The organism is Exiguobacterium antarcticum DSM 14480, from assembly GCF_000685865.1.
Lineage (GTDB): Bacteria > Bacillota > Bacilli > Exiguobacteriales > Exiguobacteriaceae > Exiguobacterium_A > Exiguobacterium_A antarcticum.
Window position 1 is genome coordinate 57,672 of record NZ_JMKS01000004.1, and the last position, 54,184, is coordinate 111,855.

The following is a 54,184-nucleotide window of genomic DNA, read 5'->3' on the forward strand; positions in this document are numbered from 1 at the left end:
ACACCGATTAAAATTGCTGTTGTGTCGGAAGATGAAATGCTTGTGACGACAAAAAGTGGCAAAGAGTTTACGTATCGGCACGTCTACTGGAATGGTTTTTATTTCGAACGAGGATAAATGTGAAAGGCTGTAGCGTCTCACGCTATAGTCTTTTTTTTGATGGAAATTAAATTGATTGTTTGCGATACTGAATGAACATTAACGAAAAGAAGGTGAACGTCCATGATTCGCTGTCTTCTTGTGACGACCGATCATCAAATACTAGTCGATGATCATTTGGATCGGCTTCATTCACCAGACATCAAGTGGTATTTCGTCGACTTTAATCAACCGACGGAACAAGAAAAACAACAGTTGGTCTCCGCTTTTGATTTTCATCCCCTGGCGCTAGAAGATTGTTTCCAATATTTACAACGCCCGAAATTAGAATATTATGAGGGATACAGTTTTTTTGTTTTACACGCATTAGATAACGAATCGTTAAAAGGAAAAGAGATTAATCTGTTTGCGAATGAAAACTACGTCGTTTCCTATCATGAGGAACCGTCCAGTGAGATTGATTTGGTGTTCAATGCCTTTCAACGGATTCATGGTGACCACGAACACTGGACGATCGAGATTGTCCATAAAGTCATGGATAAAATCGTGGATGGCTATTTTCCGATTGTCCATACGCTCGAAGATAAAATCTTTTCACTCGAAGGACGCTACGAACAACGTGGAAATGATAAACGGATCATGGAAGACATCTTTGATATTCGATCCGATTTGTTAGAAGTCGCGCGGACCATCCTGCCGATGCGCGACTTGCTCTACCGCGTCGTTGAATCAAGACGTCTTGCCATCCATGCCAATAAAAAAGCATTTTTCCAAGATATTTACGATCATCTGCTTAAGCTCAATGAGATGATTGAATACAATCGAGAGATGACCTCCGAGTTTCGTGATAATTTTATTTCGCTCAACTCGTATCGGATGAACAATATCATGAAGACGTTGACGATCTTTACGACGATTTTCATGCCATTGACGTTTATCGCAGGGGTTTATGGGATGAACTTTGAGCACATGCCGGAACTGACGACGAGATACGGCTATTTTTTTACATTAGGAGGAATGGCAATCATTTCGATCGGAATGGTGATCTATTTCAGAAAAAATCATTGGTTTGATGAGTGAGGGAGGAAACAGGTGGATATTCGACAATTACGATTTTTCACGACGATCGTCGATCATGCGTATAACTTAACACGCGCTTCGAAGCACTTGCAGATTTCGCAACCGGCTCTCAGTCAACTGGTCCGGGAATTTGAAGAACTAGAGCAAGTCGAACTGTTTCAGCGACATCACGGGCGACTAACGGGTCTGACGGATGCCGGTCAACAGTTTTATCAAAATTAGGCGAGAATACTCCCACTTCTAAACGAAGTGAAAGTGGGAGATGAATCGCCAGCCTACCTTTCGGGTATACTCCTTTTGAAGGAGGTGAAAAATTTTGTTGAAGCACAAGGCCTACAAATTCAGAATCTACCCACCAAAGAGCAGGAAATCCTGATCGCGAAGACATTCGGATTCTGCCCTTTGATCCGCCGATGATATGGGATGTCTCGTTAAATCATGTGGCGGGTGTCGAACAACGGCCGCTCGTTCGTCATGTGCACGCATACGTCTTACATTATTTCAAATCATATTGGCCGCATCCGACAGATCGAGATACGGCTCGCTAAATAACCCGAACGCATGTCATCCTACTCGAGAGGCTGACTGGTTCGGGTTATTTGTATGAGGATGATCTCGTTTTTGTTAAGAACGGGTTGCTTGTAAGATGCGAGAGCGGGCCTGCTGGAATTGTTCTAGCGGACTCGTCGTCGTCAAGCTGTGCCGTTCCATGTCGACTTGTTTTTGTAACGTGTCACGTAAGGCCTCATACATCCCATCAAGTAAATCGAGAACATGGTGATGGGCGAGTTCACGTAGGCGTTGTTCCTCGGACTCCAGGTACGCCGTCGCATTCGGTTTCGTCAGCTGAACCAAGGCCTCTTTGAGTTGTTCCTTTTCATTCCGTTCAAAAAAGGCTTTGGCATTACGGAAGTACTGCTTGACAGACTGATACGGAGCCGCGTCTTGGAAGGGGCCCGCAAAAGGAATCGTTGGCATCGAGATCGGTTCGAAAGGCGATAATTGGAACGAAGGATTCAACTTCGTCGCATACGCTTCTTCTTCCTGGAAACGCTGCTCGAGGGCGGATTTGATCCACCCGTCAATTCGGAAATGCGTCACCCGTAACTCTTGCTCAAAATCATATTTTAAGAAACCGAGTAATTCAAGTAAGGCTTCTTGTAGGGCATGCTGTTTCGTTGCATTCGCAAAGCGGACCGGGTGATAGGCTTCCTTGAAGAAATCAGGGAAACGGTAATAGATTCGCTGGTTGACATGATGTAACAGTTCATGGATTTCAGCAAACAAGGCGTGACGAAGCAAATCTGCGCGGCGATCTAAGAAATGGGTTTCGATCGTATCCGCCAGGACATCAAGTTCTTCAAGTCGTGTTTCTTTCCGGGCGATGTTGAATTCGGTTTGCTCAATCAATTGCTGCAACCGGTGAACGGTTTTTTCGGTCTCGTCGGACAATGCTTGGACGGCAAGCCCTTTGAGATCCTGTTCTAAAAACTGATGGAATGCGGTTTCAAATGAAGGGAGTCCGGATTGATGCTCGTGCCCCGTCTGTTTTTCTGCCAATGCCTGTAGGCTCGAGACACCAAACAGGCGGGGAGCTCGAATACCAAACCGTTGTAATTCGGTCCCGACATAATGTAAGACGTCCTGTTTTTCGGACTCGTTTTGGGCCAAATCAATGGCGTTGACGATAAAGAACATCTTATCCAGTTCAAACGCATCCTTGACGCGTCCGAGCTGGATGAGAAATTCCCGATCGGCTCGTGCAAAGGCGTGATTAAAATACGTCACGAATAAAATTGCGTCGGCATCCTTGATGTATTCAAAGGCAACATCCGTATGACGAGCATTGATCGAGTCAGCACCCGGTGTGTCGACTAATGTAATCCCGAGGCGCGTCAACGGACTATCAAAATACAGATCGATGACATCGACAAAACAACTGAGGTGTTCTTTTGCGACGTAATCGGTGAACGTCTTCTGATCAACGGTTTGTGTCGTACCGATGAACGGGTGGACCGACGGATAACCGGTTAAGAAGGCGCGTAAAATGGAGACGTCACGTAAACGCTGTGCCGGTTGCGTCTGAATCCAAGTGACGGCCTCGGCTAAGGATGTGATCGATGTGTCGAAGACGCGGAGCGCGTCGTTTAATTCCTCGACTAAGTTCTGTTCGGACTTAAACGTGATGATCGCCGTTCCGTGTGGATGATGCGAACTGACGGGATTGATCCGGTTGATCGATGCTGTCGTCGGGTTAGGGGAGACCGGTAACACCGCTTGCCCGAGCAAGGCATTACAAAAGGACGATTTCCCAGCACTGAATGCGCCGAATAATGCAATCGTAAAGGTACTCGAGGAGACACGTGTGAGTTTGTCTTTCAGATAGGCGACAGTCTCCTCAAACCCTGTCACACCCGATAGAATCGTTTGAATCTGTTCGATCTCTTCCAGTGAATAGGTCCGTTCTTGTTTCACGTTGTTCGACACCGGTGCTTCTGCTGTGACGGCCACTTCCTGTTCCCTATCGATTGGCTTGAACGGTACTAACGTTTGTTCCGCCTCGATTAATGCTTGTCGCCACGTCACCAGTTGGTGGTGGGCTGCATCTAATTGTGTACTTGTCGGAGCGTCGGCTTGTTCAAGATACGTTTTGAGCATGTGACGGCTTTCGCGTTCAACAGTCAGCAGTTCACATTTCTGACGTAACATGTCTTGTTTGTTCCGCAAATCCTGTAAGACGGTTCCGTCCATTTGTTCGAGTTCCGTTCGAATGGCATCGCGCCACTGGTTGGTTTCTTTGACATACCACGCACTCGTATTGCTGACGACACGATTCGTAAACTGTAAGACGGATTCACCCGTAATGGTGATACCTTCTTGCAAAGCGTCTTCGACGACCCGTAATGGAGGGTCGAGCGGATAATGGTCGATTGACATGGCGTGTTGATCAGATAGACAGCCGGCTTCAGACAAGGATTGTTTCATCAGTTTCCGCAGGTGTAAGGAGATTTCCGAGGTTGCGACGGACTGATAGGCCCGTAATAGTTCGTCAGCGAGCTGCTGTTGAGTCGCCTGCGTTTTCTTTGTGCTTCTAAAAAATCCGACCTTGAACGACGTTTGCCGTGATTCTAAAAAACGTGTCATTTTCTCACGAAGCTCAAAAGGCATCAATGTAGCATTGCGCAACAGGCTTTCACGATGTTGCGAAAAGCGGCTGACCCATTGTTCCGGAGACATCAAACGGATTTGCTGTTCGACTTGTTGCATGTCAGAAAATAAGGCTTCCTGATTTCGTTGATCTGCCGGTGTCAGCTGTTCCTGTACGGCTTGTTCCGCTTCTTCAATGCGCATCTCGAGATAAGCAACATGTTCAGCATGTAACGCCTCTAACGTCGTAGTGGCGGATTGTAACAGTTTTGGTTGAACGTCCCGGATACTCTGTTCGACCAGTTGCTTGACGGTCGCAAATTCGTTCTCCGGATGTGCTATGTCTCGCAGACTCGTGAAGAAAATTCCTTTTGGCTCGACACCATGTGCCACAAACGATTGAAAAACGGAACGTTTGAAGTCTTCGAAGGACAGTTCAGTTGATTGATGTTTATCAATTTGATTGACAATCAGATACAATTCGGGAACCGAAGCAAGTAACTCACGTGTGACCGTAAAGTTCAGCTCAGACTGGACATGATTATAATCCATGACATAAAAAATCAGGTCTGCTAAGTGCAAGGCAGATTCTGTCGAGATGCGGTGAGCATCATCCACAGAGTCGACGCCGGGTGTGTCCATTAAGACAAGTCCGTTTGGCAAGGTGGAGCCGGCATGCGTAATGTCAATCCGCTCGACGGTCCCGTCACGGCCTAGTGTCTCGAGGTGCGGTAAATCAGCAGGTGCCAGTTTAACAGAAGGGCGGTCATGGAAATGAACGATTGCCGCGTCTTGTTGATCCTGTTGTAGCGTCACGATGTTCGCACTTGTCGGAATCGGACTGGTCGGTAAAATCGATTCCCCCGTCAAGGCGTTGATCATACTCGATTTTCCAGCCGAAAAATGACCGGCAAAGGCAATCGTAAATTCACGTTTTAGCAATTTTGTTGAAAATTTATCTAATTTATCGAGTCGGAGTTGATCCGATGCAGGTTGGATAAGTGTTGTGAGAAGCGCCGTCGCTTCGATATGATTGGTTAACCGTTCTTCAAATGAGCGCATGCCAATGAAACCCCTTTCTAACAATCCTGTTTCAGTGTAGCACGCTTATTTTAGTCCCGTCATCTGTTCATCGGCAAGTTCCCATCATGGATTAGCCTGGAGACATCCAGACTGGCGAAATTTCAAAAATGGTTTATGATGAAAAAAGAGAAATGACATGAAAAAATCGTTGATGGAAACAATCTGTATTACATATTATTCGAAAAACGGCTTGATTTCTCAGCGACGAGAAATCAAACCGTTGGAGTCAAATGGAGACGGGTGGTCAGGTCAGCCAGTTGTTTCCGGAACAATCATCTCGGACTCATCCGGACGCTCTTCCGTTGTCTGCATAAGGCGGAGCAAATGCAATTTAAACAGATACATGACAAGTAAATGGACATTGGCTTGGGTCGACTTGTAAATCATCCACGGCAACGCAGGAACATATTCATGGATGGCAATCAGACATTCCTGTGAACCCGGTATTTGTCGAAACTCGATCCGTCCTCTACTGTCCTCTTGCACTTGCGCAAACAGTCCGCCGGTGATCCGATACGTAGCTTGTTGCGCATCTTGGAACGGCTCTTTTGTTAATTCCAGTAACGGTGAATCAATAAAAGGCACGTGAATCTGAACGCGCGTCTCATCAGCTACATGTGAAGTCAGGAAAGGTTTGGCGAATGCAGACAACCAGGCGACATAATCATCGGCTGCCCAGTTCGCATCTCTACCTTCTGGAAGACGAACGCGTTGAACGGACCTTACATCGAGTGACGCTGGTTTCTTCGCAGCATGACCCGACTCTTTTTTCTGCTGTTTTTCTTCTTGTTCTTCTTTGATCGCCATTCGGACCGATTCCTCGAAGGTGATTTTTCCGTCACTGATACCATCGACCATCTTATCCGGATCAGCGACCATCTCATGAATCATACTCTCGACAAGCGGATACACGGTTTCCTTCGGTTCACCGGACACTAACGTGACCCAGAGACGAGAGAGATTAACCGTCATCAACGGCAAATCAAATGTGGGTTGTTTTTTACCCATGACTTCCGCAGTTTTTAAAATCATTTCTTTATATGTCATCGATTCCGGTCCACCGACATCGATGGCCCGATTTTTCAGATCTTCCCGTCCGACGCTTGCCCCTAGCGCATGAATGACATCGGGTAAGGCGATTGGATGTGTCTGATTCCGAGTCCATTCCGGAAGCAACATCACAGGAAGGCGTTTGACGAGTTTCGATAAAATCGGGAATGAAGACCCTTTTGGACCGACAATCAAGGCAGCCCGGATCGTCGTCACAGGTGTCCCGTAAGCACCGAGGACCCGTTCTACTTCTAAACGGCTTTTCAAGTGACGGGATAAATCTTCTGTTTCATCGGGAATGATGCCGCTTAAGTAAACGATTTGTTGAATATCATTTTCTTTTGCCGCGCGGGCATAGTTATCGGCTAAAATTAAATCCATGTCTTCAAATGAGCCTTGCGTCAACTTAGCGGACGGCATCATCGAATGGACCAAATATATCGCAATATCGGCACCCTTCAAGCCGTCAATCGTATCGTTGAGCGAAAATAAGTCACACGAACGCCACTCGACATGTGTCTCATCTTCCTTGTCATCGCCGTTTCGCGACAAAGCAATCACGTCATATTTTTTCTTTAACTCATTTAAAAGATTGTGTCCGATATATCCCGTTGCACCAGCGAGCGCAAGTCGTTTACGTGTTTGAGTCATCTGTTTTCCCCCTTGATTAGCACTACTTGATGAATTTACCCGAATCATTCCGTTCATAATCCCTTCAAAGTGTTTTAAAGAAATAACAGGCTTCATGAGTGCAAAACAGGGAAAAGGAAAAAGGGAGCGAATCAAGAAGGCAGCAGCAGGGAAATCTGCACATTTACTTTTAGTTTAGGGAGAGGGACGAAGATGAATGCAGTCTGTTTCTTAGATGAACCACATCATAAACGGTATCAAATGTTCTTAAGACGATTGAGTCCACGCAATCGGGCGAAACATCCATTTCAAGCGATCTTGTTTTTAGCGACCGGAAATCTACAACTGTTGCAATTATTCAGTGACTATTTTTTTCCGGAGTCGGGTGAGTTTTTTTACCAAGAATTGTTGGCTGAACCGATTGATAGTCAAGTAGTTGAAGTGGAACGTCAACTACTCGTCCAGCTGTATAATGGACGGACGACCTTGACGATCATCGAAGTCATCGACCGATTGGATACAAGAGAATTGAAATTGGCACTCGGAGCAATTCAAGTCCGATCATTTGGGGCAGATGAAGCAACGGTTCATCACTGAAAAATCAAGTGACCCGTGCCAAAAGAGAGTGAATCCTCGATTCGCTCTCTTTTTTGTGGGAAATCATCTGTCCGAAGTATCGATCGCCAAAGTTAAAAATAAAAAAAGAATCATAAAAAGATGTTTGTGACATAAGTTTATTATCATAAAACGGTATCCGAATAAAAGCTAAGCTTGTTTATTAAGATTTGATTGAATGGGATGGGCGCTGGAAATAAGATGTAAGTAACAGGAAATGTGTGACTAACGGGACACGGATCGCTTACTGAAACGTGAGAGGAGTGAACGTATGCAACTCAAGCAATCGATTTATTTTCATTCGCCGATTTTCATTCAAAACATCCTAACGACGATCTACGGTCGGGTACTGTATCAAGAACGGTACGGACCGGTTTATCAAAAACGATTTCAAGAATTAAAAGAAAAAGAGCAGTTCCGTGTCCATGCTCAAAATGAGCAATTGACGCGATTGAATCAATTTTTAACATTTTGTCAGGCCTACAGTCCTTACTATCAAGAACTTTTTAAAAACCATCAGATTTCCTTACCTTTACAGCAACTCGAGGAATTAAAAATGATTCCGGTTTTGAGTAAGGAACTGTTGCGGACCCGCAATGCAGACATCCATGCCAAAATTCGGGCCCCGATTCTCGGGAAAACAGGCGGGACGACGGGGAAGTCGATTCAAGTCCACTATACAAAAGAAGACATGCAGATCCGGATGGCCCATCTTGACTACTTCAAATGGACGCATGGGGTTGAACGCGGTATGCGTCGTGCGAGTTTTACAGGGCAGACGCTCGCGGCGGCGACCCAAAAATCACCGGTATATTGGCGGATGAACAAAACAATCAATCAGATGTTGTTTACGATAAAAAATATCAATCCGCAGACGGCCGCTCTGTACATCGAACAATTAAACCGGTTTAATCCGGAGTCGATTGACGGACTACCCTCCGGGATGATTGAAGTCGCCCGTCATGCCAAAAAATACGGAATTCCCTGTACTTGCAGACCAAAAGCTATTTTTCCGACGGCCGAGATGATGACGCGAGAAGAACGTCACTTGATCGAAGAAGTGTTTCATGCACCGATTTTTGATCAGTACGCCTCTTCAGAAGGGGCGCCCATCGTCGCCGAATGCCGCTTCGGGAAAAAACATTTGCACTATGAAATGGGGATCATCGAGGTGGAAGAAGATGGTCAGATTCTCGTGACCAGTTTTGATACGCACGGGACCCCCCTTGTCCGGTATCGGGTCGGAGACCGAATGACGTTAAGTGAAGAGACGTGTCAATGTGGACATGCCGGACCGATTATTGCGTCCATTGATGGACGGGGGCGGAGCTTTATCCAGCTCAAAGATGGACATCGTATTTTTGAAGGCGAGCTCGCTGGTATCGTCCGTGCTTTTCCGAATTGTATTGAGCGTGTCCAGTATATTCAAGCAGATGAAGAAGAAATCGTCATGCTCTACGTACCGGACGAACGATGTTTCAGAGAAGAACATGAAAAAGAACTTTATTTTGTCCTGGAACGTTTGTTTGGCGGGCAAATGGAAGTCCTGTTACGAGCCGTTCCGGAAATTCCGAAAGAGATCAGCGGCAAGACATTGTTGATCAAACAATTGTTGCCGGAGGCACCGTAATGAAAAAAAACATAGGAAAAAGGTGGATTATCCCTTATTACAAAGGGATTTTCTGCTTTTTTTAGTGAGCTGTAAAAAAGAGGTGAATTGTTAAAAAAGGAAGGTGATGAGAGAATTTTGTCATGTCCTTGTCAGAATGCCGACTTAAGCTGAAGGTATCGAGAAACCAAAATCAAAGAAGACCGGTTGTCTAGTCGTTGTTCGAAAGGACGTGCGCAGATGGGAATCAAAGAGCAAGTTTATCTGTCTTCACCTGTGTTCCTGCAAAATCTTTTAACGACAGTGTACGGCTATCAGCTTCAGCGGGAACGGTATGGATCCGCCTATCAAAAACGATTTCAAGAGTTGCTGGCAAAAGAAGCACATCCGCTTGATGTCGAAGCGGATCAACTAAAACGGCTCAACGCCTTTTTATTATTTTGTCGCCAACACAGCCCGTATTACAAAACATTATTCGCCGAATTAGAACTGCAACTTCCTTTGCAGCACGTGAGTGACCTCAAACAAATCCCGCCACTTGAAAAAGAAACGTTACGGCAACAGATTGAATCCATCCGAACGGATCTCGAAGCCCCGATCATCGGAAAAACAGGAGGGACGACAGGGAAATCGATTCAAGTCCGGTATACAAAAGAAGATATGCAAATCCGGATGGCCCATCTCGACTATTTCAAGGCGACCCATGGTGTCCGAAAAGGGATGCGGCGGATTAGTTTCACGGCACAATCCCTTGTTTCGGAACACCAAAAAAACCCGGTGTACTGGCGGAAGAACCGTGCACTCAACCAATTATTGTTCACTGTCAAGAAAATCAGTCCCACCACGATGACGGACTATTTACGGGCGATTGATCAGTTTGACCCGGAATCGATTGATGGATTACCTTCTGCGATGATCGAGCTGGCTTATCATGCAAAACGGGAAGGAATCGAGCTTCAGTGTCGACCTCACGCCATCTTTCCGACGGCCGAGATGATGACGTCAACAGAACGTCACTTGATCGAAGAAGTGTTTCATGGACCGGTTTTTGATCAATATGCCTCATCGGAAGGGGCACCAATCGTCGCCGAATGCCGTTGTGGACAAAAACACCTGCACCATGAGATGGGCATCATTGAACTGGAGGCAGACGGAGAGGTGCTCGTGACAAGCTTTGATACCCACGGTACACCGTTGATCCGCTACCGGGTCGGAGATCGGATGACCAGCAGTGGGAAGATGTGTCCATGCGGTCATCCCGGTCCCGTGATTGATTCAATTGACGGTCGAAAACGAGGCTATCTCATTAAACCAGACGGTCAGAAAGTATTCGAAAGCCAGCTGTCGAGTCTCGTTAAAGTGTTGCCGAACAGTGTTGAACGGGTCCAATATATTCAAAACAGTGAACGGGATATCACGTTTTTGTACATTCCGGATTGGACACGCTTTTCGTCGGAACACGAGCAACAACTTTACCGTTTTTTGAAAACCTTACTGGGCGCGGACATGCAGGTGTCGCTTCGGGCAGTTCAAGAAATTCCGCGTGAAGTCAGCGGCAAAACGTTACTCGTCAAACAAATGATGGCCTAAAAGGCGGATCTTTTCGAAGATCGGTCTTTTTTTGTCGGTTCCTTGATCCAGCTCAATGGAAATAGATGACAATCTCTTGTAAAATGGGAATCATTAGTGGAATAGGAGGAGAGACATGAAACCAGGCCCTAGCATTTTGATTCTCGGGACGATGCACTTAGATCGTCCGGACAACGGTGATCTGTTGCATCCGGCGCCGATTGCAGTGTCGGATGCAGACCGTCAACAGCAAATCCAGACACTGATCGACGTGCTGTTGACGTTTCGACCAACGAAAGTGGCGCTCGAGACGACAGCGGACCGACAAGCACAACTCGATCAGGACTATGCCGCCTATCAAGAAGGAGCTTTTGAACTAACGGCCGATGAGCAACATCAAATCGGATTCCGGTTGGCCTGTCAAGCGAAGTTGCCTCAGGTAAACGGCGTCGATTGGAATCAGTCAATCGAGGGAGTGCCAAACCTCAGTCAACTCGAACAGGAAGAACCGGTTGGATTTCATCAGATCATCTCGCGGGAAACCGTGCGAATGAAACAACTGGATCAAGACATCATGCGGCTCGATTTTTTGACCTTCTTTCAGAAAATCAATCAACCAGACACGACACGGGGTATGCATCAGACCTATTTGGAACTCGCGCGTCTCGGGGAGACGGGCATGCAGTGGGTTGCCCGGTATTGGTATTTCCGGAATCTGACGATCTTTAAGAACATCCTCGCACTCGTGGAATCATCGGACGAACGGATTGTCGTGATTTATGGGTTGGCCCACGTCCATTTACTGCAACAACTGTTAACAGACAGCGGTCTGGTCGAAGTGACGACACTCGACGACCTGACACGATAAGGAGAGAAGTCAATGTTATTTCATTACCATCTGTGGACGCCGTTCGTCGAAGAGACGGAACAGTTTTATCAAAAGCTTGGTTTTCGCGTGACGCAACGAATTGGAAAACAGGACGGAACGTTCACGTCGTTTGACCCGCCACTTGACTGGGACGATTTCCGTCATGAAAAGATTCTGTTTCGGATCATTGAGATGAAACGGGGAGCAATCAACATTACGTTTGGGTACGGAAAAAAAGTCGCCTTCGACCACATCGGCTTTTGGATGACAAAAGCCGAGCGGCTGGCGACACTTCAACGGGCGGAAACGTTGGGGTGGATGGTCCAGGCGAACGAACGTCGGACGTTTATTCAGACGCCTTACGGCTTTCGGATCGAATTGCAGACGCATCTGGATGCGATCGAATCACGATCGGGGGATCAACTTCTGCAACTCGAGATTGCGACACCCAAATCAGGTCTTGCAGCGATGTTACACCAGTTACTCGAGCGACCGGTTCCGGAAATCACGACGTCAGCAGCGGAGCGCGCACGTTTGACGCAGGTGACATTTTCCGGTAATCATGCAGATGCAGCACACCAGCAAGATCCAAATGGCGTTGAAGTCGTGACAGTGAGTGGCGTACAACGTTAATCACCGGCTGGATAGGTGACAGAGACTTTTAATGGACGTTTCTGTGTCTGCAGTTGCTCGAAGCAGCGGACTAGGTCGTCCGAACTGACGGTTTGCTCAAATAGTTCTTCGAGCTCGGGAACGTATGGCGTCGTCTCTAAAAACCACTTGGGGTGGGTGGAATAATCCCAACCGTCACTCGAGCCGACAAGCCGTAGTTCCTTTTCGTAAAAGGCGGACGTCAACGACAACGTCTCATAGTTTCCATCTGACAAAATACAGAGTTGTCCATGTGGAACCAGTGTTTCCTGTAACAGGGCAAAAGCGTCCAGGCGACAGAACGAGCTGCCGTGACTTGTAATCTGAGTTGCTGCATCAAAAACCCTCTCTTCTGACAGAAGTAATGGACTTTCATGTAGTATAAGTCACGCTCCCTTTCGATAATAAAAATATGACAATTTTGTAAGGTGAAAACTTTTCTGTAATCGTCTGGCTCATCACCATAACACGTGGTTGCTATTTTAACGACCAATCTCAAGGCGCAATCTCAAAAAGAATCGTTCGAGGTTTCGGTAGCCATAACCACGACGTTTAATGAGCTTAATCTTATTGTTCGTCCCTTCCATTTTCCCATTCGATAGTGTCGATACAATGGTGTGACGCATCGCTTCTTCACGGCCACGAATCGCTTTCGCGATTTTCGCAAGAGGTCCGCACGGATGGAACTGATAACGTTCCAGCCAGTCTTTCAGTCTTCGGCATGCCTGCCCGTCGCACGTTGCTTTCAACACATATCGGATATGTTGGAGTCCTTGATAAAGATCCCGGGTAAACGAGTCTTCTAGAATACAAGAATGGGCGGCCTCTCGGTCTTCAAGAGCCAATGCTTCCGGACGACAAGCGAGAGCACGATCGATCACACGAACATGATGATGGCGTCTTGCCTCGTTCAAAAAACGACGCCGGCGGCGAAGAGCATCGGTAAAGAACTGGATGAGATGAAAACGGTCCAGCACATGCGCTGCATTCGGGAAGACACGAGTAGTTGCCTTCGCCATCGCAGGTGCAAAATCACTGACGACAGAACGAACATCTCCCAGTACACCTTGAAGCGCAGCCGTAATCGCCGATACGTCCCGGCCCGGGACGATAGACAGAAGACGTCCAGTCTTGGCATCAAGAACGATCGTCGCATAGTGGTGTCCTTTTCTCGTGGCGAACTCATCGACGAGGATGTGTGTCGCATGTCCCACTGGATCCACTGAAGCGTACTGATAAAACCATCGTTCCACAGTCGTATACGGAAGTTCATATTCATGCGCAACATCTGAAATTGTCCGGCCATGGCACCGTTCTGTGATGCCTTTTCGGAACACTTCGGTAGAAGTACGGACGAGTCCGAGACCGTAGTCATATACGAACGTCAAATCACAAGAGAGGCATCTTTGACGTGGGACATCCAGTTCGATCCACAAGGCACCGACTCCCCACGCATGACCGTGTCGAAAACGACGACGTTTTTTCGAATGCAGGATGGTCTTTTTTTCGCATAGCGGACAAGGGATTTCATGTGTATCAGGAATGACAGGAAATACGTGCGGTTCTTCATCGGACGACATCTGGATTTGAAAAAGGGCTGGAAGCGGAAGAATTAATTTGATAAACTGTTGAGACAAGGCGAAAACTCCAATCGTGGTTTGTCTAGACAACAATTACGATACCGGGGTTTTCGCTTTTTTTCTATGTTCGATTTAAAATCCGATGGATTTTATGTGTCAACCACACCTTATGGTGATGAGCCAATCGTCTGCTTTTTTTACAGGATATGCTATCCTAAAAAAAGACTTAACAAGAAGAGGACGTGGCAGACATCGAACGCATCGAAATGTCGATTCATCGCGGATTAGTGGAATTAAAAAATTTAGACAAACGGATTCAAAAAGCACAGACCAAACCGTTCATCGGTGTCCATACGGGAAGCCAAGCGCCGGCAGGTTATCCATCGGTCTTGACGTTTGCCGAAGAAGCCAAAGCCAATCTCCAATCGATCCGGGACTTGATGGAACGACGGAACCGGATCAAGTCGGCCATCACGGCGTCGAACGCTGTAACGGTTGTCCGGATTGCCGGGCGCGAGATGACCGTCGCCGAAGCCATCGACCGACGGGATACCGGTCTGGTCTATGACCGTCAATTGTTGCAGACATTACAGACGCAACTCGGGCAGGTCGAGCAGACGATCGAAGAAGAACGTCAAGATATCGCGCGTCGGGCTGACAGCCATATCGAGGCGACGTATGGTTCACGCGAGAAGGGCAATGCCGAGGAAATCGAAAAGTCACGGCGTTTGTTCCTTGAACGCTTGGAACCAAACTTGATTGATCCGTCGCAGTTACGTCAAGTGATCGCTGAGCTCGACGAGACGATTGACACGTTTGAGGCGGAAGTCGATTTCACGCTGTCGGAAAGTAATACGGTCACGAAAATCTTCGCCTGATGAAAATTCCCTGTTTGTCCGATGAACCTGCGACCAAACACGCTTGTTTTGTGCGATAACAAAACGTCGGTGCGATGCACCTCACAACGGTTCTGAAAGGAACCTGAAGTGAAAGTTCAACGCTGACAGTTCAACGGATAACGAACAATGGTCAACGATCAGATGATCAAAGCTGACGCTTCAACGAGGAAAGACGGATGAAATCCACGGTCCAACGGAACGAGAGAGGATTTGTTTGTTGCCTCTGGGAGCACCGCGTGGCTGGGCAGACAGGGATATACATAAGGAACCGAACTAACCGGAGAGGATGAGACGGATGCTGAATATATATTTGACTTTGATGGCAATACCCAACCTTGCCCTCGCAGCACTCATCATGGGCGTCGTCTTGACCTTCAAATACGGGCGCCTGTTCGTTCGTCAAGACATCCCGGCATCAAGTAAACAAATCGCAGCTATGTTGTATGGTATGTGTCTGTTCGGTTTGAGCGGCATCGTCCTGTTGTTTTCATGATGACGAGACCTTTTTTGAACGGAGCGATCCGTATCAAAAAAGGTCTTTTTGTTTCAAAGGCGAACGGGTATAGAACGACAAGCCGGATGATTTTTAAAACAAGGAGGAAATGAAGATGGATGAATTATTAAAACGCCGGATTGGGGCGGGGATCGTTGATTTACTCGTACAAGGGATGATTTCCGGAGTGCTCGAGCAGACAGTACTGAAACGTGTCAAAAACAAGGCAGTTCATTCACTGATTACGGAACCGACCGTCAATTTCCTGATCGAGACGACACAACTCGCGACAGGAAGCCGTCAAACCATCGGGCAACGGCTGTTTCAGATTCAAGTCGTCAGCAAGAACGGACAACCGCTCGCTGTCAAACAGATTGCGAAACGGATTGCTTATCGGGAAACGATTGCCCCGATTAAAACATGGAAAAACCGTAAAATCTATCTGCAGGACGGATCGGTGTTACCGGAGGATGAATTTGCCGGTACGCATGTTGTGCGGAAGAGAAAATGAGGTTTTCTCCTCGCCTTTACACGTCAGGCAGAAGCAGTACCGGTTTTTCTTAATCGGAAAAAGAAGAGGGGGCGGATGTGATCAAGACACTTAGTATTCAGCCGATTAACGCCAGCAATCGACAAGCGGTTCTGGCATTGGAAGTTGCTCCGACTCAACGTGATTTTATCGAGACTAATCAACAGTCCCTACAAGAAGCCAGGCAAGATCTCGTACACGAGTGGTCATGTCTGGCCTTATGTGAAGCGGATCGTCCAATCGGATTTCTGATGATTGGAGCGGCGAACGAGCAGGAACGGTATATTTGGTTAGATCGTTTTATGGTGGATTGGCGCTTTCAAGAAAAAGGATACGGCAAGCTTTTCCTGAAACAAGCAATTCAGTACATTACCAAAATGTATGATGTGGATGAGATTGTTCTCAGTGTTCATCCAAAGAACAGGTCCGCGTGTTTGTTTTATGAAAAAAATGGCTTTCAGAACACACAAAAAATCGATGAAGCCAACGGGGAAATCATCTTTGTCTATCCGTTGCCGGGAGCGAACTACCCGTGCTTCCTGGATCAAAAGACGTTCTCATGAATCCGTCAACAGACGGAACGAGAACCCGTAAACTAAATAAATATACTCCTGCAACTTGCTAACTGGTGAACGCTGAAAGGTGGACCGATTGATGGGACTACTCATGAATCGGTCCACTTTTTTATTGGGGGTTGATCGTTTATCCACTCCAATAATTTTTTCGCCGGACGTGACAGGACGGCTTCCTTTTTCCAAATCAAAAACGTGTTTGAGGTGACGTTCGGCAGGAGTGGCACAAAAATCAGTTTACTGCCTGTTGTATTGATGATGTGATCCAGGCATAAAGCGTGACCAAGTCCTTCTTTGACCAAAAGTGACGCATTAAACAGTAAGTTATAAGTTCCGACGATGCGGCTTGCATTGAAATCGAGTCCCGTTTTTTCAGCAAACTGCTTCTGGTCTTTGGTTTGTTCCGAGATGATCAACGGTGCATTCCGTAAATCCGATGCATCGACCGTCGTTTGTTGGCCCAGCGGATGGTCTCTTCGTGTCAAGATACCCCATCGGTCGGCTGTTGCAAGCTGCAAATGATGATATTCCTTGACGTCAAACGGTTCAATTACGAGACCGAAATCGAGAATGCCTTTGTCGAGTTTATCGAGGATATCTTGACCGTTGCCGCTGTGGATCCGGATGGTAACCTCAGGGTGCTGCTGATGCATCTCATGAAATGCCCGGATAACGCTCAACATGCTGGTCGTCTCGCCGCCGCCGATGTAGAGATCACCGTGCAACGTTTCTTCCGTCGTCAGATTGGTGACGATTTTATCCGCCAGAGTAACCATTTCGCGCGCCCGTTCGGCTAAATAATAACCGCTCTCCGTCAAAACGATGCCGCTGGGTGTCCGGTCAAATAAAACACCGTTTAGCTCGTCTTCCAACCGTTGCAGTTGGCGGGACAATGCCGGTTGAGAGATCCGGAGAATGCGTGCAGCCCGGGTAATGTTTTTTTCTTCGACGACCGCTAAAAAATACCGTAACTGTTGTAGTTCCATGAGAATCCTCCTATGCGTTTTAGTTATGTCTGGTGATGTAATATTAGCATTAGACATGGCTTATGGATACTTGTAGTGTTGTACACAAGCAAGACATACAAGGAGGAACATCAATGAGTACACCACTAAATAAAGTCATCGTCATTATGGGGGCATCAAGCGGGATTGGCGAAGCGACAGCCCGTTTATTAGCAGCACGAGGAGCGACACTGATGTTGGCAGCCCGTCGTCTCGACCGATTACAGGACATTCGGGACGCGTATCCGCAAGCGGATATTCGGATTAAGCAGGCTGACGTCACGCAGTTTGATCAGGTCGAAGCTGTGATTCAGGAAGCGAATTCGGCATTTGGACGGATTGATGTTCTCTTTAACAATGCCGGCATCATGCCGACCGCACCGCTTGCCGCTGGTCATCGGGAGGACTGGAAACAGATGCTTGATATCAATGTCATGGGGGTATTAAACGGGATCGCCGCGGCGTTACCGATTATGGAACACCAACAAGCCGGTCATATCATTGCAACTGACTCAGTCGCCGGTCATGTCGTCTATCCGGAATCGGCCGTCTATTGTGGAACGAAGTTCGCCGTCCGGGCCATTATGGAAGGTCTGCGGCAAGAACAACGGGAAAACCAGATTAAATCAACCATCATTTCACCAGGCGCCGTGCAGACGGAACTCTACACGACGATCAAGGATCAAACTGTCGGCGAATCCCTTCGTCAAGCGCAACAGGAATGGGGACTGACGAGCGAAGATGTGGCACAAGCCGTTTTGTATGCAATCGACACACCGGACCGGGTTTCGATCAGCAACTTAATCATTCGTCCGACGCAACAACACGTGTGACGCCGATGGAATCATCATCACTTCTTCAACAGATTCAAAATCGACTGATTGAGGCAGACGATCCCCTGTTCGAGCAGATTCATGCCGTCCAACGCGACGGAGAACGATTGCTCTACCGATTAAATCAGCAACTGTTGTCACCAACGGCGTTTCGTGACACGTTAGCCGAGTTGATCGGTCAGCCGGTCGACGAAAGTGTTGTCGTCTTACCCCCGTTTTATACGGACTTCGGGCAACACATTTCGCTCGGAAAAGACATCTTCATCAACCGTGGGGTGATGTTGACGGATCTCGGTTCAATTCAAATTGATGATCATGTGTTGATTGGTCCGTTTGCCAAGTTGCTGACCGTCAACCATCCGGTCAGTCCGGCAAAGCGGCGTGGTTTGCTCGTTGCCCCGATTCGCCTGAAACAAAATGCCTGGATTGGAGCGGGGGCAACGATTCTACCGGGGGTGACGATCGGCGAACACGCGATTGTCGCAGCAAATGCGACCGTGACGAAAGATGTCCCGGACAAGGCGATCGTCGCCGGTACCCCGGCTCGAATCATCCGTTACGTTGATGAGACGGAGGGATGAGATGAACCGTCGCATGACTGTCATAATTATGATCCTCTTACTTGTACTGTCGGGATGCGGTACGTCGGCGCCTGTGTCGACCGAATCAGACAAAACGGTCAAGGAGAGGGAAACCATGAACATCGAAATCAATGGTCAGATCGCTTCAGTACAACTGGAAGACAACGCGACTACTGCAGCCTTGATGGCGGACGCTCCGTTTACGATTAAAATGGATGACTTGCATCGGAATGAAAAGTACCATTATTTCGACAAGGTGTTCCCGACGGATGCCCAATCGGTTCAGACGATTGAAGCCGGAGATGTGCTGCTGTATCAAAACAATTGTTTAGTGATTTTTTATGAAGCGGTCGAACCGGCGGCTGAATATACACGAATCGGAAAAATCACCGATTTTGAGGACATCCAATCCCTGTTTGCCCCCGAAAGTGTCCAGATTCGTTTTCCGAATGAATGAGCGACGTAAAAAAGACTTACAGCTGGTCACTGACCGGTTGTAAGTCTTTTTAAATTGATGTTTTTGTGGTCATTTCAGGGACAGAGGTGAAAAGGAACTATCCAAGTTCCATAACCGGTCTCCAAGTTGTTTAAGCAACTCGTTGGCCCGGCGCTCGATCGTCTCGGGAAGTGTCGCCTGGCTGAAGTAGCTCAGATTCAGACTTTCTCCGTCCAGCATCCTAAGCGTCCCCGTGACGTCTTTTGCATGATAAAGATGAATGACGCTGTATGTTTCATCCCCGTTCGGATACTGGAAGTAAAAGCGGGGACCGGAAAAGACACCGATCAGTTCCAGTTGAGTCGTCTGTAGACCAGTCTCCTCCTGCAGTTCGCGGATGGCGACTTCTTCGAGTGTTTCGCCAAGCTCCATCGATCCGCCGGGCAGTCCCCAGTCGTGTGTATCGGACCGGTGTTGGAATAAGACTTCCCGTTGATCGTTCGTCACGAGGACCGTCGCACCGACGCTGATGATCGGACGACTGCCGATTGTCTTGCGTAATTCTGAGATATACCCCATGTAGAGACCTCCTTCAAGATCTGTAAGATCGGCTTTGATGTAACCAGTGTTTGCACAGGACGGAACAGCAACCTTGTTCGTGATCACGTCTCAATCATTCGGCTGGATTGAGGTGGATCGCATATGTTGACAGTACATCGGTAAATTGCTGAACACTCATGTCAGGCTGCAATCGCAGTGAAGGGCGGACAGATTCGTCGGAATCACTTCAATCAACAGAATCTGTTCGAACAAAAGTTCTTGCGCGGATAACCATTCGGAAACGCTCGGTCGCTCCTCCATTACCGGATAAATCCACCCTCTGCATGAATGATCTGTCCTGTGATCCAGGCGGCGTCTTCACTGACGAGAAAGGCAATGGTCCGCGCAGCATCACTCGGCGTACCGATCCGTCCGAACGGAAACTGCGGTTGCAGCTGCGTCCGGACGTCATCCGTCATCCATGTCGAATCGGTTGGTCCGGGATTGAGCGCGTTGACGGTAATCCCAAGCGGCGCGACGGCGAGCGAAAACGAGGTCGTAAACGCTGAAATCGCCCCTTTCGTTGTGGCATAAGCGAGTTCATCCGGCATCGGACCGAGATCCTGTCCGGACGTCATGTTGACGATGCGACCATTCTGCAAACCGGCTTGCTCGAACTGACGGGCAAACAGGACCGATAACAGCAACGTGCTCCGGATGTTGACGGCGTAGTGGGCATCGAGTGCTGCAATGTCCAAGGAAGCCAAATTGGTCTGCGTCGAATGAGCGGCATTGTTGATCAGGACGGACGGCGTACCTACCGTTGAGAGTGTATGGGCGAAAACACGTTCTGCAGCATCGGGTGCCGACAGGTCGATTTCGAACACTTCATGTTGGGTACCGTTTGCCGTCAGCTCTGCTTGAAAGGCCTTGATCCAGGAAGGATCGGCTTTCCAGTATGTAAAACAAATCGTCATCCCTTGAGCCGCGAGCTTCCGGCAAATTGCCGTGCCGATATCATCGGGATGGCTCGCACCGGTAATGAGTGCGATCCGGGGTGAGTATGACATGATAACGCCTCCAATATAAGTCCGTCTATGTATGTCATTGTACCATGATGAAAAGAATGACGTCCAGAGAAAAGAGGGATTTTTTTACAAAATACACATAGAATCCATCTGTTTCCAAATGTTATGATGGAAAAAGAGGTGGTTCAACGTGATGAAACGGAAATACGCGGCGCGCTCGTCATGGAAGCGGATGATCGAACGAAACTACCGGTAGCTGTACCTTGAGATGGAATCGTTTACCGGGTATGTAACACGGCTTGATATGATTCAGGTGACGCACCCGTTGCATGTTCGGTATTCAGAACAGACGATTCAGCTGGTTGGCGACGGCTATTCCTGGCTCCGACAGTTTCCGATCGGAAAACAGCATGTCGTCACGACGATGTTTGATGAAAAGGGAAAGATCGTTCAATCGTACATCGATATTTGTCTTCAACATGGACGGGATACGACCGGGGTTTTCTGGGACAATTTATTTTTGGATCTGGTTCTGTTGCCATCCGGCGAGTGTCTGATCCTTGATGCGGATGAGCTGGACAACGGGTGCGATCAATCGGACGCAGTATGATGCAGCATGGAAAGAAGTCGAGGTGTTGCAACATCAAATCCGGATGAAGAATGTTCTGCTCCATCCGCTTGCTCGTGTGCATCATGACGTACTAGGCGATGTGTGATCAAAACAAACATATCCCATTGATTAGAAATAGAATCAATGGGATGGTAGAAATTTGAAATAACCGCAGTCTCGTGAGATGCCGCTAAACAATTTTGTTGTGATTATTATAAAGGACAAACAGAACGATACTGATGACTGCTAAGGCGACCACGATGAGCACCATCATGATGTTTCATCTCCTTTTTCTTTCTGAAACACGACATATCTCGTTAGTTGTCTTTACCCGTAAATCAGAAAAACGAGTAGGCGGTCCGCAGAAAGTTTGTAACACATTGAGACAATTGACGGGAAGTCGTATCTTAAAAATCACGGAGGAAATCATCATGAAACAGGTTTACATACTTGATACGGATGGAACGTTATTTCAGACAAACCGGATTCTCGGTCATGCCCTGGAAGATGCGTTCTGTTTTTTACGCGCCCCTGGTCGCTGGACGGCGTCTACAGCATTGAAGACGTCGCTTCGTCGCAAAAAAGTGATTTGGTCACCTGCATCCTGTCCGAGCACCAGCTAACGGAAGCGGTCGTCGTCGGAGACTAGATATCCGACTTTACGGCGGCGAAGGTTAATCAGTTGCCTGCCGTCGGCTATCGGTTCGATTTTTCAAACGAAGCGGAACTGTCACAGGCCGATGTCATCATTGAGGATTTACGGGAGCTTGTTCAGATTGGTTTGAGAGCGATAACAAAATGATAGAACGCATTCTAAAACCGGTCTCCCCTTCAACAGCTGAAGGGGACACCGGTTTTTGCTTATCCGATTATTTTTTTTGAAACAGGGCGGTCCACAGTCCGGAGAATCCGAAGGCGACCTCCGTCGGAGCGGCCTCCTGCATCAAGCGGATTTCAAGCACATCGAACATGTCGAAAATCGACCGGAGTTTGTCTTCCGTGAAGCCGAGACCGCCGTACTGTCCACCTTCGACGAAACAGGTCAGGGCAAAACAGCCGCCCGGCAGAAAGGCATCCGAGACGATACGGATGTAGTCGTTTCGATGGTGGGGCGCGATATGGTGGAAACAACCGGAATCATAGACAAAATCATACGTCCCGTGTTCGAACGGAAGCTCAAACAGGTTTCCTTGCTGGAAGCGGACATCGAGTTTCCGTTCTCGCGCCCATTCGTTTGCGCAGTCAACCGATGTTTGCGCGAGATCAATCGTGTCGACCTGACTGCCATGTTTCGTTTCCATTACCGGGAATGATGAACCTCCCGCAAAGATGACAGGATATGGTATCCTGAGACAAACAGCAAGCCAATCAAAAGCAGAAAGCAGGCGATTTTTGATGAGTAATCCACTGAGTCAACTCGCATGGACCTTCGTCTCCGAGTGTGACATCCCGCAGGACGTGCAAGGGTTATTGATTCCGGACGAACGGGCGTTGTCCGCCTACAAGACGATCCGTGACGTCGCCATCTTCACGACACACCGGCTGATCATCCGGGACGCCCAAGGGTTGACCGGGAAAAAGGTCGAAGTTTATTCGATTCCTTACAAGTCGATTAACATGTACTCAACGGAAAACGCCGGCGGGATGTTTGACATCAACTCGGAAGTCCAACTTTTTACCCGGGCCGGAATGATCAAGATCAATCTCAACAAAAAAGTCGATGTCCGAAAAATTGACCTGTTGATTGCCAACGCGATTTTGTAAAAGGAGTTGAGAAAAAATGAGACGATTAATGAAACGTTTATCGAAGAAAAAAAGACTATTTCTGATCGTGACACTCATCGCCACGATCTGTCGACCAAAACGAGTCCGTTGATTTTATTTCAATTCCCGTAATTAATTTGTTTAAAAAACACCAAACTAAACCTTACCAATCATTCCAGAACGATTCATCCTCTACCACTCATAACAGGTACAAATCAACTATCTGCTCGTCCGAACAATCAAAAACGGACCCCGTAAGGATCCGTCCCATTCCAGATAAAGAAATGACCGACAGCCCACCGACTGTCGGTCATTGTTGTTTACCCCGTCTTGCGCATCGATTCGAACAAACGTCCTTTATAAACGTCGGCGATTGTGTTCAAAAACGATTCAGAAAAACGTTTCGGGAAATACGCCTTCGCATAAAAATAGTGGTAAGCGCGCTTTAAATCATCCCATTGCGCACACGGATCGGTCTGACGGAATCGAGCGACATCGATGATCCGTGTCCCGGTTGGCGTCAACAGGATGTTCCGAAGATGGATGTCCGATGGATTCAAACCGACGGAACGTGCTTCAGCTAAAGCCCGATCGACCGTTTGGATGACATCGTCCGTGATGAGTGTCCCGCTGATCAGACACTCGAACAACGTTTGTCCTTCGATGTATTCGATGACGAGGTAGTCAGTCCCATATTCATACTGTTCCGCATACGTCGCAAAGGGACTTAATTGTTCATAAATTGACCCCTCGATTGCCGCAAGATGGCGGTGCGATGGGAAAAACTTCTTGATCACCCGATCCGTTTCGCGGACCCGGAACACAAACGCACTTCGACCTGTTCCGATCCAGTCCAGTTCGTCTGGGTGAGCGGTGACGGTATAGCCCTCCTCGATCTCTGTCAGGTGGATGGCAAAAGCCAATTCGGAATCTGTTTTCACAAATGCCACTTCCTTTCTCTTCTTTAATTATACGCTGTTTTCCGGCAGAAGGTTTCAGAAAACTGTTCGTGTGTGAAAGTTTTGAACATTTTGTGATATGCTGAAAATGTACAGCCACTACCGAGCCAAGGGGGAATTTTAATGAATACATTACAACAATGGCGTGACCATTTTGAATCGCTTCGTGCCTATGAGGAAGCAGTTGCGTTACTCTACTGGGACATGCGGACCTACATGCCGGAACAGTCAGCCGAAAATCGGTCGAAATCGATCGGTTTTTTGTCAACGGAAAGTTTCCGTCGCCGGACAGGAACGGTCTATCAATCGTTGTTAGAAGCGATGGGGCAAGAGACATTGACCGGTCTGGAAGCAGTTTCGTACGAAAAAGCGAAACAAGCGTATGACCGGGATTCAAAGATTCCGGAAGCGGAGTATCAGACGTTCATTACGCTGATTTCAGAAGCTGAAAGTGTCTGGGAAAAGGCGAAAGATGCCGACGATTGGGAATTGTTTGCGCCGTACTTAGAAAAAATCGTTGCCATGGAACGGAAATTCGTCGAGTACTGGGGATATGCACAACATCCGTATGATGCCTTGTTACATGATTATGAGCCGGGCATGACGGTCGCGGAACTCGATCCGTTATTCGCAGAATTACGGCAAGCAATCATCACACTGTTGAAACAGCTGGATGGGAAAACGTTCCCGACACTCGACTGGTCAGCGGACCGGGACACGCAGATTCAGTTGAATCATGAATGGTTAAACGATATCGGGTACGATTTCACGGCCGGACGACTCGATGAGACGGTCCATCCGTTCCAGACGACGATCAACCGGAAGGATGCGCGGGTCACGACGAAGTATGATGAAGCCGACTACCGCAATTCTGTGTTCGGAACGATGCATGAAGCGGGACACGCGACGTACGAACAAGGTATCGCACCGGAACTCGATACGCTTGGACTTGGAGAAGGGGCCTCGATGGGCATCCACGAGTCACAATCGTTGTTCTTTGAGAACTTCATCGGTCGTAATCAAGGGTTCCTCGCGGCCCGTTATGCCGGGTTGCAACAGGCGATTTCATCGTTGAAAGACGTGCCGTTCGAGACATTTTATGCTGCTGTTAATGAAGTCAAACCGTCCCTCATCCGGATCGAAGCGGATGAGCTGACGTATGCGCTCCATATCATCATCCGGTATGAACTCGAAAAACGATTGATTACAGGTGAGCTGGAAGTCAAGAATTTGCCGGCAGAATGGAACCGTCTCTATAAGGAATACTTGGGAGTCGACGTCCCGTCAAACGCAAAAGGGGTCTTACAGGACGTCCACTGGTCCGGCGGTTCGTTCGGATACTTCCCGAGTTACGCGCTTGGTCTCGTCTATAGCGCCCAGTTGAACGAAGCCTTGCGTCGTGATGTCGCAAACGTCGATCAACTGATTGCCGACGGAACGCTGGCACCGATCAAGGAATGGCTCAATCTAAACATTCATCAATATGGAAAAGCGAAAACACCAGCAGAGCTGATTCAAGCGGCAACCGGTCAAGCGATTTCGGTCCAACCGTTGATCCACTATTTGACGGCGAAATATACACGGGTCGTCGAGGCGTTATGATGCGTTGGTTTGCCCATCGCGGAGCGAGCGATCAGTTTCCGGAAAACACGCTCGAAGCGATCGAGGCGGCGATTCCCGATGTTGACGGAATTGAGTTTGATGTCCATTTCTCACGCGACGGTGTTGGTGTCATCATTCATGACGAGACCGTCAATCGGACGACGGACGGTACGGGGCGGGTCGTTGATCTGACGGTAGCCGAACTGAAACAGTTGAACGCCGGTGCCCGTTTCAAAGGTAGCGATGGACCGGTGAAAACAACGATTCCGACGCTCGATGAAGTGTTGGCGTTGCTCGCTCCGACGAATGTGAAACTGAATATTGAACTGAAGACGGATACGATCCGCTATCCGGGAATCGAAGCCTATACGTTAGGGCGTTGTCACGCACATGGGATTGAGAAAAATCGATTGATTTTCAGTTCCTTTAACCATTATTCCATCGATACGGTCCGAAAACTCGATCCGGGTGTCGAGACGGCCATCCTTTATCCGTATCCGCTTTATCATCCGGAACAGCAGGCGAAACAACTGGGAGCAAAAGCGATTCACCCGGATTACCGACGGGTGACGAAGGGCGATGTCAGACTGGCCCATGCGGCGGGGATTGAGGTCCGTGTCTACACACCAAAATCGGTCGAAGACGTGCGGCGGATGATCATGCTGGGCGTTGACGCCGTCATCGTCAATGATCCAAAAGGTTTCAAGGCAAGCTTGTCCATCCACTAAGGAGGAAGCGTCATGCGCAAGGAGCAGTTGTTTATCATTTTAGCGTCAGTAGCAGCGCTCGTCATCGGTCTGCAGATTGGTTTTGCCAGTCTACCTGCCCCGAAACCAAAACGGATCGAGGAATCGGTGACGAAACCGGATGATTTTCAGGGAGGACTTCGCGACGCGAAAACCGAATTAAAGATGGTACAACGTTTTGCTTTAACGAGTACGATCGAACACGATCGTTTGCGTCGGACGTGGATCTACACGAGTCAAACACCGAGCCGGATTGCCGTTGACTGGTATTATGTCGCAAGTTATCCGGAAAAACAGGTCCAGATGACACGGAACGACGTCTCACGGATTTTGACGTATGATCGGTATTTAGTAGTCATTCGTCCGATTTACGGTGTTATTGAAGACAGTGAGCTGGAACAGTTTTCTTTACGTTTTTCAAGCTATTTCATGACCATGCAACAACAAAAGGAGGATGACGATGTCAGGTAAAATCATTCTATTGATTGGTGGATCAGGCAGCGGAAAGTCTTCCTTGATTAAACGGTTACGCCATGAATATGAACGTGTCCGCTTTATTCCATCTGTGACGACTCGACCGAAACGGCCAACGGAACACGATGGTGAGAGTTATCATTTCGTTGACGTCAAAACCTTTCAACAATTGATCCAAGAGAACGGCTTCATCGAATATGCCCATGTCCACCGCGCCTGGTACGGGACTCCGCGGCAAGCATACGAGGAGATTCTCGCAACAGACGGAATCGTCATCAAGGACATCGACCCGAAAGGCGCAGCGGCGTTCAAAACGTTGTTCGCGGATCAGGTGATTACGATTTTTGTATCCGTTCCGCCGGATTTAATGAAAGAACGATTGTTGATGCGGGGCGATACACCGGAGTTCGAAGCGCGACTCGTCGATTATGCCGATGCCTGGAAAGACCGGGATCATTATGACTATATGATTGAAAACATCGACTTTGAACAAGCATATGTGGATTTACTCGGAATCATTTCCGCCTATATCCCGGGACAACCGTCCGAATCGTAACAGCAGGGAATTCGTTCCTTGCTGTTTTTTCATCCATTCTCAAACAGGAGGTTCTGATGGATCCAATCGAACAGATGTTACGGGAACAACCTGAATTTCAAGGCATCGTGGTATGGGAACGAATCAAAAACCGGTATTCCCGTCATCCGAAATATGTCCTTCAGCAAAACGGACGAACATCGATTGTCCATGTCGCTCCACGGGAGACGTTTGAACGAAAACGGGCAGAGTTTACGTGGCTCCAACGGATGAAGCAGGAAGGTTTGCCTGTTCCGGAACCGTTTGCTGTCAAACAGTTGCCGTCGATCTGTTACGTTTGGTACGGTTTCCTGTCTGGGCAAACGGTGAAGAAGACCTTGCCGCTTCTTCAGGAAACGGCATATGGTATGGGACAGGAAGCAGGGCGGCTTTTGAGGCGTCTTCATCAGTATGCAGCACCGGCAGACGTCAATCCGTGGTATGGACGGTGTCTGGACAAACATCAACGGTATGTCCGACTGTATGAGCAGGGACCGATTCGACTAAAAGCGGACGAGGCAATCCTTTCCTTGATCAAAGAGCGCCGGCATCTGGTGAAAGGGCGGCCGAATCATTTTCAGCATGATGACTTTCATCTCGACAATCTGATTACGGACGGGTCTAATCTGACGGGGGTAATTGATTTTTCGAATTACGATTTTGGGGACCCATGGCACGACTTCGTCAAACTTGGGCTGTTCCAAGTCGCGGACAGCCGTCCGTTTGCTGTTGGTCAAATCGACGGTTATTTTGACGGTGACGTGCCGGACGTCTTTTGGGAAGTGTATGCCGTGTATCTTGCGATGGCGTTATTTTCGTCGCTTGTCTGGACCCAACGTCACGCCCCGGAGGAAATCGGACCGATGACAGCCCGTCTTGAATCGATCCTCGTGGAACATCATCATTTCGAACGAGCGCGGCCCGACTGGTACACTTCGTTTTAAGAGTGTTAGACAAAAAAATAAGACGGTTGTTTCCCACGCGATGCTCTGTGGTAAACGACCGTCTTATTTGTGTACCATCAACTGTCCCACATTTCCTCCAGGTGTTCGGCGTAAAATCGTAATGCCCGTCGATAGGTCCGAATGTCTGCATCGTGTGTCGTCTCGACAAGCGTCTTGACGAGGAGTCCGATCGACTCGGACGAACGGTCAAGATTGTACAGCGTCAAGGCTAAAAACGTTTGTAACGCCGGATGGTCCGGGAAGTGAGTCAGTCCTTCCGTCAAGGTCGTATAGGCCTCTTCATAACGCCCGAGTGCCCGGTAAGTACTACCAAGACCGACGTATGCCTGTTGCAAGTCAGGGGCCGATAAGCCGGCCTCAATCGCCTGGACGTAGTAGGGGACGGCAGCCGCTTCTTCGCCGAGGCTATCGTGACACCAAGCCATCTGATAATTCACGAACGGATCGTCAGGTGTCTGATCGAGATACGAAGTAACCAGTTTTTTAGCATCGGCGTAGTGGTTGGTCTGCCGCAATAGCCGGACCTGTTCCCAGTCATGGGGACGGGTTTGTGTCGTGGTCCGCTCCTGTCGCAGACTGACGAAGATCCGTTGGTCGATCCACGTCTCGTGTTGCGCTAAAAACTGGTGGCGGATCCCTTCCTCCTGCATGCCGAGACGCTCAGCGAGTGCAAGCGACGGCTGATGGCTCGGGTCGATGTGCAGCTCGATCCGGTGAAAATGGAGGTGATCGAACGCCAGTGTATGTACCGCAGTCAAGGCTTCCGCCCCGTATTCGTCGAGCGATGGTGCAGGGAACGCATAACCGATCCGGGCCCATTGAAAATCGTTTCGTGCGAGTGTCGACAGGATGATCCTTCCGAGCGGTAGCCCCTCTTCCGTACGAAAAACGCCGAAGTGGTATTCGCGATCGTCTGCTGCCCCTTGTTGGTGTAAAGCGACGACCGTCTTAAAATCGGATTCAGTAAAGCCGGCCGGGACAAGAGAAGCGGCAAGACAGTCCGGGTAATCCGATGAATCAAGCGGACGAATCGTCAACCGATCCGTTTGTGTTTCGAGGGAAAACGTCATCTTCAAGTCACTCCTTCATCTGAAGTCAGAGCAAAAACCCTTCAACCGAACCGGCTGAAGGGACAGGCCTTAATTTTGTTGTTCGAGTTTTGTCAGTAACGTCCGGAACGTATCAAGCTCGGCATCCGAAAAATCAGCGAAGACGTCCGAGAGGTATTCCATCTTCATCGCTTCCAGTTTGCCATACAATTCGATGCCGTCTTCGGTTGCCCGCAGTTCGACGACACGACGGTCCAGTTCACTGCGCTCCCGTGAAATCAGTCCTTTTTTCGTCAATTCATCCGCAAGTGCCGTAATCATACTGGCTGAAAACTGGAATTCATTCGACAAAGCCGACGCGATTTGCGGGCTGCTTGTGCAAAGCGACTTCAAGATAAAGAATTCATTTCGTGTCAAGTACGTCGTAAACATGCTCCGGACATCTTTTTTGATGGCGCGGTAGTTCATCCGCAACCCTTTTTCTGTATCGACGATCAACTGATCGCGATTTGCTACTTCTAATGTAGTTGCCATAGTTTCACTCTTTCTGTACCGTAGTTTCTTCACCCGAGATTTAGTATAGTGAAAAATTTTAGTTTAATCAATATTTTTCTCTTGAATCATCTCTTCCGTCAACGGTTGGACTTGTTTGATGATCTCCCCGACATTTCGCAGCTCGGGATAAAACCGCCGGAAGAAGTAATCAATCCGGTGGGGGTCGTTGCCGGCGATTGTCACGGCCATACAGATGTAGGCGATGCCGATTCCTTGGCGTGGCAGGAACGGATTTGGCATGACCTGGGCACACTTCAAGGCGAGCGGGCTGTGGACGGACACGGCCTCGATCAGTTCGCCGTAATTGCGAATGTCGACGTAGTGGAACATCCGGATCAATTCGTTGATCAGTTGTTGATCGGAATCGAGCATCATTTGCGAGGTGACCAGCTGTTTATCTAACGCATTGATGACGGAGGAGTGATCAATGAAATAGTTTAAGTTGTCCGATGTGATCCGGACTTGATGGGGGTCGGATAAAATCTGTTGGACCGTCTCGTCCTCAAATTGTTTTAATTGTTTTTTGATGTTGACGAACTCCTGATCGGCGATTTCAAGCAGACCGGCGACGCGGCTGAAACTGCGCCGGACTTCGGCCGGGACGCTGTTCGGGTTTTTATAACCTAAGTCATGTTCGATCTCCGCCCAGGCATGCTGTAAAATCGACCGGATCTGGATTTCCGCCGTATGTTCCTTGAAGTGGCCGTATTCGCTGAGCGCTAACCGTTGTTCGCTTAAGGCGGCGACGAAGTGGACGGACAGGTAACCGAATTCGGTCGTATCGAGTAATGTCGATTTGTCGACCGACTGATCGCGGTCGATCGAGAACTCATTTTCAATGATTCGGGCCGCTTCCCGGACATCATCATGAAAATAGGTGACGATCCGGATGCCGGTCAGATCGTGGACGTCGCGGAGCGATTGGTATTTATTCGGTTGTCGCAGAACTTTTTGGTACAGGCTCTCCGATTCCTTTGTCCGGGCGACGATCGAATGGTATTTGATGCCGGCTGCGTCGAGCAGTTCCGATAATAATACTTTTAATTTATCGGCAAAGGCATCATAGTCTTCCTTTTCATTCACGTATTCGAGCATCATCGTATTTAAGTCTTGGGATTGCACGGATTTCACCTTCCTCGTCATATCTTCTTCTAGCTGTATTGTAACTCTATTTCTTATCTTTTCCCTAAACCATTGTATACCAACGTTTTTCGGTTTGTACTCATCCTTTTTTATCTGGACCTGCACATAATCTGCACATTTCGTCTGAAAATCAGGCGTTTTTGTCCGAATAGAGATCGTCGAGGATGACCCGTGCCCGGTCCTTAATCTCATCCGTGACATGGAGATAATATTTGACCGTCGTCGTGAGACTCCCATGCCCGAGCAAGTTCTGGATGCCGGTGAGCGGGAGTCCTTGCTGGATCAGGAGCGTCGCGTACGTGTGGCGGAGCGTGTGCAATGTGATCGAAGGCAATCCTGCTTGGGCCGCTTTTTCGTGGAATGGTCTCATCACGCGGCAATCATAAATATAACAGCCATCTTCACGCGTGACGACCAGGTCCTGTACGTTCTCGGCACCATGCTCGTGCAACCATGCCCGTTGTTCGAAGCGCCACCGCTCGAGCATCTTACGCAAATGCTGGCTCATCGGGATAACACGACCGCGCCCGGACTTGAGAGTCGTCCAGTTCTTGCGTCCTGCCGTCATCGATTGTGCCGCTTGTCGTTCGATGTGGATCAGTCCGTTCTTAAAATCGACGTGCTCCCAGCCGAGGGACCGGATCTCGTTGCTCCGCATGCCGGTATGGGCTACAATGATATACATCTTAGCAGTGGGATCGTCCTTGTGAATGGCCTCGAACCGTTGGATGTGTTCGACGGTCCACAAGGTCTTTTCCCGTTCCACCTGCTCGCGTCTCATCTGGATGCGGGCTTCTTTGTCGAGGATGTACCTGTTTTCGTACGCATAGGTGAACATGGAATTGATATGACGCGATAAGGAATTGCGGCTACTTGTCTTGAGTCCGCGTTCTCGTCCCGTGCGGTCTGCCCATGCGGTCAGTTCCCGTCGCGTCAGCGTGTCAAACACTCGTTTCCCGAACGTCTTGTTAAAAATATCGAGCGCGTAGTGCCGATGATAGATTGTGCGCTCCTTGAGAATGCCCACCTGCGCCTGTAGATATTCGTCCGCTACTTCCTGCACCGTCTTGCCTGTCTTTTTGCCGAGCGCTCCGTCCTCGTTCTTGCGGATCATGTCGGTCGCCCAGCGCTTCAGTTCCCGTTGCGTGTCCTTCGTCTTGCTTGGCTGATGCCGGTTGCCGTCCCGGTCGGTCAGGGACAGGCGGGTCCAATACTTGCCGTTGTCGAGTTTCTTGATCGTGTAATGCATGATGTTCCTCCTCTTGCGTACATACGTTCTAATTTCATTTGTAAGAAAAGGCACCTGAGTGCCTATAGTTTACTATGGTTACGAACCTTCTGTTGGACTTGTTTTAAAGAATTCCGTGAATCCGGGCAAGTCCGTTTGGGTGGCAGCCTTGATTCGTTCGAAGTGTCCTTTTGCCAGTGCTAGCGTTCCTTCTGGATCTTGGCGGAATTTACCGGGATAGACTTCGAGCAAAGCATCCAGTTCGTTCAACTCTTTGATGATGATCAAGTGCGCTTCTCGTGTTTGCCGGAAACCTTCTTGCGTATAGTCCGGCGCTTCGAAGTGAACGCTCGACGTGATTTCAGTCGAGAGGTTGGCATCATATTCGAACAGGTCCTTTAATTCATCGCGTGAGACATATTCAGCCCGACCGATTCCGTCTTCCGTTTCATACGGGGTGAACCGCTGTTGGAGTTCATCCGCCGCGGCGTAGATGGCATTCATGTTTTCTCCGATGCGAACCACACTTTCAATTGCTTCCGGATATTTTTCGACGTCGCTCAATTCTGGTTCAATTGCTTCGGGCTCTTCGGCGATGACCTCTGCGTCCGGCTCGTCATTCACGACAGGTTCCGGATCAGCGACGGTCTCTTCTTTCGTGGCCACCTTCTTTTCTGTTACGGTTTCCTGTTTGGGTGGACTCACTTTGACCTGCGGCTCCTCACGATTGGCCCAAACATAGCCGCCTACACTTAACATCAATATCGCAAAGATGCTGACGATCCACATGATTCTTCGCTTCGGTTGCTTTCGCGACACACGACTTCGTCCTTCCATGATATATCCTCCTTGTATTCACTTGTTTATTCCGATACGCTCCAGTTCTGTTATACATATCCATACTCATTCTATACCAGTTAAGTTCCCGTTGGTGTGCTGTTTTAAGCGAATGGAAGAAAACTATTCGACAAGGTCGGACGTATTTTGTCGAACGATTCTTACCAAAGGTTAGAAAATAATGTAATGGGTCTATTGTATTATTCTGCAAAATTACTTACTATGAGTAAAGAATCATAAGAATACCTGTTCGTATATTTTGGCGAACAACGAAGGGGATTGGGTGTATGAGGTTAGTCGCAGTTCGTAAGATGGGCATAAATGATAACGATAGCTTGAACGAATTGTTAAAGCGGAATGGACCCATTGCGGTCTGCTTCACAGATGAGGACGGGGACAAAGTTGGATTTCAGTTTGACTTGGATGCGCTGAAAAATAACGACATTGCTAAAACGTTTACTTTAAAAACAAAATGACATAACAAAAGACGCCGATTACTGGGCGTCTTTCTTTTTTAACTTCTCCATTTCGTGTGATTGAATCACTAACTTTGTATAATCAATGATTCGATCAAAGTCACTTTTACTTAGTCCTTCAATTTCTTCTGTAGAAAGACCGAGGATCTTTAATATCTTGTTATCTACCATTTGCTGCATCTTGTATTCGTTTAATGAAAGATGGGGTTCGTCTGTTTTTCCATATAGGTAATCATATGAGGTCTCATAAAAATCGACAATCTTTTCTAGTTCTTCTGGTTTAGGCTTCGAAATATCATTTTCCCAGTTACTATACCGCGACGCACTGATCATCAACTTCTCACTAGCGAATTTTGCAGACATTCCAGTCGATTCGCGAAGCCTTCTAATGCGACTTCCCATTGTGTTCATCTCTATTCCCTCGTCCCTAATTAATAGTTTTTCTTCCATATATGCCATCCTCTCTGATGATAAAGGATGCGACGTAAACCCGCACCTCTATAATACATAAATATTGTATATTCTCCAAATACAATAAAAAAATACAAGAAAGTTGTTAATAAGTTGTTGACATACAAGAAGTTTGTATTTATAGTTAGGGTAACAAGTTAATAGGAGGTGAAACAAGTGGCAGTCGAAGAGCAGGGGCGGCCGCATTTGATCAATGCCCGTAAGTCAAAAGGGATCAGTCAGGTGTACATCGCTCGTAAATTAGGTTACACGAGTTCGAATCAGTACAGCTCGATGGAAAGAAATCGAAACGTAACTATCAAGGTTGGTCAAGCACTTGCAATCGCAAGAATGCTTGGTCTCACTGTTGAAGAACTTTTTTTTGACGAAGAAATACAAGTTTCTTGAATTATAAACAATAAATTTGTATTTAGCGAGGTGAAATCATGCAACAAGTGGTCATGCTGTCCTTTACCCCGGAACAGCTCATGACACTCATCGACGAGCGGATCGCCGAAGCACTGGCGAACCAAACGGCGAAAGGGTGGCTGACGGAAAAGGAAGCGCAAACGTACACGGGATTCTCCCAGTTCGTTCTATATAACGCACGGATGGATGGCGAACTCAAAGCGTCCAAGTGCAACCGCAGTATCCGCTATCATCGCGACGATCTCGATGCGTGGTTGATCAGCAAACAAAAATAAGGAGGCAGTAAACGTGAATAAACGACAAAAAAAGAAACTCGCTCATGTTTTGCTTTGGCGGAAATTAAAGTTGCTCGGTGGAGAAAAACAAGATACGTACGTCCGAGTCTTGAGTTCGGAACCAGTTGGTTCTGGAGCGTTGTACAAAGGTGATTATGCAAGGGTTCGTGAGGACCTTGAAGATGATGAGGTTTTTGTTTGGTTGCAAAACAAAAAACAAAGAGCAGAACAGGTGCTGCATGCTTCTTGGGGCATTGATAACGGTGGGTTTGGACAACCTTACACGACTCATGAATTCGAAATTGTTTGGAAGGATGGGAAGCCAGTATGAATCAACTCACAAAGGTATTTGAAGGAAATGAAGTCCGCGTCGTCGGTACACCAGAACAACCACTGTTCGTTTTAGCAGATGTATGTAAGGTACTCGACTTAACAACTCCAGCTCGAGTGAAAGAACGACTTTCGGATGGGGTGAGTTCAACTCATACCATCACAGATTCACTTAATCGTATTCAACAAGTCACGGTCATCAACGAAGACGGCCTGTACGACGTCATCCTCGACAGCCGCAAGCCACAAGCGAAACGGTTCCGCAAATGGGTGACGGGTGAAGTCCTTCCCTCGATCCGCAAAGACGGCGGCTACATGATCGCCCGTCACGACGAGTCACCGGAAGAAATCATGGCCCGCGGCTTACTGATTGCTCAGACGACGATTGAACGACTCCGGCATGAGAAGGAAGCAGCGACCGCCAAACTCGAAGAACAACGTCCGCAAGTCCTGTTCGCTGAAGCAGTCTCAACAAGCCAGACGAGCATCCTGGTCGGTCAACTCGCGAAACTAATCAGTCAGAACGGTGTCGCCATCGGACAGAATCGCTTGTTCGCTTGGATGCGGGAGAACGGCTACCTCGGTAAGAAGGGTGCCCACTACAATGAGCCGACGCAATACTCGGTCGAACGTGGATGGTTCGAAGTACTGGAACGCACGAACAATAACCCGGACGGCACGGTACGGATCACACGGACGACGAAAGTCACTGGCAAAGGTCAAATCTACTTCATGAGCAAACTGCTCGACGAGGTGAGCTGATGGTTAGTGCCTTCTGGTTCTTTTACAGCCTATTCCTACTATTCGGCTTCATCGTATTCGCCGGCACCTGCTACATCGAGCGTAACGACGGTGACCCATGGTTCTAAAAATCGGCCTGGTCATCTTCATCACCGTACTGTTGCTCAATCTCGACGAACTGGAACGGATTTACGGCAAATAAAAAACACCCATACCGGAGGCAGGGTGCTCTCATAACTCGACACTATGAGTATACCACGCTCCGCACAAGGAGGAAACGATATGGTCACGACACACAAGATCGACCGCACACTCCCGGCAATCGTCCAGACGACGCCTGAAATCATGGCACTGGTCAGCAAGGGTCCGGTCAAGATCGACACCATCCACTCGGCGCTCACAGCGTCTTATCAACATCTCGCTAATGCGGCCTACCAACTCGACGCGAATCACCCGGTGCACGTCTTCCTGAAGCAGGTGCACAACGAACTGTACGCGATTGAAAACGCACTCGACGAGCAGAACAACCTGTTCATCCACGCAGAGGAATCGATTGATCCAAAGGTGGTGGCGTTATGACACTCCAGACCCTCGCAGAACGGGCAACGGAAGTCGCGGAGGCGCAACCGAAACTGGTCACCCTGATTGAAACACTCACCGCGGAACACGCCGGCCTCGGCTTGACGGACGAGCAACACGCGGTCTTGCAAGGACTCACCAATGAAGCGATAGAGATTCTCCTGGATCTCGGACGCTAAGGAGGCAAATGACGATGGATTTGAAACGATACGAAAAAATTGATGGCAGAACAGCACTGGTCAGATTGATTGAAGGCGAGATTATTTTCAATGGAGAAGGCGCTTCGTTGTTCCGGGAAGGTGATGCAGTTAAGTGTAAAGATTCTTGCGAAACTTACGAGTCTACTATTCCGGTTAGAACATTCTTATCAAAAACAAATAACTGGTTCGTCAAAAAGCCGTTCGACGTCCGCGCTGAGATGCTGGCACGACCGAACGAATGGGTCGGGGCTTACAAGTCGAATTCAGGTACGTGGTATCTTGTTGGATTTGATTTAAACGAAATGACTGCTGTTGAAAAATTAACATTTAATACAGCCCAAAAAGTTGTTTGGGACGGTCGAAATGTCACAGCGGTATCTCACGCTAGCCAACTCGACCGTTGCGTCCCAATCGAAGACATTCCGAAGGAGGAACGGACATGAGTGAACCCGTAACCCGCTCCCTTGTCAAGAAGTTGGCAGAGGTCATGAGCGAAGTAAAACGTGTACCAAAGAACGGCTTCAACAAGTTCCACAAATATCAGTACGCGACAGAAAGTGATGTATCGGATCTCGTACGTGGAGAACTGGCGAAGCGGAGCGTGATGCTGTTCCCGTCAGTCATTTCCCACGAAAGTCGCGAACACAAGAATCGTTCCGGCTCGACGGAATATATCAGCACGATTGAAATGGAATTCACGTTCGTTGATGGAGAATCCGGCGAGACGATGGCATTCAAGAGCGTCGGAGAAGGGCAGGATGCAGGAGATAAGGCGTACTACAAAGCGATGACAGGGGCTACCAAATACGCGTTGATGAAGGTCTTCCTGATCTCGACTGGTGACGATCCGGAAGCGGACAGTAAGGTCGATGAACGGAACTCGAAAGCGACTCCACCGAAGATGGCAACGAAAACCGAACTGGATTCACTTATCAAACTAGCGGACACCTTCGCTGCCTTACGATCCGTCGGCCGTGAAAAAGTATTATCCATAGTCAAATGGGACGGCGAGCAGGTGATTGAACAAGCGCGAGCTGTTGAGATCAAGGAGGCGCTTGTGAAATGGATTGATGGAGCGAAGAAGGAAGCGGCTGAGGCGAACAAGGAGGAATCGGCATGAAGATGATGGACGAATACGAAACGCTTGAAGAATGTTCCCGCTTCCAACAGATGATTCCCTTCGGTGGTGACCGTGACGTCTTCGGACAGCTCGTCTGTGACGTCTGCTTGGAAGAAGAACGCGAGAACGCTTTACAGCATCAAGACTACGAAAAGAGCGTCCTTTAAGGGGCGCTCGGGAGGAGATAAACATGAAAGACGTTAACCTCAAAAACGCTTCGGTCACACTCTTGCTCGAGATTGACGGCGAGGTCTTCTTCACAGCCATGAGTCGCGATCGACTTGAAGCGGTACAAGTACTCGTCAAATCATCAACTGAAATCATCGTACCGACTCATAAATCACAAGCGGAACTAAACGAGTTCCTAAACTACAAAGGCTAAGGAGGCAACACACATGAACAGCACAGCACTCACCGGCATCAACCAACGCGTCGAGGCCAAGACGACGAACGCAGGCAAGACTTGGGTCACTGGCACGATCCGTGTCCGCAACAAAATGAAGAACAACGAAGGTAAGTACGACAGCAGCTTCTTTGACTATAAGGTCCTCGGTGCTCGCGCTGAAACGTTCGCGAAGTATCACGGCACGGAAGGTGGCCCGCTCAACATCACCGGCGATCTTGTCCAAGAGAAGTGGGAATCGAACGGCGACAAACGCTCGAAGGTGGTCATCATGGTGCAAGACTTCGACCTCCCGCCATTCGACGACAGCAAGCCAGCGGCGAGTCAGAACAAACCGGCATCATCAAGCAGCTTCGGTTCTGATCCGTTCGCAGGCGGCGGCAATTCATTTGGTGCCATCGACGAAGATAGCTTGCCTTTCTAAGGAGTGACTGACATGAACGAAATCAAGTGGATCAAACTCTCGGTCGACATGTTCGACGATGAAAAAATCAAGTTACTGGAGAAAATGCCCGATGGCGATACCTTAATCGTCATCTGGTGCAAGCTCCTCACGATGGCTGGTAAAGGCAATCACAAGGGTTACATCATGTTGACGGAAAGTTTCCCGTACACGGAAGACATGCTGATCACGTTGATTGACCGACCGGCTGCCACAGTACGAATGGCAATGGAATTGTTCCAACGATTCGGCATGGTCGAGTTCGACGAAACCTCAAGTGCCTTCATGCTCCCGAACTGGACCAAATATCAGAACATCGAAGGCATGGAAAAACAGCGGGAATTGACGCGAAAACGGGTCGCACGACATCGAGAAAAACAACTGGAAGCACCGAAACCCGTTGATACGCCTGAACTTCCACCGAGTAACGTTACTGGTAACGCTGATGTAACGTTACGTAACGGTGCTAGAGAGAAGAAAGAAGAAAGAAGAAAGAAGAAAGAAGAAGTAAAAGATATACCCGTTGCTCAACAAGTTGACCAGTCTTTATTCGAATCCCTTTGGAAACTCTATCCGAAGAAAATCGATAAAAAAAAGGCAGTCGCTGCATATACGAAAGCCATCAAAAAAGGAACGACGCACGACGTCATCGCAACTGGTCTTTCCAACTATCTCCGATACCTCGACTTGCAAAAGTCATGGCTTAAACCGCAGGACGGCGGCAGATGGTTCGAAAAAGAACGGTGGATGGATGAATACGATCTGACGGCACCACGACAGTCAAACGGTTCAGCACCGGACCACAGCGAATACGACCCCACATTCGGGAAGGAACTTCCCTTCTAGGAGGCGACACCATGCAATCGATCACACGCATCACCCAAGCGGACCTCACGCAAGAGATCCTCGCCCAGCGCACCTGTCAGGGATGCGGGCAGGACATCGAGGTCGTGCGGCAACAATATGCCTTCGGGCCGAAAGCCGGCGAATACTTCGAAGCCGTCAAGGGATGCAAATGCGAGGACCTGGCCATCGCAAGGCGAGCCGTTGAGAACGAGGAACGCATGATCCGGCGCAAGCTCGAGGATACGTTTTCTTCCGGCTCGACGATCAACGACAAACTGCTGCACGCGACGTTCGAGGGATATGACGCGACGACACCGGAACTGGCGGAAGCGAAAGCACGATTCAAGCAATTCGCAAGCGACTTAAAAGGCACATTACTGGTGCCTGGAAGCTACGGGACCGGCAAGAGTCATCTGAGTATGGCGACGGTCAACGCGGTCAAGGAGAAGGGCGAGAGCGCGGTCTTCATCTCGCTTCCACGCCTCTTGACGAAAATCAAAGGGACGTTCGGCAACGAAGGGTCGCAAGACGACATCATCACGAGTTTAGCCGACGTCACGCTTCTCGTCCTCGACGACATCGGGGCGGAGCAAGTCAAGTACACGGATGGCAGCAAGACGACGATCGACACGGACACGTTTAGCAACGACGTCCTGTTCCAAGTCCTCGATGCCCGGATGGGGAAACCGACCATCTACACGACGAACCTGACCGGCAAGGACCTGCGGGCACGGATCGGACAACGGAACTGGTCCCGGATGCTCGACGATGCCGACATCGTGAAGATGTACGGGGACGACTACCGACTGGCAAAATTCAACTTTTAAGGGGGAGAGAGAATGCGAGAGGTCAAGTTCCGCGCATGGGATAGCGCAGAAAAACGGTTTTGGTACTTCACATTGCAAGACATTTTGAAGTGGCGTTTGAGTTATCGGGGATCGTGGGACGAAAAAATCGAGCGCGGATACAAGGAACAATTCACCGGAGTTCACGACATACACGGTGTTGAAATTTACGATGGTGACATCGTGAAAATTTGGGAAGAAGACGAACTCGTTCCGAATCGTGATTCAGGTGGAGGAGTCGTTGATTTCAACAAGTACGAAGGGTTTTCTCAACTGGGGACGATTTCTTATCACGAGTCCTCTTGCGTGTACGAAACGAAAAAGCATTTGGTTGGCACAAAGTTTGATTCGTACGTCCCTTTAGATTACTTCGTCAATCGTGAAGTGGTCGGAAACATTCACCAACATCTGCATCTTCTCGAACAGGAGGACCCGTCATGACACGCGAGCTGATCCTCAAACGCTACGAACGCGGCATGACCGTCGAACAGATTGCGGCTGCTGACAATCTAACACTGGATAGTGTGCAAGCCATCGTCGATGCCAGCAATGTCACACCCATCAAGCGCGACGTTAACCACCGGAAAAGCGTGCTGATCACGGACGACGAGATTATGCGTCGCCTCCGTGATGGCGAGACCCGGCATGTCATTGAGAAAGATTTCGACCTGACACCCGGCACGTTATCGGGTCGCGTCAAACGGATCAAGCAGGACATGAAAAACAACAAGCCGCCCGTCAAGCGAGGACGCAGACCCCGTGTAACAGACGAGATGCTTGTCCAGATGGTAAGAGAGGGCAAGACCCGGCAGGAATTACGCACCGAACTCAAGACGACGTACGTCGCACTGGATAAACGTCTTGATGCACTCGGACTCAAAGAGGTATTCGAAACCTCTCAAGAAGTCGCCGTCACGACGGAAAGCGACGGATTCGCGGACAACTACACGATCGCCCACATGACGAAGGAGGAAGAACAGATGACAGAAGCCATCGCAGAAGTGAAACAGGAAGAGCGCAACGAACCGAATGACAAGTGGGTCCATTTCGTCGCCAATCAGATTGAGCATGCCAAGGTCAAGACGAAGTTCGACGTGGTCCAAGAGGGCAAGAAGTTCATCGAGCGCACGGAAGTCCGGTTCGTGATCGAGGAGGAGCTGGCATGAAAACAACTGATGAACTGATGAAAGACGTTTGGAACCATATGGCACATCTAAAAACTGCTCGTGAAGCTATGGAAAGTGGGATTGCAGATGTATTGCCACCGTTGACAGAAAATGAGTTGTTTTTATTGAAAATGGTTGAATTCTTGGAAATGGAATTAGAGAACCAAAGACGATTGAACGAGATTAACAATATGGGCTGGCAATTGGTCGAGAAACACCGCGAGCAAGCCGCCAAAGGGTGGAAACCATGAACCCATCGCCACGGGAACTGAAACGCCGTCGTCGCACGGCACTGACGCTCTACATGGACAAACGCCCACTCGCCTACATCGCCAAAGCACTCGGTATGACGGAGGCAGGCGTGTACGAACTGCTTGAACAAGCCGGCGCGAAGAACATCCAGTACGAGGGAGCCGGCACGCCTGACCCATTACTGGAGGCACCCGCGATGCCAAAAAAGTTGAAGACGTACGAGGAGCTGCTCATCGAGAATTTGCAACTGCGCAACGAGAACTCGCGGCTACGTCGATGCGTCGAAAGCCCAGCCCTCGCTCGAAGCTGACGCCACCGATCGGCACACGGGTCAGCAAACGAGCCAGAGGGGAGACGCGACGGGACAAGGTTATCGCCTCGTACAACGGCTCCGGTTGGAAGCTACTCGCGATCTACGAACAAGACTTACCCTACACGACGATGTACTCGCTCATATTCGAATACCAAGGAGGTTCGGGTCTATGAAGATGACAAAGGTCAAGCAGTTCAAGCAGTTGATGGATTACCTCAATCAATACGGCGGACGGATCGTGCTCCAGCGGGGCGACCTGCAACTGTCCCTCGCAAGCAAGCTCGACGTCTACAACATGCGCAAGGGGACACACCGGCAGCTCACGCACCGGGACGCGCTCAATTACTACCGGCTCGACGGATGGACGCCGGTCATCAGCACGATGGAGACGCGAAAGACGCCGACACGGCGCTACGTGGGGTCGCCATGAAGCGGACGCACCTATTGAGAGGCAAGACCTTATATCGGGCAGAACGACGCAAGGATGGCACATTAGAACGCATCTGGCAATACGGTAACTTTTACGCTTACGAATACGAGGCACTACGAAAGGTTGGGTGGCAGGAGTGGCGCGGATATCACAAACAGCAGGTAAGCAGTTCGAGCAAATGATCGAGCAGGCGAATCATGTGTACAAGCTGCAAGGTAAGGCGCTCGTGTTCAAGAGTGAGCCGAGTGTAAAGACGATTCGCGGGCAGGCAGGCAAGATCGTCAAGACCATCTACGCCGAAGCCAACGGACTGGACTACTTCGGGACACTCGCCGGTGGCAAAGGTATTTTCTTCGAAGCCAAGCAGACGAAAGGCAAGAGTTTTCCGCTCAAGAACATCAAGCCGCACCAAGTGGAGACGATGCGCACGCTCGACAAGCTCCAAACGACCACCTTCCTGCTCGTTCGATTCAGCGATGTAGGCAAGATGTACCTGCTCCCGCCGGACGCCTTCCTGCAAGCGTGGGACGGGTGGACGATGTACAGCAACCGGGCGAGCATCCCGCTTTCGACGTTCGAAGCACAAGGGATGGAGATCGCGGCGACGAACGGGTGCGCGGTGGACTGGTTGGACGCGGTTCAAAAAAATTAAGGAGGGTTAAAGATGGCGGCATCTCGATATCATAGTGAACTTGTCAGAATGAGTTTAGAACAGCGCGATTTGGAAAAACGCTTGAGAACGGCATGGATTGAATATGATACGACAGTCGATAACATGCGCTTTGTTAATGATAGCCGATGGAAATACCTCGAAAGAATTGCACTGAAACATGGAGTAACGGCGTCAAGTGTTTTGAAATGGTACGAATATCAACCAAGCGGAGACATTAGAGATTAAGAATTTCGGATTTTTAATCCGCCCCATCACCCCGTCAATCAGCTAGATAACTAGAAAGGAGTAGCGGCGTGACACGTACACGGAAACACTATGAACCGATGATCCCGGTCCCTGCCTACGAGACACTCCATGACCAACGCATCCTGCAAGGGATGACGGTCGAGCAGATCGCACAGCGGCATTATGTATCGACGACAACGGTCAACCAGTGGCTCGATCAGCATGGCATCAAGCTCAATGCGTCGAAAGTCCCGCAATGGGCAGAGATTCAAGCGATTCAGAAACGGCAGGCGGCAGGCGAGGTACTGAATACCATCCTCCTCGACTATCGTTTCTCTCGCTTCACCTATGACAAGTACCGCAAACAGTTTGAAAAAGCGTTGCAACTAAACCACACATAGAAGGAGTTTTGATCCATGACGTACCAAGAACCGCAACCCCTGATCGTATCGTTCGCCACCCTCCAAGACATCTGTGCCAAGCAAGTCGTCCTTGACCGCCACATCTGCGAAGACAAGGGCATCACGCCACATGAGTTTAAGTACGAATTGCACACGAAACGCGAAATCTCCCTCCTCGTCGAAGCCGGCGAGATGATCAACGAGACGAAGACGTTCAAATACTGGTCGAACAAGCGCATGGATCCGGAGAAGGTGCTCGAAGAAGCGATCGATTGGCTCCACTTTTACTGCTCGCTGCTGATGACGGACTTCAAGGCAAGCCAACACTATCACCAGTACGACCTCGCCGTGTACGACCGCCAGTCCTACGAACGCAACGATGAGACGCTCGACGGACTGTACTTGAAGATGTTCCAGGGGCAACGCAAACACAACATGCTCGCGGCGTGGTCACTGATCTTGGAGCGACTGGGCTACACGGAGACGGACATCATCGGGATGTACGAGCGGAAAAACGCTGAAAACTATCGTCGAATTTTGGAGGCCTACTGATGCAGGGGCGGCTATTCGAGACACGACTGGACAAAGGGCAACGTAAGGCAGCGGGCAAACATTTGAAGGAGTATTTCACGCTCCCGAGCCGCATCGCAAGCAAGACGGCGATGGCGGAGATGGCCGCGACGAAGATGACGCCGGGATACGTGCCGAGTGAGGTACAGACGCACCAGGCGCCGAGCAGTAAGGTCGAGCGGTACGCGATCGCGAAGAGTGAGATCGAAATCCTCGAGATGCGGCTGAACATCCTGCACCGGATCTACGTCGAACTGATCGATGACCAGCAACGCGAGCTGTGGGACCTGCTGTACGATCCGAAGTATTACCGCACGGACGAGCTGGTCATGTCGATGATGAAGATCCATAGTACGAACACCTACTACGGCATCAAGCATAAGTTACTTGGCATCATTCACGACCATTTCGGAGACGGGTACTGAGGGGCATTCGCTCCTCGGGATAAACGGGGAGGCAACTCCCCACTGGAGGGATACGATGCAGGACGGACAGTACGCCGCGACCTATACGCGGGATCAGGAACGGATTTTCGGTAAGTTGGACGTCGCAGGGGATGCACTTTACTTCAGCTCATGGGGCAAGCACCGCAAGAACAGCGAATACCCGCAACGAGGGCATATCATCAGCCGCTCACGCGTCTGGGTGATGGCAAAGGATGTCGAGGTACACGGTGAGTGGGATGACGCACAGGAAGCACGTTTTGCGGCAATCAAGAGGAACATGGAACGGGAGGTCGCGCAGGGGGATTTCCAGGAGAAGCTATTTTAGGAGGGGTATCGTTGATTAAAATACTCGAACTGTTCGGCGGTATCGGAGCGCCGCGTAAAGCATTGATCAATCTTGGCATCGATCACAAGTCGATTGATTACGTCGAGATTCAGGAAAACCGGGTGAGGGCGTACAATGCCCTCTACGATCACCGGCATAAACCGCAATCGGTCATTGGTTGGGACTTGCGGCCGGATGTCTTGGTCCACGGGAGTCCCTGCCAAGATAACTCACGCGCCCAGTTCAGTAGCCGGATTGATGCGTCACTCAAACAACGGGGAGCAGGCAAGGACAGCGGGACACGCAGCTCGTTGATGCACGAAACGATTAAGATTATCCGTAACATGGGCGAATGGAAACCGAAAACGGTCATTTGGGAGAACGTCGTCGGGGTCCTTGATAAGCGGACCATCCCAGCATTTAATGAATATTTGCGAGACATGACGGAATTTGGGTACACGAACACCTTTGATGTCATCGATGCCCGGGATTACGGCGTCCCACAAGCGAGAGAACGGGTTTTCTGCGTCTCGACGCTCGGAGAAGCCTTCCAGTTCCACCAGATGACGAAGCGCCCGATGCAACCCATCTCGCAGTATTTGGAGCAGGACGTCACGGATTCACAGTACATGATCACGATTCCATCGATGCTCAACAAGATCGAGGAGTTCAACCCGGTACAACGAGGGGATGCCTACAAACGCCGACTGGGTGTCATTGACGAGTTCTGTTGGACCATCACCGAACGGCAAGACCGTTGTCCGAACGCAGGCATCATTCGTCTCGACGATCAACCGGCGTACCGCTACCTGACCGAACGAGAAGTCTGGCGCTTGATGGGATTCGATGACGCGGACTTTGATTTAATGCTGCACCAGTTTCCGATGAAGCCGGGCAAACGAAACGCCACGCTGTATGCACTCGCAGGGAATAGCATCGTCGTGCCAGTCCTTGAAGCCATCTTCGAAGTCCTGCTGCTGAATCAGACGAGTAGTGCGCCTGTTTTGCAGGAATGCTTATTTTAGGAGGGAGACCATGACGAAATACGAGGTACCACCGAAAAAGGAACTGTATGAGCATTACATCGATGCTAATATGACGATTACGTGGCTTGCTGGTCATTATCACGTCAGCGAACGCGTCGTCAAACGTTGGTTGAAGCTACACGGATTGAAGAAGCTGGGTAGAACGGACCTCGTCACCCGTGCCATGTACACCCTGCTGTCGCATGGGTTCTCGGGAAGGGACGTCGCCGTCCTGTTCGACACGACGCATACGGCGGTGTTTAAGGCGAAAAGCGTGTATGAGAAGCAACTGAGGGAGGGAACGGAATGAACATCGAAGTCGGCAAACAATATCGGTACATCTCGCATAAAGGATTGCGTCCGCATCCAAACGAACGCATCGAGGACGGCACGATCGTCACGGTTACGGTCATCATGCCGGGTGGTGTCATGCTCGAAGGGTACGAGTATCCGCACAAGGCGGAGCGTTTGCAGGAGCTGATGCAAGAGTTACCAGTTTATTCTCCCACTAGCACCGACACTCCTGATAAGATAAAGTTAGCGTTTGCAAAACAAGTCGATGCTGCCCTTGCGGCAGGAATCATGATAGAGGAGCTGAGTGAATGGATGAACGAACGAGATTTGACGTCGAGATAGGAAAAAAGTATCAGGTAATATGTCAGTCTATATACACCGCAACGGGACAACTGCTTGAAACAGGAGTTTTTTTCGAAGTCATAAGTGTTTCTACGACTGACTACGTCAAAGTAAAGTTTTTAAAAGATGGTAGAGAAAAAATCACACTTTTTCACATCAGCAAAATGAATGACGACTCCGTTTTCCAAACAGATGAATCAGTAGGGTTGAACACGAAAATCAGACGTCCGTTACTGGAGCATGTGGCAATGGCAGGAGAAAAAGAAACGTTTAGTAGTGAGTCACCTACTTGGCGTTTACATTGTTTCACGAATGCGAAAGATGATATCAACTTTATCGAGCGTGAATTGGACGTGCTTTATACTTGGAGTGAACAGCACGAATTACACACGGATCACTACGGTGAAAAGGCATACGACCAAAGCGTCCAGCAAGCGCTCATCGAACGGTATCAGAATTTACGAAAATAAGCAGGCGTCCTTCGGGGCGTCTTTTTAGGTGAAGGAAAAATGAAGGAATTGGAGAGTAATGGCACGCTTTTTCAAGGTATGCTTGTACTGTACAAATCCACACGTCCCTCCTTTCATGTGGGCAGGTACACCAACGGATAAGCGACGAGTCATCCATCCCTTGCATGATTCACCGTTTATCCCTTGCCAACAGCGCATGACGCAGCCACACACATAGCAAAGACTTCCGAGTCGTCTTAGTCGGGCGGAGTGGTCGTGCGTTGTTTGCAGGATATGATACAGATAGTCGTAGGGCATTGAGGTGGGAGAATAGCGTCAAAATGAAAGATAAGCTATTGCAATGCGACTTTATAGAGAATAACACTTCGCATATCTTGTTACACGGTGGCGGAATAGGTAGACGAACGCAGAAATGCGGAGTGCGGCGTTATCACTCTGAACATGAGCCTTTCCGGGAGGCTTAATAAACTGGTGCCTGAAATCATGTTCATGCAAGGTGCAAATCCTTGCCCGTGTAACAGATATGACAAGCATCCTTCGGGGTGCTTTTTTTCGTGTCTTGCAACCAGTGGGTACCGCCCGTTGTTTGGAGTACACGAAAGGAGCAAGGCACATGTCCAAACTGAAACTGCATGACCGCGTGAAGACGACGTACAAGAATTCGCCGAACCGTAGTGGTGTGATCACCACGTTGTTGCCAGAAACAGCGACCATTCGAGTAAGGGATTGCGATGGGAAGTACAAAAGCGAGATTCACATGTTGTACCGGTTGGCGTTGGACAGGGGCGAGCCTCCTGGAGTGGCACATACTTAAGAGATAACCAAGGCGCCCTAACCGGCGTCTTTTTTTATGCCTTGCAACGAGCCGATGGGGATAGCCCTAGTCGGTTGGCTGGAGAGCATAAGAGAGAGGGGGTGGTGCAGATGGCGAATCCAAAGTATGAAGAATGGAAAACAGAAGAAGGTCTGAAACAGATAGAAGACTGGGCAGAAAAAGGACTGACGAACGAACAAATCGCCAAGAATATGGGGATTGCGGCAAGTACGTTATATAACTGGCTAAATGATCATGTGGAGATTTTGGAGTCCATAAAGATGGGCAAGGCGGTCGCAGATGCGATTGTCCAGAACGCGTTGTTTAACAGTGCGATTGGCTTCCATTACGACGAGGAAAGCCTGACCAACGATGGACATGTGGTGGAACTGAAGAAATACGCGAAGCCAAACACCACTGCCCAAATCTTTTGGCTGAAGAATCGGAAGAGTGAATGGAACGACAAGCAAGAGATGGACGTTAACGTACGGACGGTGATTGTGGATGACATTACCGACGAGGATTAACACCAACGTCCGCTCGATGAAAGAGATTGTCGGCGGTGGTTACGGCAAGGCATGGAACTACCGGGGACGTTATCTCGCCATCAAAGGTGGTCGTGGTAGCAAGAAATCGAAGACGATGGCACTCCGGTGGATGAAGATGCTGAAACAGTACGAAAGCGCCAATCTTCTCGTCATCCGGCAAGTGTTCAAGGACTTACGGGACAGCGCCTTTGCCGATTTGGAATGGGCAGCACATCAACTCGACGTCCATAACGAATGGCATTTCAAGGTATCGCCGCTCGAGATCGTCAACGTCATCACCGGGCAGAAGATCCTGTTCCGCGGTCTTGATAAACCGATGAGTGTCACGTCCATCACCGTCACCAAGGGTCAACTGTGTTGGTGTTGGATGGAGGAAGCCTATCAGATTCACTCAGAGGACGCCTTCGACAAGATTGACATGTCGATTCGGGGACGCACCGACGTCTTCAAGCAGATTGTCGTCACTTTGAACCCGTGGAATGACAAGCATTGGATCAAGCGGCGCTTTTTTGACGTGGAGGACGAGGATATCCTTGCCATGACGACGACGTACCAATGCAATGAGTTCCTGGACGAGGCGGATTTAAAGCTGTTCCGCTGGATGAAGGAGAACCGACCGCGGCGCTACCGTATCGAGGGTGAAGGACACTGGGGCATCTCGGAAGGTGTCATCTTCGATAACTGGCGAGTGGAAGAGTTCAATCATCAGGACATCGCCAAGATCCCGGACATCAAATCGGCATTCGGTATCGACTTTGGGTACACGGCTGACCCGACGGCATTTATTTCGGCACTCGTCGATATGAAAGCCAAGCGTCTCTATATCTTTGATGAGCATTCGGAACAAGGGATGCTGACGAGTGAGATTGCCGACATGGTCAAGCGGAAGGGCTACGCCAAGGAGATGATTGTCGCGGATGGACAGGAGAAACGATTGATTGAAGAACTCAGGCGGTCGGGTATCTCCCGTATCGTCGCCGCTCGCAAGCTACCGCACAGCATCATCGCCGGTATTCAGTTCTTGCAGGACTTTGAAATCATCGTCCATCCGACATGCCATGAGGTACAAGTCGAGTTCGAGAACTATGTCTGGAAGAAAGACAAGGTGAGCGACAAACAAATCAACGAGCCTATCGACGAGTACAATCACTTGATCGATGCGCTCCGTTATGCCGTTGAGTATCTCCACGTTAAGCCGAAAAAGCGGCGTGAGAATAGAAGATTACTGTTTTAGGAGGTGAATGAATGAGCGTTAATGCAAGGTTAATCAAAAGTGCTGTCGGTGCCGTGCTCCCTATCGAGAAAGCGGCATTGACGACGAAAGAGGCAGGAGAATGGGTGAGTGCCCCGTATCCGCGAGATGGAATGCGTTTGATGGTGGAACAATCAACAATTCTCAGACAAGCCATCGATGCGTATGCCCACAACATCGCCGGATATGGTTTCCTACCGGAATACATCGAAGAAACGTCAAATGACACCGCGAAAGAAGCGGAATGGAACAAATTACAGGAGACACTCGACTGGATGGGGTTTGATGAACCGCTCACGAAAGTGTTCAAACAGCTCGTTAATGACCGGGAGACAGTTGGGGAAGCCTTCATCGAAGTGCTCCGGGATAACAAGGGTGAAGTCATCGAACTGATCCGCGTCAATCCCGACGACATGGAAGTCAGTAAGCCGGGCGCACCAGTAGAAGTAACGATTGAACGGATGGGCATTAAGAAGACCGCTCAACGTGCGTTCCGTCGGTTCCGACGTGGACAGAAGCAGTTCTTCAAGCAATTCAACGATCCACGGCAAATGGACCGCTTAACAGGTGATTATCTGCCGGAAAGTTCAATCGGAACAGCGACAGAAATCGTTCACTGGAAGCTCGGTGACGCTGATTATGGTATTCCCCGCTGGATTGGACACGTTCCGTCACTCGCCGGCGCACGGAAGGCGGAAGAATTGAACTACCGCTACTTCACGCAAGGGCGTCATCTACCTGGTGCGCTCATCATCTCAGGTGGCGAGTTGACCGAAAAGAGTGAAGCACAGATTGCTCAGTACGCCAATGAGGTGGGCACCGAGGGGACACAACACAAAATGCTCGTCCTCGAAGTCGATGCGGTTAACGAGAATCTGACAGGTGAAGGTGGCGCGACCGCTCCTAAGGTTGAATTGAAATCGCTCGCTGACATGCTCCAAAAGGACGCTCTTTTCCTTGAGTACGACGACAAGGCACGGGATAAACTCCTGTCTGTCTTCCGTTTGCCTCCGGTGTACGTTGGCTTATCCAGTGATTACAACCGCGCGACGGTCGAAGAAGCCCGCCGTATCGCTGAGGAACAGGTCTTCCAACCCGAGCGGATGGAGATTGAGATGATGTTCAATCGTTTATTGCTGCCATCGTACGGTTTCAAGCATGTCAAGGTGGCACTCGGAGCACCGGAACTGACTGATGGTGAGCTAATCATCGCCGCTGTCGAGAAAGCTGGGGCCTCATTATCCGTCAATGAGAAGCGTGCCGTCATTGGTCCGCTCCTCGGGAAAGAGTTGGAACCACTTCCGGACGAACAATATGACCTCCCTTCGGGTGATAACGTCGTTTCTCCAACGCAACAGCTCGCTCAAGCGACGGGAGAAGCATTAGCCAAGGCAGAGGGTGGCGTCATCAAGGACGTGCTCAAAGACGTGCGGGACGAGCTTAACGAACTGAATGATGTCGTCGGTGGTTGGAAGGGTGAGGGCGATGTGTGACATCTCTTTCATCACGAAGGCGGACGACGATGAGTTACGCGGCCTGCTGAAGGATTTTCCGGAAGTCGAATACCTGATTGAACGGATCAACGGACTGGAATCCCTCTTAGCCAAGCTCCTGCGGGAGCATCGGAAGGATTACATCACCGCGATCGAACTGTTTTACGCTGAAGTCGGGCAGACGATGGGCTTTGCGTTTCAGATGGGTTTACCGGGCGTTCTCGCATCCGTCACGATGGCGCCTGCCGTATCCCTGGCATTGATGCCGCACTTGCAGGAAGTTGCGTCTCACATTGCAAGCACGACGATGGCACGGATTGATAAGGACGTCGTGTTCAGTGCGATCAGTCCGAGCCGTATCCGCTTCATGCAGGCGTATTCGGATGAGTTGGGGAAGGTCCTCGACCAAAACACCGCCAACAAGGTGACGAAAGTCATCACCAGTACGTTGGAACAGCGCGGGAGTGTTGAGGATGTCATTCAAGCATTGAAAGATGAACCGGATTTCGACCGGGCACGGGCACGACGCGTTGCCATCACGGAAACGTTGACGGCTGCCAGTGTTGGGGACGATGAAGCGTATCGGCAATCACCTGCTGTCATTGGCGTGGAGTGGTTGCACAGCGGAGGACGCAAGAACAAACCCCGTCCGTCGCACGTCGCATTGAGCGGTACGCAGAAGGGGCTGAATGATTTCTTCGATGTCGAGGGCGAGATTGCGAAGTATCCGCGGGATACCTCATTGTCCGCGAAGCAACGGATCAACTGTCATTGCACGACGGTTCCGGTCGTTGACCCGAATATCTTAGGTTTATCCGCTGAGGAGAAGAACGCCATCCGCCAAGGAGCCATTGATCAATTTGAATAGGAGGGCACTTATGCCACGTGAAATCAAAAACTTAGTTGTATCCCACGTCTCCATCGTGGACAAGGCCGCCAATAAGCGGTCTTTTTTGTTGACCAAAAGCGAGGAGCAGCCAAATGTTTCCCGCGACATGAACATCCTCAAGCAGGATGCCTCACAGCAAATCGCTTACGGGATCGTGTATGAACCGCTCGTCAAAGATGCACACGACGACTACATGACGGCAGACGAAATCGAGAAGGCGGCACACATCTTCCTCAAGGATTACCGCCAAATCGACAAGCAACACGATTTCACGTCACAAGTCGGGGACGTCATCGAGTCCTATATTGCTCCGGCTGACTTCGAACTGGGTGGCGAGACCGTCACGAAAGGCACGTGGGTCATGGCTGTCAAGGTAGCAGATGAGGTATGGACCGGCATCCAAAAGGGTGAATATACCGGCTTCTCACTCGCTGGCATGGGTGAGGTCATCGAAAAAGCGGAGGACCACAAGTCATTCCTTGCCAAAGTGAAAGATTCCGTCGCGGAAGTTCTCAAAGACATGGGGATTCTACCAGACGAACAGGGAGAGGAGGTGACAGACATGACACAGGAAGAATTGCAGAAGCAACTTGACTCGTTCAAGACCGAAATGATGGACCTCTTAAAATCCGCTCTCCCCGTTGCAAAAGCAGAGGAACCGGAAGCCGAGCCACAAGCAGAGCCAGAAGGCGACCAAGCTCAACAACAGGCTGAGCCGGAGGCATCTGAACTGGAGAAGGCACAGACGAAGATTGCAGAACTCGAAAAACAGCTATCTGTCCGACCGCTCCCGACTTCACACGAAGAAGTGACGAAAACAGCCGCAACATCTGATAAACCAACGTACGGCCAACATTTTGCATAACAGAGAGGATGACAACGATTGACTACTACACCAGAAATGCTTCAAAAACAGCTTGCGGATCTCCGTAAAGCCAATAACGTGACACTCCCGAAGGATGACAGCCGCGCGTTCATGCGTGATGCGGTCGCTTCAGCAGCTACGCTCAAGAAACTTTACTTCTACCCTGCAAAGGCGCCAGAAGGTCAAATCGATGTACTCGGTGTCAAAAAACGCCGCATGAAACTTCATCAAGGCGTCAACACGGTGCCGAATGGTACGGACATCGTCGAAGAACGCGTCGTGCCATTCCTGTTGACAAAAGTCTTCACGGATATGTGGCTTGAGGACGAAAACATCTACTACACAGCACAATCTCGCGGTGATAACGTCTCCGACACAATCGTTTCAATGCTCCGCGACCAGTTCTCGGCAGACATGCAGGACCTTGCCTTCAACGGTGACAAGGCTTCTGCTGTTGACTTCCTCAAAATGAAGGACGGCTACTTGAAATTAGCGCGTGAGAACGAAGACACAATCAAACATGACGTCACAGGCGACATCAAAGTCATGGATTTGCAAACTGTGCCACCAACAGTCGCACCAGAGCAACTCCGTGTCGGCAATTACGTCTGGATCATGGGCCGCGGAACGCACACGAAACTCCAAGCGGAAGTCATTGCCCGTGAGACACCAAAAGGGGATGCAGTCCTCATTGATGGAGAACTCGCTAAATTACACGGGTACTCAATCGAATTGGTCGATCACATCGAAGAAGACGTCGTCCTCTTCACACCGCTTGAAAACTTAACAGTCGTCACCGGATACGAAGTCAAGTACACACGCGCGACGCCAAGTGAGTTCGCGGTTGCGAAGG

76 protein-coding genes (2 of these 76 only partly in view) are annotated in these 54,184 nt (G+C 49.4%); 60 read left to right on the top strand and 16 right to left on the bottom strand.

The window, feature by feature from the left end; genetic code table 11:
• The 4 genes from P404_RS0110880 to P404_RS18985 form a co-directional block, all read left to right on the top strand.
• Positions 1 to 117, top strand: the 3' portion of a protein-coding gene (locus P404_RS0110880) for a hypothetical protein (RefSeq protein ID WP_014970508.1). Its footprint begins 432 nt before the window's first position; 117 of the gene's 549 nt are visible here — the last part of the coding sequence; its start codon lies beyond the left edge, outside the window; it ends in the stop codon at positions 115 to 117.
• A 105-nt stretch (positions 118 to 222) separates the two neighbouring features.
• Positions 223 to 1,179: a magnesium/cobalt transporter CorA gene (corA, locus tag P404_RS0110885; RefSeq protein WP_026830770.1), complete on the top strand. Its 957-nt coding sequence runs from the start codon at positions 223 to 225 to the stop codon at positions 1,177 to 1,179.
• Positions 1,180 to 1,191: 12 nt separating this feature from the next.
• On the top strand, positions 1,192 to 1,401 hold the full coding sequence (locus P404_RS0110890) for a LysR family transcriptional regulator (protein ID WP_026830771.1): 210 nt from the start codon (positions 1,192 to 1,194) through the stop codon (positions 1,399 to 1,401).
• Between the two features lie 191 nt (positions 1,402 to 1,592).
• Entirely contained in the window at positions 1,593 to 1,727 is a 135-nt protein-coding gene (locus P404_RS18985) for a hypothetical protein (protein ID WP_269077483.1), read from the top strand.
• A 76-nt stretch (positions 1,728 to 1,803) separates the two neighbouring features.
• Here P404_RS18985 and P404_RS0110895 read toward each other — a convergent pair whose 3' ends face one another.
• Together P404_RS0110895 and P404_RS0110900 are read right to left on the bottom strand one after the other, a co-directional pair.
• Entirely contained in the window at positions 1,804 to 5,388 is a 3,585-nt protein-coding gene (locus tag P404_RS0110895) for a dynamin family protein (RefSeq protein ID WP_026830772.1), read from the bottom strand.
• 270 nt (positions 5,389 to 5,658) lie between these two features.
• The gene (locus P404_RS0110900; RefSeq protein WP_014970505.1) at positions 5,659 to 7,110 is read right to left on the bottom strand and encodes an NAD(P)H-binding protein; all 1,452 of its coding nucleotides are present in this window, start codon (positions 7,108 to 7,110) and stop codon (positions 5,659 to 5,661) included.
• A 192-nt stretch (positions 7,111 to 7,302) separates the two neighbouring features.
• Between P404_RS0110900 and P404_RS0110905 the strand changes: the two genes are divergently transcribed.
• The 5 genes from P404_RS0110905 to P404_RS0110925 all read left to right on the top strand — a co-directional run bounded on the left by P404_RS0110905 (position 7,303) and on the right by P404_RS0110925 (position 12,383).
• Positions 7,303 to 7,686 (top strand): hypothetical protein, encoded by a 384-nt coding sequence (locus P404_RS0110905; protein ID WP_026830773.1) that lies wholly within the window; start codon positions 7,303 to 7,305, stop codon positions 7,684 to 7,686.
• A gap of 289 nt (positions 7,687 to 7,975) precedes the next feature.
• Positions 7,976 to 9,334: a phenylacetate--CoA ligase family protein gene (locus P404_RS0110910; protein ID WP_026830774.1), complete on the top strand. Its 1,359-nt coding sequence runs from the start codon at positions 7,976 to 7,978 to the stop codon at positions 9,332 to 9,334.
• A 219-nt stretch (positions 9,335 to 9,553) separates the two neighbouring features.
• Complete coding sequence (locus P404_RS0110915) at positions 9,554 to 10,903, top strand: phenylacetate--CoA ligase family protein (RefSeq protein WP_026830775.1); 1,350 nt, start codon at positions 9,554 to 9,556, stop codon at positions 10,901 to 10,903.
• Positions 10,904 to 11,018: 115 nt separating this feature from the next.
• Positions 11,019 to 11,750, top strand: a complete 732-nt coding sequence (locus P404_RS0110920; protein WP_026830776.1) for a DUF5694 domain-containing protein — start codon at positions 11,019 to 11,021, stop codon at positions 11,748 to 11,750.
• Between the two features lie 12 nt (positions 11,751 to 11,762).
• A complete protein-coding gene (locus P404_RS0110925) occupies positions 11,763 to 12,383 on the top strand; it encodes a VOC family protein (RefSeq protein ID WP_026830777.1) in 621 nt (206 codons plus the stop codon).
• Here P404_RS0110925 and P404_RS0110930 read toward each other — a convergent pair.
• Positions 12,380 to 12,637: a hypothetical protein gene (locus tag P404_RS0110930; protein WP_026830778.1), complete on the bottom strand. Its 258-nt coding sequence runs from the start codon at positions 12,635 to 12,637 to the stop codon at positions 12,380 to 12,382. The two genes, P404_RS0110925 and P404_RS0110930, sit on opposite strands and share 4 nt — an antisense overlap.
• 246 nt (positions 12,638 to 12,883) lie before the next feature.
• Positions 12,884 to 14,038 carry an ISL3 family transposase gene (locus P404_RS0110935; RefSeq protein ID WP_034774429.1) on the bottom strand — a complete coding sequence of 385 codons (1,155 nt, stop codon included), beginning with the start codon at positions 14,036 to 14,038 and terminating at the stop codon, positions 12,884 to 12,886.
• Between the two features lie 185 nt (positions 14,039 to 14,223).
• On the opposite strand from P404_RS0110935, the gene P404_RS0110940 reads away from it, so the two are divergent.
• The 4 genes from P404_RS0110940 (at position 14,224) to P404_RS0110955 (ending at position 16,465) form a co-directional block, all read left to right on the top strand.
• Positions 14,224 to 14,859: a hypothetical protein gene (locus P404_RS0110940; RefSeq protein WP_236624380.1), complete on the top strand. Its 636-nt coding sequence runs from the start codon at positions 14,224 to 14,226 to the stop codon at positions 14,857 to 14,859.
• Between the two features lie 340 nt (positions 14,860 to 15,199).
• Entirely contained in the window at positions 15,200 to 15,373 is a 174-nt protein-coding gene (locus P404_RS0110945) for a hypothetical protein (protein ID WP_236624381.1), read from the top strand.
• A gap of 115 nt (positions 15,374 to 15,488) precedes the next feature.
• Positions 15,489 to 15,884, top strand: a complete 396-nt coding sequence (locus P404_RS0110950) for an RDD family protein (protein ID WP_026830782.1) — start codon at positions 15,489 to 15,491, stop codon at positions 15,882 to 15,884.
• Positions 15,885 to 15,961: 77 nt separating this feature from the next.
• Positions 15,962 to 16,465: a GNAT family N-acetyltransferase gene (locus P404_RS0110955; protein WP_026830783.1), complete on the top strand. Its 504-nt coding sequence runs from the start codon at positions 15,962 to 15,964 to the stop codon at positions 16,463 to 16,465.
• Positions 16,466 to 16,566: 101 nt separating this feature from the next.
• On the opposite strand, the gene P404_RS0110960 is transcribed toward P404_RS0110955, so the two are convergent.
• The gene (locus P404_RS0110960) at positions 16,567 to 17,460 is read right to left on the bottom strand and encodes a LysR family transcriptional regulator (protein WP_026830784.1); all 894 of its coding nucleotides are present in this window, start codon (positions 17,458 to 17,460) and stop codon (positions 16,567 to 16,569) included.
• A gap of 113 nt (positions 17,461 to 17,573) precedes the next feature.
• Here P404_RS0110960 and P404_RS0110965 point away from each other — a divergent pair, with 113 nt between their 5' ends.
• From P404_RS0110965 to P404_RS0110975, 3 genes are all read left to right on the top strand, one after another.
• Positions 17,574 to 18,311: an SDR family oxidoreductase gene (locus tag P404_RS0110965; protein WP_026830785.1), complete on the top strand. Its 738-nt coding sequence runs from the start codon at positions 17,574 to 17,576 to the stop codon at positions 18,309 to 18,311.
• Between the two features lie 5 nt (positions 18,312 to 18,316).
• The gene (locus tag P404_RS0110970) at positions 18,317 to 18,892 is read left to right on the top strand and encodes a DapH/DapD/GlmU-related protein (RefSeq protein WP_026830786.1); all 576 of its coding nucleotides are present in this window, start codon (positions 18,317 to 18,319) and stop codon (positions 18,890 to 18,892) included.
• Between the two features lie 115 nt (positions 18,893 to 19,007).
• Entirely contained in the window at positions 19,008 to 19,349 is a 342-nt protein-coding gene (locus tag P404_RS0110975) for a cyclophilin-like fold protein (RefSeq protein WP_236624382.1), read from the top strand.
• A gap of 69 nt (positions 19,350 to 19,418) precedes the next feature.
• Here P404_RS0110975 and P404_RS0110980 read toward each other — a convergent pair whose 3' ends face one another.
• The 3 genes from P404_RS0110980 to P404_RS0110990 form a co-directional block, all read right to left on the bottom strand.
• Positions 19,419 to 19,907, bottom strand: a complete 489-nt coding sequence (locus tag P404_RS0110980) for an NUDIX hydrolase (RefSeq protein ID WP_026830788.1) — start codon at positions 19,905 to 19,907, stop codon at positions 19,419 to 19,421.
• A 156-nt stretch (positions 19,908 to 20,063) separates the two neighbouring features.
• Entirely contained in the window at positions 20,064 to 20,189 is a 126-nt protein-coding gene (locus P404_RS18990) for a hypothetical protein (RefSeq protein ID WP_256439788.1), read from the bottom strand.
• Positions 20,189 to 20,938, bottom strand: coding sequence for an SDR family oxidoreductase (locus tag P404_RS0110990; protein ID WP_026830789.1), 750 nt, complete (start codon positions 20,936 to 20,938; stop codon positions 20,189 to 20,191). The genes P404_RS18990 and P404_RS0110990 overlap by 1 nt, the downstream gene beginning before the upstream one ends.
• Before the next feature lie 226 nt (positions 20,939 to 21,164).
• On the opposite strand from P404_RS0110990, the gene P404_RS17550 reads away from it, so the two are divergent.
• The 3 genes from P404_RS17550 (at position 21,165) to P404_RS18810 (ending at position 22,129) form a co-directional block, all read left to right on the top strand.
• Positions 21,165 to 21,506: a ribonuclease FAU-1 family protein gene (locus tag P404_RS17550; RefSeq protein ID WP_236624383.1), complete on the top strand. Its 342-nt coding sequence runs from the start codon at positions 21,165 to 21,167 to the stop codon at positions 21,504 to 21,506.
• A complete protein-coding gene (locus P404_RS18805) occupies positions 21,466 to 21,612 on the top strand; it encodes a hypothetical protein (protein WP_236624384.1) in 147 nt (48 codons plus the stop codon). The genes P404_RS17550 and P404_RS18805 overlap by 41 nt, the downstream gene beginning before the upstream one ends.
• A gap of 325 nt (positions 21,613 to 21,937) precedes the next feature.
• The gene (locus P404_RS18810) at positions 21,938 to 22,129 is read left to right on the top strand and encodes a hypothetical protein (protein ID WP_236624385.1); all 192 of its coding nucleotides are present in this window, start codon (positions 21,938 to 21,940) and stop codon (positions 22,127 to 22,129) included.
• Positions 22,130 to 22,375: 246 nt separating this feature from the next.
• On the opposite strand, the gene P404_RS17565 is transcribed toward P404_RS18810, so the two are convergent.
• Entirely contained in the window at positions 22,376 to 22,903 is a 528-nt protein-coding gene (locus tag P404_RS17565) for a methyltransferase domain-containing protein (protein WP_081809591.1), read from the bottom strand.
• Between P404_RS17565 and P404_RS0111020 the strand changes: the two genes are divergently transcribed.
• Positions 22,902 to 23,270 carry a PH domain-containing protein gene (locus tag P404_RS0111020; RefSeq protein WP_026830790.1) on the top strand — a complete coding sequence of 123 codons (369 nt, stop codon included), beginning with the start codon at positions 22,902 to 22,904 and terminating at the stop codon, positions 23,268 to 23,270. The two genes, P404_RS17565 and P404_RS0111020, sit on opposite strands and share 2 nt — an antisense overlap.
• Before the next feature lie 320 nt (positions 23,271 to 23,590).
• On the opposite strand, the gene P404_RS0111030 is transcribed toward P404_RS0111020, so the two are convergent.
• Entirely contained in the window at positions 23,591 to 24,211 is a 621-nt protein-coding gene (locus P404_RS0111030; RefSeq protein WP_026830791.1) for a serine/threonine protein kinase, read from the bottom strand.
• A 141-nt stretch (positions 24,212 to 24,352) separates the two neighbouring features.
• Between P404_RS0111030 and P404_RS0111035 the strand changes: the two genes are divergently transcribed.
• Genes P404_RS0111035 through P404_RS0111055 form a run of 5 tightly spaced genes read left to right on the top strand, consistent with a single transcriptional unit; the run spans position 24,353 to position 28,569 of the window.
• Positions 24,353 to 25,831, top strand: coding sequence for a carboxypeptidase M32 (locus tag P404_RS0111035; RefSeq protein ID WP_014970485.1), 1,479 nt, complete (start codon positions 24,353 to 24,355; stop codon positions 25,829 to 25,831).
• Positions 25,831 to 26,559 carry a glycerophosphodiester phosphodiesterase gene (locus tag P404_RS0111040; RefSeq protein ID WP_236624387.1) on the top strand — a complete coding sequence of 243 codons (729 nt, stop codon included), beginning with the start codon at positions 25,831 to 25,833 and terminating at the stop codon, positions 26,557 to 26,559. Before P404_RS0111035 ends, P404_RS0111040 begins: the two co-directional genes overlap by 1 nt.
• A 12-nt stretch (positions 26,560 to 26,571) precedes the next feature.
• Positions 26,572 to 27,048, top strand: coding sequence for a hypothetical protein (locus P404_RS0111045; RefSeq protein WP_026830792.1), 477 nt, complete (start codon positions 26,572 to 26,574; stop codon positions 27,046 to 27,048).
• The gene (locus P404_RS0111050) at positions 27,038 to 27,607 is read left to right on the top strand and encodes a guanylate kinase (RefSeq protein WP_014970482.1); all 570 of its coding nucleotides are present in this window, start codon (positions 27,038 to 27,040) and stop codon (positions 27,605 to 27,607) included. Before P404_RS0111045 ends, P404_RS0111050 begins: the two co-directional genes overlap by 11 nt.
• Positions 27,608 to 27,663: 56 nt before the next feature.
• Positions 27,664 to 28,569: an aminoglycoside phosphotransferase family protein gene (locus P404_RS0111055; protein ID WP_026830793.1), complete on the top strand. Its 906-nt coding sequence runs from the start codon at positions 27,664 to 27,666 to the stop codon at positions 28,567 to 28,569.
• Between the two features lie 77 nt (positions 28,570 to 28,646).
• On the opposite strand, the gene P404_RS18055 is transcribed toward P404_RS0111055, so the two are convergent.
• The 5 genes from P404_RS18055 to P404_RS0111080 form a co-directional block, all read right to left on the bottom strand.
• Positions 28,647 to 29,660, bottom strand: coding sequence for a tetratricopeptide repeat protein (locus tag P404_RS18055; protein WP_051590502.1), 1,014 nt, complete (start codon positions 29,658 to 29,660; stop codon positions 28,647 to 28,649).
• A 69-nt stretch (positions 29,661 to 29,729) separates the two neighbouring features.
• Positions 29,730 to 30,173, bottom strand: coding sequence for a MarR family winged helix-turn-helix transcriptional regulator (locus tag P404_RS0111065; RefSeq protein ID WP_014970479.1), 444 nt, complete (start codon positions 30,171 to 30,173; stop codon positions 29,730 to 29,732).
• Positions 30,174 to 30,236: 63 nt separating this feature from the next.
• The gene (locus P404_RS0111070; protein ID WP_236624388.1) at positions 30,237 to 31,316 is read right to left on the bottom strand and encodes a GTP pyrophosphokinase; all 1,080 of its coding nucleotides are present in this window, start codon (positions 31,314 to 31,316) and stop codon (positions 30,237 to 30,239) included.
• A 151-nt stretch (positions 31,317 to 31,467) separates the two neighbouring features.
• Entirely contained in the window at positions 31,468 to 32,586 is a 1,119-nt protein-coding gene (locus tag P404_RS0111075; protein WP_026830796.1) for a tyrosine-type recombinase/integrase, read from the bottom strand.
• Positions 32,587 to 32,664: 78 nt separating this feature from the next.
• A complete protein-coding gene (locus P404_RS0111080; RefSeq protein ID WP_026830797.1) occupies positions 32,665 to 33,402 on the bottom strand; it encodes a hypothetical protein in 738 nt (245 codons plus the stop codon).
• 287 nt (positions 33,403 to 33,689) lie between these two features.
• Here P404_RS0111080 and P404_RS0111085 point away from each other — a divergent pair, with 287 nt between their 5' ends.
• The gene (locus P404_RS0111085; protein WP_026830798.1) at positions 33,690 to 33,878 is read left to right on the top strand and encodes a hypothetical protein; all 189 of its coding nucleotides are present in this window, start codon (positions 33,690 to 33,692) and stop codon (positions 33,876 to 33,878) included.
• Positions 33,879 to 33,896: 18 nt separating this feature from the next.
• Here the strand turns inward: P404_RS0111085 and P404_RS18060 are convergent, their stop codons facing one another.
• Complete coding sequence (locus P404_RS18060; protein ID WP_051590503.1) at positions 33,897 to 34,328, bottom strand: helix-turn-helix domain-containing protein; 432 nt, start codon at positions 34,326 to 34,328, stop codon at positions 33,897 to 33,899.
• Between the two features lie 177 nt (positions 34,329 to 34,505).
• Here P404_RS18060 and P404_RS0111095 point away from each other — a divergent pair, with 177 nt between their 5' ends.
• The 34 genes from P404_RS0111095 to P404_RS0111280 form a co-directional block, all read left to right on the top strand.
• A complete protein-coding gene (locus P404_RS0111095) occupies positions 34,506 to 34,736 on the top strand; it encodes a helix-turn-helix transcriptional regulator (protein WP_026830799.1) in 231 nt (76 codons plus the stop codon).
• Positions 34,737 to 34,774: 38 nt separating this feature from the next.
• Complete coding sequence (locus P404_RS17575; RefSeq protein WP_034774437.1) at positions 34,775 to 35,032, top strand: helix-turn-helix domain-containing protein; 258 nt, start codon at positions 34,775 to 34,777, stop codon at positions 35,030 to 35,032.
• 13 nt (positions 35,033 to 35,045) lie between these two features.
• Positions 35,046 to 35,363, top strand: coding sequence for a hypothetical protein (locus P404_RS0111105; protein WP_026830801.1), 318 nt, complete (start codon positions 35,046 to 35,048; stop codon positions 35,361 to 35,363).
• Positions 35,360 to 36,124 (top strand): phage antirepressor KilAC domain-containing protein, encoded by a 765-nt coding sequence (locus P404_RS0111110; RefSeq protein ID WP_026830802.1) that lies wholly within the window; start codon positions 35,360 to 35,362, stop codon positions 36,122 to 36,124. Before P404_RS0111105 ends, P404_RS0111110 begins: the two co-directional genes overlap by 4 nt.
• Before the next feature lie 225 nt (positions 36,125 to 36,349).
• Positions 36,350 to 36,682 carry a hypothetical protein gene (locus P404_RS0111125; protein ID WP_236624389.1) on the top strand — a complete coding sequence of 111 codons (333 nt, stop codon included), beginning with the start codon at positions 36,350 to 36,352 and terminating at the stop codon, positions 36,680 to 36,682.
• Entirely contained in the window at positions 36,679 to 36,861 is a 183-nt protein-coding gene (locus P404_RS0111130) for a hypothetical protein (RefSeq protein WP_026830804.1), read from the top strand. The genes P404_RS0111125 and P404_RS0111130 overlap by 4 nt, the downstream gene beginning before the upstream one ends.
• Positions 36,862 to 36,875: 14 nt before the next feature.
• Positions 36,876 to 37,325 carry a hypothetical protein gene (locus P404_RS0111135; RefSeq protein WP_026830805.1) on the top strand — a complete coding sequence of 150 codons (450 nt, stop codon included), beginning with the start codon at positions 36,876 to 36,878 and terminating at the stop codon, positions 37,323 to 37,325.
• Positions 37,322 to 38,002: an ERF family protein gene (locus tag P404_RS17580; protein WP_051590504.1), complete on the top strand. Its 681-nt coding sequence runs from the start codon at positions 37,322 to 37,324 to the stop codon at positions 38,000 to 38,002. Before P404_RS0111135 ends, P404_RS17580 begins: the two co-directional genes overlap by 4 nt.
• On the top strand, positions 37,999 to 38,169 hold the full coding sequence (locus tag P404_RS18510) for a hypothetical protein (protein ID WP_160166521.1): 171 nt from the start codon (positions 37,999 to 38,001) through the stop codon (positions 38,167 to 38,169). Before P404_RS17580 ends, P404_RS18510 begins: the two co-directional genes overlap by 4 nt.
• A 23-nt stretch (positions 38,170 to 38,192) precedes the next feature.
• Entirely contained in the window at positions 38,193 to 38,384 is a 192-nt protein-coding gene (locus P404_RS0111150; RefSeq protein WP_026830806.1) for a hypothetical protein, read from the top strand.
• 13 nt (positions 38,385 to 38,397) lie between these two features.
• Positions 38,398 to 38,829 (top strand): single-stranded DNA-binding protein, encoded by a 432-nt coding sequence (locus P404_RS17585; protein WP_034774440.1) that lies wholly within the window; start codon positions 38,398 to 38,400, stop codon positions 38,827 to 38,829.
• Positions 38,830 to 38,841: 12 nt separating this feature from the next.
• Positions 38,842 to 39,693, top strand: coding sequence for a phage replisome organizer N-terminal domain-containing protein (locus P404_RS18065; protein WP_051590505.1), 852 nt, complete (start codon positions 38,842 to 38,844; stop codon positions 39,691 to 39,693).
• Between the two features lie 104 nt (positions 39,694 to 39,797).
• Positions 39,798 to 40,520, top strand: coding sequence for an ATP-binding protein (locus tag P404_RS0111165; protein ID WP_160166522.1), 723 nt, complete (start codon positions 39,798 to 39,800; stop codon positions 40,518 to 40,520).
• 12 nt (positions 40,521 to 40,532) lie between these two features.
• Positions 40,533 to 40,979, top strand: a complete 447-nt coding sequence (locus tag P404_RS0111170; RefSeq protein ID WP_026830808.1) for a YopX family protein — start codon at positions 40,533 to 40,535, stop codon at positions 40,977 to 40,979.
• Entirely contained in the window at positions 40,976 to 41,704 is a 729-nt protein-coding gene (locus tag P404_RS0111175) for a hypothetical protein (RefSeq protein ID WP_026830809.1), read from the top strand. The genes P404_RS0111170 and P404_RS0111175 overlap by 4 nt, the downstream gene beginning before the upstream one ends.
• Positions 41,701 to 41,955: a calponin homology domain-containing protein gene (locus P404_RS0111180; RefSeq protein WP_026830810.1), complete on the top strand. Its 255-nt coding sequence runs from the start codon at positions 41,701 to 41,703 to the stop codon at positions 41,953 to 41,955. Before P404_RS0111175 ends, P404_RS0111180 begins: the two co-directional genes overlap by 4 nt.
• Positions 41,952 to 42,266, top strand: a complete 315-nt coding sequence (locus tag P404_RS0111185; protein ID WP_026830811.1) for a hypothetical protein — start codon at positions 41,952 to 41,954, stop codon at positions 42,264 to 42,266. The genes P404_RS0111180 and P404_RS0111185 overlap by 4 nt, the downstream gene beginning before the upstream one ends.
• A 172-nt stretch (positions 42,267 to 42,438) precedes the next feature.
• Positions 42,439 to 42,699 (top strand): hypothetical protein, encoded by a 261-nt coding sequence (locus tag P404_RS0111190; RefSeq protein WP_026830812.1) that lies wholly within the window; start codon positions 42,439 to 42,441, stop codon positions 42,697 to 42,699.
• 136 nt (positions 42,700 to 42,835) lie between these two features.
• Positions 42,836 to 43,351, top strand: a complete 516-nt coding sequence (locus tag P404_RS18070; protein ID WP_269077485.1) for a Holliday junction resolvase RecU — start codon at positions 42,836 to 42,838, stop codon at positions 43,349 to 43,351.
• A gap of 12 nt (positions 43,352 to 43,363) precedes the next feature.
• Positions 43,364 to 43,597, top strand: a complete 234-nt coding sequence (locus P404_RS0111205; protein ID WP_026830814.1) for a hypothetical protein — start codon at positions 43,364 to 43,366, stop codon at positions 43,595 to 43,597.
• Between the two features lie 68 nt (positions 43,598 to 43,665).
• Positions 43,666 to 43,998, top strand: coding sequence for a DEAD/DEAH box helicase family protein (locus P404_RS0111210; protein ID WP_026830815.1), 333 nt, complete (start codon positions 43,666 to 43,668; stop codon positions 43,996 to 43,998).
• Positions 43,999 to 44,013: 15 nt separating this feature from the next.
• Complete coding sequence (locus P404_RS18075) at positions 44,014 to 44,550, top strand: dUTP diphosphatase (RefSeq protein WP_051590507.1); 537 nt, start codon at positions 44,014 to 44,016, stop codon at positions 44,548 to 44,550.
• Positions 44,550 to 44,993, top strand: coding sequence for a hypothetical protein (locus P404_RS0111220; RefSeq protein ID WP_026830816.1), 444 nt, complete (start codon positions 44,550 to 44,552; stop codon positions 44,991 to 44,993). The genes P404_RS18075 and P404_RS0111220 overlap by 1 nt, the downstream gene beginning before the upstream one ends.
• Before the next feature lie 55 nt (positions 44,994 to 45,048).
• Positions 45,049 to 45,339: a hypothetical protein gene (locus P404_RS0111225; protein ID WP_026830817.1), complete on the top strand. Its 291-nt coding sequence runs from the start codon at positions 45,049 to 45,051 to the stop codon at positions 45,337 to 45,339.
• 11 nt (positions 45,340 to 45,350) lie between these two features.
• The gene (locus tag P404_RS17605) at positions 45,351 to 46,364 is read left to right on the top strand and encodes a DNA cytosine methyltransferase (RefSeq protein WP_034774443.1); all 1,014 of its coding nucleotides are present in this window, start codon (positions 45,351 to 45,353) and stop codon (positions 46,362 to 46,364) included.
• Positions 46,365 to 46,374: 10 nt separating this feature from the next.
• The gene (locus P404_RS0111235; RefSeq protein WP_026830818.1) at positions 46,375 to 46,674 is read left to right on the top strand and encodes a hypothetical protein; all 300 of its coding nucleotides are present in this window, start codon (positions 46,375 to 46,377) and stop codon (positions 46,672 to 46,674) included.
• The gene (locus P404_RS0111240; RefSeq protein ID WP_026830819.1) at positions 46,671 to 47,000 is read left to right on the top strand and encodes a hypothetical protein; all 330 of its coding nucleotides are present in this window, start codon (positions 46,671 to 46,673) and stop codon (positions 46,998 to 47,000) included. Before P404_RS0111235 ends, P404_RS0111240 begins: the two co-directional genes overlap by 4 nt.
• Complete coding sequence (locus P404_RS0111245) at positions 46,967 to 47,470, top strand: hypothetical protein (protein ID WP_026830820.1); 504 nt, start codon at positions 46,967 to 46,969, stop codon at positions 47,468 to 47,470. Before P404_RS0111240 ends, P404_RS0111245 begins: the two co-directional genes overlap by 34 nt.
• 924 nt (positions 47,471 to 48,394) lie before the next feature.
• Positions 48,395 to 48,811, top strand: a complete 417-nt coding sequence (locus P404_RS0111255; RefSeq protein ID WP_026830822.1) for a helix-turn-helix transcriptional regulator — start codon at positions 48,395 to 48,397, stop codon at positions 48,809 to 48,811.
• Between the two features lie 16 nt (positions 48,812 to 48,827).
• Complete coding sequence (locus tag P404_RS17610; RefSeq protein ID WP_236624390.1) at positions 48,828 to 50,066, top strand: PBSX family phage terminase large subunit; 1,239 nt, start codon at positions 48,828 to 48,830, stop codon at positions 50,064 to 50,066.
• An 11-nt stretch (positions 50,067 to 50,077) separates the two neighbouring features.
• On the top strand, positions 50,078 to 51,577 hold the full coding sequence (locus P404_RS17615) for a phage portal protein (protein ID WP_051590508.1): 1,500 nt from the start codon (positions 50,078 to 50,080) through the stop codon (positions 51,575 to 51,577).
• The gene (locus tag P404_RS17620) at positions 51,570 to 52,445 is read left to right on the top strand and encodes a phage minor head protein (RefSeq protein WP_051590509.1); all 876 of its coding nucleotides are present in this window, start codon (positions 51,570 to 51,572) and stop codon (positions 52,443 to 52,445) included. Before P404_RS17615 ends, P404_RS17620 begins: the two co-directional genes overlap by 8 nt.
• Positions 52,446 to 52,455: 10 nt before the next feature.
• Positions 52,456 to 53,331 (top strand): XkdF-like putative serine protease domain-containing protein, encoded by an 876-nt coding sequence (locus P404_RS17625; protein WP_051590510.1) that lies wholly within the window; start codon positions 52,456 to 52,458, stop codon positions 53,329 to 53,331.
• An 18-nt stretch (positions 53,332 to 53,349) separates the two neighbouring features.
• Positions 53,350 to 54,184, top strand: partial view of a hypothetical protein gene (locus P404_RS0111280; protein WP_026830823.1) — the 5' portion only. The gene runs 95 nt beyond the window's last position; 835 of the gene's 930 nt are visible here — the first part of the coding sequence; its start codon is at positions 53,350 to 53,352; its stop codon lies beyond the right edge, outside the window.

Bases quoted from the DNA above. Each gene is read 5' to 3' on its own strand.
- P404_RS18985 (WP_269077483.1), top strand. From the start codon at position 1,593: ATGATATGGGATGTCTCGTTAAATCATGTGGCGGGTGTCGAACAACGG.
- P404_RS0111245 (WP_026830820.1), top strand. From the start codon at position 46,967: ATGGATGAACGAACGAGATTTGACGTCGAGATAGGAAAAAAGTATCAG.
- P404_RS0110920 (WP_026830776.1), top strand. From the start codon at position 11,019: ATGAAACCAGGCCCTAGCATTTTGATTCTCGGGACGATGCACTTAGAT.
- P404_RS0111110 (WP_026830802.1), top strand. From the start codon at position 35,360: ATGAATCAACTCACAAAGGTATTTGAAGGAAATGAAGTCCGCGTCGTC.
- P404_RS0111035 (WP_014970485.1), top strand. From the start codon at position 24,353: ATGAATACATTACAACAATGGCGTGACCATTTTGAATCGCTTCGTGCC.
- P404_RS18065 (WP_051590505.1), top strand. From the start codon at position 38,842: ATGAACGAAATCAAGTGGATCAAACTCTCGGTCGACATGTTCGACGAT.
- P404_RS0110960 (WP_026830784.1), bottom strand. From the start codon at position 17,460: ATGGAACTACAACAGTTACGGTATTTTTTAGCGGTCGTCGAAGAAAAA.
- P404_RS0111235 (WP_026830818.1), top strand. From the start codon at position 46,375: ATGACGAAATACGAGGTACCACCGAAAAAGGAACTGTATGAGCATTAC.
- P404_RS0111055 (WP_026830793.1), top strand. From the start codon at position 27,664: ATGGATCCAATCGAACAGATGTTACGGGAACAACCTGAATTTCAAGGC.
- P404_RS0110910 (WP_026830774.1), top strand. From the start codon at position 7,976: ATGCAACTCAAGCAATCGATTTATTTTCATTCGCCGATTTTCATTCAA.
- P404_RS0111050 (WP_014970482.1), top strand. From the start codon at position 27,038: ATGTCAGGTAAAATCATTCTATTGATTGGTGGATCAGGCAGCGGAAAG.
- P404_RS0111045 (WP_026830792.1), top strand. From the start codon at position 26,572: ATGCGCAAGGAGCAGTTGTTTATCATTTTAGCGTCAGTAGCAGCGCTC.
- P404_RS17610 (WP_236624390.1), top strand. From the start codon at position 48,828: ATGAAAGAGATTGTCGGCGGTGGTTACGGCAAGGCATGGAACTACCGG.
- P404_RS0110895 (WP_026830772.1), bottom strand. From the start codon at position 5,388: ATGCGCTCATTTGAAGAACGGTTAACCAATCATATCGAAGCGACGGCG.
- P404_RS17580 (WP_051590504.1), top strand. From the start codon at position 37,322: ATGAGTGAACCCGTAACCCGCTCCCTTGTCAAGAAGTTGGCAGAGGTC.
- P404_RS0111150 (WP_026830806.1), top strand. From the start codon at position 38,193: ATGAAAGACGTTAACCTCAAAAACGCTTCGGTCACACTCTTGCTCGAG.
- P404_RS0110950 (WP_026830782.1), top strand. From the start codon at position 15,489: ATGGATGAATTATTAAAACGCCGGATTGGGGCGGGGATCGTTGATTTA.
- P404_RS18805 (WP_236624384.1), top strand. From the start codon at position 21,466: ATGAGCTGGACAACGGGTGCGATCAATCGGACGCAGTATGATGCAGCA.
- P404_RS0110945 (WP_236624381.1), top strand. From the start codon at position 15,200: ATGGCAATACCCAACCTTGCCCTCGCAGCACTCATCATGGGCGTCGTC.
- P404_RS0111065 (WP_014970479.1), bottom strand. From the start codon at position 30,173: ATGGCAACTACATTAGAAGTAGCAAATCGCGATCAGTTGATCGTCGAT.
- P404_RS0111180 (WP_026830810.1), top strand. From the start codon at position 41,701: ATGAAAACAACTGATGAACTGATGAAAGACGTTTGGAACCATATGGCA.
- P404_RS18075 (WP_051590507.1), top strand. From the start codon at position 44,014: ATGACGTACCAAGAACCGCAACCCCTGATCGTATCGTTCGCCACCCTC.
- P404_RS0111220 (WP_026830816.1), top strand. From the start codon at position 44,550: ATGCAGGGGCGGCTATTCGAGACACGACTGGACAAAGGGCAACGTAAG.
- P404_RS18510 (WP_160166521.1), top strand. From the start codon at position 37,999: ATGAAGATGATGGACGAATACGAAACGCTTGAAGAATGTTCCCGCTTC.
- P404_RS0110990 (WP_026830789.1), bottom strand. From the start codon at position 20,938: ATGTCATACTCACCCCGGATCGCACTCATTACCGGTGCGAGCCATCCC.
- P404_RS0110965 (WP_026830785.1), top strand. From the start codon at position 17,574: ATGAGTACACCACTAAATAAAGTCATCGTCATTATGGGGGCATCAAGC.
- P404_RS0111130 (WP_026830804.1), top strand. From the start codon at position 36,679: ATGACACTCCAGACCCTCGCAGAACGGGCAACGGAAGTCGCGGAGGCG.
- P404_RS0110905 (WP_026830773.1), top strand. From the start codon at position 7,303: ATGAATGCAGTCTGTTTCTTAGATGAACCACATCATAAACGGTATCAA.
- P404_RS0111190 (WP_026830812.1), top strand. From the start codon at position 42,439: ATGAAGATGACAAAGGTCAAGCAGTTCAAGCAGTTGATGGATTACCTC.
- P404_RS18990 (WP_256439788.1), bottom strand. From the start codon at position 20,189: ATGGAGGAGCGACCGAGCGTTTCCGAATGGTTATCCGCGCAAGAACTT.
- P404_RS0110970 (WP_026830786.1), top strand. From the start codon at position 18,317: ATGGAATCATCATCACTTCTTCAACAGATTCAAAATCGACTGATTGAG.
- P404_RS0111075 (WP_026830796.1), bottom strand. From the start codon at position 32,586: ATGCATTACACGATCAAGAAACTCGACAACGGCAAGTATTGGACCCGC.
- P404_RS18810 (WP_236624385.1), top strand. From the start codon at position 21,938: ATGAAACAGGTTTACATACTTGATACGGATGGAACGTTATTTCAGACA.
- P404_RS0111240 (WP_026830819.1), top strand. From the start codon at position 46,671: ATGAACATCGAAGTCGGCAAACAATATCGGTACATCTCGCATAAAGGA.
- P404_RS0111170 (WP_026830808.1), top strand. From the start codon at position 40,533: ATGCGAGAGGTCAAGTTCCGCGCATGGGATAGCGCAGAAAAACGGTTT.
- P404_RS0111185 (WP_026830811.1), top strand. From the start codon at position 41,952: ATGAACCCATCGCCACGGGAACTGAAACGCCGTCGTCGCACGGCACTG.
- P404_RS0111040 (WP_236624387.1), top strand. From the start codon at position 25,831: ATGCGTTGGTTTGCCCATCGCGGAGCGAGCGATCAGTTTCCGGAAAAC.
- P404_RS0110915 (WP_026830775.1), top strand. From the start codon at position 9,554: ATGGGAATCAAAGAGCAAGTTTATCTGTCTTCACCTGTGTTCCTGCAA.
- P404_RS0111175 (WP_026830809.1), top strand. From the start codon at position 40,976: ATGACACGCGAGCTGATCCTCAAACGCTACGAACGCGGCATGACCGTC.
- P404_RS0110975 (WP_236624382.1), top strand. From the start codon at position 19,008: ATGAACATCGAAATCAATGGTCAGATCGCTTCAGTACAACTGGAAGAC.
- P404_RS0111085 (WP_026830798.1), top strand. From the start codon at position 33,690: ATGAGGTTAGTCGCAGTTCGTAAGATGGGCATAAATGATAACGATAGC.
- P404_RS17550 (WP_236624383.1), top strand. From the start codon at position 21,165: ATGGAATCGTTTACCGGGTATGTAACACGGCTTGATATGATTCAGGTG.
- P404_RS17625 (WP_051590510.1), top strand. From the start codon at position 52,456: ATGCCACGTGAAATCAAAAACTTAGTTGTATCCCACGTCTCCATCGTG.
- P404_RS0111225 (WP_026830817.1), top strand. From the start codon at position 45,049: ATGCAGGACGGACAGTACGCCGCGACCTATACGCGGGATCAGGAACGG.
- P404_RS17615 (WP_051590508.1), top strand. From the start codon at position 50,078: ATGAGCGTTAATGCAAGGTTAATCAAAAGTGCTGTCGGTGCCGTGCTC.
- P404_RS0110925 (WP_026830777.1), top strand. From the start codon at position 11,763: ATGTTATTTCATTACCATCTGTGGACGCCGTTCGTCGAAGAGACGGAA.
- P404_RS0111135 (WP_026830805.1), top strand. From the start codon at position 36,876: ATGGATTTGAAACGATACGAAAAAATTGATGGCAGAACAGCACTGGTC.
- corA (WP_026830770.1), top strand. From the start codon at position 223: ATGATTCGCTGTCTTCTTGTGACGACCGATCATCAAATACTAGTCGAT.
- P404_RS0110980 (WP_026830788.1), bottom strand. From the start codon at position 19,907: ATGGGGTATATCTCAGAATTACGCAAGACAATCGGCAGTCGTCCGATC.
- P404_RS0111080 (WP_026830797.1), bottom strand. From the start codon at position 33,402: ATGGAAGGACGAAGTCGTGTGTCGCGAAAGCAACCGAAGCGAAGAATC.
- P404_RS0111125 (WP_236624389.1), top strand. From the start codon at position 36,350: ATGAGTATACCACGCTCCGCACAAGGAGGAAACGATATGGTCACGACA.
- P404_RS17620 (WP_051590509.1), top strand. From the start codon at position 51,570: ATGTGTGACATCTCTTTCATCACGAAGGCGGACGACGATGAGTTACGC.
- P404_RS0111255 (WP_026830822.1), top strand. From the start codon at position 48,395: ATGGCGAATCCAAAGTATGAAGAATGGAAAACAGAAGAAGGTCTGAAA.
- P404_RS0110900 (WP_014970505.1), bottom strand. From the start codon at position 7,110: ATGACTCAAACACGTAAACGACTTGCGCTCGCTGGTGCAACGGGATAT.
- P404_RS17585 (WP_034774440.1), top strand. From the start codon at position 38,398: ATGAACAGCACAGCACTCACCGGCATCAACCAACGCGTCGAGGCCAAG.
- P404_RS0111020 (WP_026830790.1), top strand. From the start codon at position 22,902: ATGAGTAATCCACTGAGTCAACTCGCATGGACCTTCGTCTCCGAGTGT.
- P404_RS18055 (WP_051590502.1), bottom strand. From the start codon at position 29,660: ATGACGTTTTCCCTCGAAACACAAACGGATCGGTTGACGATTCGTCCG.
- P404_RS17575 (WP_034774437.1), top strand. From the start codon at position 34,775: ATGCAACAAGTGGTCATGCTGTCCTTTACCCCGGAACAGCTCATGACA.
- P404_RS18060 (WP_051590503.1), bottom strand. From the start codon at position 34,328: ATGGAAGAAAAACTATTAATTAGGGACGAGGGAATAGAGATGAACACA.
- P404_RS0111205 (WP_026830814.1), top strand. From the start codon at position 43,364: ATGGCGGCATCTCGATATCATAGTGAACTTGTCAGAATGAGTTTAGAA.